Below are 57,671 nucleotides of genomic sequence, written 5' to 3'. Positions count from 1 at the left end.
CTTTATTGTTATTATTGTGGGCTTTAAGGAAATACAAGGTTAATAAATTGTTCGATATATTGGTATTTCATGTGGCGTATCCTTTGGGTACTTATACCTCTTTGATAAAGAAAGTGATTAAGGTTCCGTTTGTATTTTTAGAGCATTGGACGGCTTACCATTTTAATTTCAATATGCCTAAGGATACAAAAAAGCTAGATCGTATTAAACGTATATTTCATCATAAAGTCCCCTTATTGACAGTTTCAAAAGCATTGGGTGAAGATATTAAATCATTTAGCGGAGCAGTAGACTTTCCTCATTATGTACTTCCTAATGTCGTAGATGCGAATGTGTTTACCTGTCACGCTGAACATAAAGAGAATATGCCTCAATATTTTATGGTGAATTTTTGGAGAACCATAAAATCACCTTTTCCTGCTTTTGAAGGTTTTCGAAAATTATTGAAAGAGTACCCTAATGCCGTATTGAGAGTTGGTGGGTATGGACCACTTTGGAAGGAGATGGAGCAATATGTTCAGAAGTATAGTTTGGAGCATAATATCATTTTACTAGGTAAACTACAGAAGTCCCAGATTGCAAAAGAAATGCAAGGAATCACGGCCTTTGTACACTCTACTTCTTATGAAACGTTTTCGGTCGTTACGGCAGAGGCTTTGTTATGTGGGACACCTGTAGTCGTGAGTAAGATTCCTGCGGTGGCCGAATTTGTTCATCAGGATAATGGTCTTTTAATAGAAGGGAGTACCACGGAGGATTGGTATCTTGGGTTGAAGAATCTGTTTGTGAATCGTCATAAGTATGATCGAGTGAGGATTAGTCAAGAGGTTACTGAAAAGTTTTCAAAAGAGGCAGTTGGAAAAGTCTTTGCTGCAATACTATCGGATGTTAAAGCGAGATAATAAAAAGACCAATGACTCTAAAGAATAAGGTAATTTTATTGATTTCTCCTGAAGCTTGGGGTAAAAGCTTCGTTTCTAAGCATCATTATGCTAAGACTTTAGCAGAAAGAGGGAATAAGGTTTATTTTCTGAACCCACCCACTTCCAAAGAGGAGGTAATCAGTGTCTCGGATAACCTATACATTATCAATAAACCCTTGAAATTTAGAGGAATTGGTCGATTACCAAATTGGTTGGGAGCTATCTTGACCAAGTGGGAATTACAGGTTGTTGAACAATTGATAGGAGAGGAGGTAAACATTATCTGGAATTTTGATAGCTCTCGCTTTTTTAATCTTAGTCGAATAAAAAAGCCTTTTAAGATCTGTCATATTGTAGATATGGCAGAGAATATTCATAGAGATCTATTAGCAACGACTTCTGATATTTGTTTTTGTACCTCTGATTTTATTAAACAAGAGTTACAGCCAGATAATGACCATGTCTATAAGATTCATCACGGTTATCAAGAAAGCAGAAATAATTATCAGTTGGAAGAATCTTTTGATCAACATAAAATACAGGTGGGATATGTAGGAAACTTATCACGCTTTTGTATTGATTGGAAGATCATCTTACAACTGATTAAGGAGTATCCTGATATTGATTTTAATTTTATCGGTAGCTATACTATCTCCAATTTATCACGGGAGACATTGTTAAAGGAATATATGGAAGAGTTGCAAAGGGCATCTAATGTTCGATTGCTAGGTCCTAAAGAAAGTTATCTTATTCCGTCTTACCTATCCAAAATGGATGTTTTATTGAGTGTTTATAAGATGGACACAGAGGGAGATATCAAACAACACTCTAACTTACACAAGACGATGGAGTATTTGGGGAGTGGTAAAGTGATTGTGTCCAGTTATTCGGATGAATATAAAGATTATCCAGAGTTACTGATAATGAGTAAGAAGAATGAGGAACTGTTGGAGAAGTTTAGGGAAGTGGTTAGTGATATAAGAACGTATAATAGTTCTGAGAAGGAGCATCTAAGAAGGCTATTTGTGGAAAATCATACCTATAGTAAACAATTAGACAAGATAGAACGGATTATTGACAACCATCTAAGTTAACTATGAATTGTTTGGTTTCTATTATAATGCCCGCCTACAATGCCGCAGCTTATATCCAACAGGCGATCACCTCAGTACTGAAGCAGACGCACTCCAACTGGGAGTTACTGATTATAAACGATGGTAGTACAGATAATACTTCAGAAATCATCCAGTCTTATTCAGACGCTCGTATACGTTATTTCGAGCAAGAAAATAAAGGAGTAAGCAGTGCCCGAAACAAAGGACTGCAAGAGATGAAAGGAGATTATTTTTGCTTTTTGGATGCGGATGATATGTTTTCGGAAAATAGTTTGAAGGCTCGGTTGGATGCTTTTGTGGATGGAGTGGCTTTTGTAGATGGAGTGGTGGAGAAATATGATGCAAGCATGTCCAGGGTGTTGGAAACTTGGGAGCCTACGTATCAAGGTAAACCACTAAATGCATTAGTGAATTTAGATAGTAGATGTTTTCTTGGACAAACCTGGATGGTAAAGCGAAATACTCAAAGGATATATGCCTTTAAGGAAGGAATGACGCATAGCGAGGATTTGTTGTTTTATCTAACAATAGCAGAAGATGGTCTATATACTTGTGTGGAAGAAGTAACTTTGAAATACCGTACGGGACATGGATCGGCGATGAGTAATTTAAAGGGCTTGGAAGAGGGTTATTTTACAGTTTGTCAACAGTTGTCTAGTATAGTAGGAATCACAAGGAAACAACAGGCTAATTTTAAAAGAAAGATAAAGTTGATCATGTTTAAATCTTATCTTAAAGAGAAAGATTTGCCATCAGCTATTGGTGTACTTTTTCGATAGTCAATCATTATGAAGAATATTCTCTTTATCACTTGGGATGGTCCCCAGGTGAACTACCTTCAAGGATTATTTTTACCTATTTTTTCAGCCTTAAAACAAAAAGGGTATCAGTTTCATATCATTCAATTTACATGGGGTAATGATATTGGCACCAAGGAAGCCTGTGAGCAGGAAGGAGTATTTTATCATAGAATATCAGTGATAAGAAAGTTACAGCCTTTAGGAGAATTGTATACACTTTGGAAAAGCAGAAGGGAGATTATTCGTTATGCGAAACAACACAAGATCGGGATTGTTATGCCACGTAGTATTTATCCAATGTTATTGGTACGATGGATAACTCAAAAGTTGGATTGTAAAGTATTATTTGATGCAGATGGTCTCGCATTGGATGAACGGGTAGATTTTGGAGGGTGGTCTCCTAGTTCCTTAGTATATCGTTTTTTGAGAGATGTAGAATATACAGGAGGAGTACTTGCTGATGCTATAATAGTACGTTCTCAAAAGGCGAAAGAGATTATAGCTCATCGTACTGGACAGCATGCGGAAGAGAAAATAGTGGTAGTGAGAAATGGTAAGGCTGTTCCTGATATTAATGTCTTGTATGCTGGTCGGGAAGCCTTACGAAAAGAACTAGGTGTTGCTGTAGATGAAAAGCTGTTGATATATGTCGGAAGTATTGGGACTCAGTATTGTGTTGAGGAGATGTTTCGATTCTTTAGTCTTATAAATCAAAAAGTGGCTTCTCGTTTTTTAGTTCTTACAAAAGATAAAAAATCCTTACAACCATTTTTAGATAGTCTACCTACTGATTTGATGAAAAAAGTTATAGTAAGGAGTGTACCTTCTGAAAAGGTGTTGGAGTACGTATCAGCCGCTGATTTAGGGTTGGCATTTCGAAAACCTTCATTTTCTATGCAAGCGGTTGCTCCAATTAAGGTAGGAGAATATCTTTTAGGTGGAGTGCCTGTGGTATCTACCAAAGGAATCGGAGATACGGAAAATATACTGACAGGGGATACTTATGGCTTTTTGTTGGATGATTTATCAGAAGAGACGCTTGAGCGTGTTATCTCTAGATGGCAGTCAAGAGTATATGATTATGACTGTATTCACCAAAGGGGTGTGGAGTATTTTTCTTTGGATAAGGCTGTAGAGGATTATGAAAAAGCTTTGGAGTTATGTGTGCTATGATTAGGGGCTTTTAGAAAAAAGATTGTTTTATTGGGAAAGCAGAAATAGGACAATTTTTTTTTGTGATAAACATCTCTTAGATAAGTAGACTATTCCAATTTTTTAAAATGTTATAAAACGAATGAATTCTTTAATCGACTTAATGATTGTAGGTACCCAAAAATCAGGAACAACTTCACTTAAAAATTACCTTTCAGAACATCCTGATATTATTACGCATCCCCAAGAAGAGTTTGCTTACTTCACAGACGATCGCTCGTATGAAAAAGGAATAGATTTAGCTTATCGTGATTATGGAATAAAGGGAACAAAAGAGCAGAAAATTGTTACTAAAAATGTGACGATGATGCTCAAGGAGGAAGCGGTTAAACGTTTGTGTGAACATAATCCTGCTTGTCATTTAGTCGTATTATTAAGAGAACCAGTACAGAGGGCTTATTCGTCCTATACTATGGCGGTTTCGGATGGGTGGATGGAGAAACCTTTTGAAGCTATCTTTATAGCTTTGGAAAAACATCATCGAGGGGAATATGATATTATGTTTAATCAGTTTATTCGTTTAGGGTATTATCATGAACAAATAGAAATGCTGTATCGTTACTTCCCAAAAGAACAGGTACACGTTTATCTGTTTGAAGACTTAAAAAATTCTCCCCAAAATGTTATCAACCCGATTTTGGAATTATTGTATTTAGAAGAAGTAGAATCTGTAAATGTGAATAAAGTACACAATAAGACTACTCAAAATAGGTCACGAGCGCTATCCAAGGTGATTCATTGGCTTAAAAGAGAGAATAATCCCTTAAAGCAAACTATAAAAAAGATTCTTCCGGGAACACTCTTTACAACTTTGGGACAAAAAGTGGAAGCGGTGAATAAATCAGAGGTGCGTTTCCCAAAAATGGAACAATCTATAGCTGTTGAGTTAAAAAAGCATTATCAATCTCATAATGAGAGATTAGTAGAGTTGACAGGTCTAGATCTTACTTCTTGGGAATAAAGTATTTGATCCGGATATTTTAATAATAAAGTCCATAGACCACAAGTAAAAAAAGCCAAATAGCCCCGGGCACCGCCCGGGGCAGCAGTAAATTATCGATCTACCACAAAACTATAGTATTAATAGTATTGGGGTGCAGCAGTGTTATAACGATTGATTCGAGTAATCATTAACCACTATTCTATCGTTTTCCCCGGGCGTTGCCCGGGGCTATTGTGTTATTTATTTTGTACTTTTAGAAAGCAATAGTGATAGCCTATAAACGATTTACTCCATGCTCCTAGAATTCCGCATCTCCAACTACCGCTCCATCGCCGAGGAGCAAGTACTCTCTCTCCTACCTGACCCCAGACAAAAAGAGTACTCCGAGAATATTCGAGGAAATAAGCATCAGGCTCTTAATGGATTGGCATTGTACGGAGCAAACAGCAGCGGTAAGTCTAATTGTCTAAAAGGCTTGACCTTGTTTGATCAACTAGTCTCTACGTCAGCACAAGGAAGTTCAGTGGCTAAGTTGCCTTATGATCCTTATTTATTGAAGGAGGGATTTAACTGCAGACCTACTGTGATGGAGGCGACTATTATTTTGGGAGAAGTACGTTACCGTTATGGTTTTACGTATAATCAACAAAGGGTATTGTCGGAGTGGTTATACCGCAAGAAGATTGGCCGGGAGGTAGAGGTGTTTTTTCGGGAAGGCGATAAAATAGAAGTATCATCAGCCTTGAAGGGCGCTAAGAGTGCCATTAATACGGCGATTACGATTACACGGCCCAATGCTTTGTTTTTGTCTATCTGCGATATGGTCAATATCCCTGAGGCTAAGGAGTTGCTGCAGTGGTTTGATCGCATGATCTATGTGGATGGTCTAGATACCAAGAAAGAAGAGGTCAATACCATTCAGTTATTGGATAATGAGGCGTATGCCCAAAAGATCAAAGGCTTTTTGGATTCTCTGAATCTCGGATTTTGTGATCTATTATTACAAAAGAAACAGTTCAATCCCCATGAATATATTGAAGGGATGCCGGAGGAGACAAAGGCAGTAGTGTTGGACGAGCTGAAAAGTAGGTTAAACATACAAGTGGAGACCCTTCATTACACCTATGATGCCCAAGGAAAGCAAAGGGAAGAAACCATGGTATGGTCTATGCACGAGCGGGAGTCTGAGGGGTCTCGAAAGGCGTTCCAGTTTTCAGGTCCTGTATTACATACGTTGCTAAATGGAGGAATTCTGATTGTGGATGAGATTGAAGCCAAAAGCCATCCTATAATCACCTTGAATATTCTGGAGTTGTTTTTTTCTAAGAAAAGCAATCCATATCATGCCCAAATTATCTTTGCCACACACGATACGAACTTACTGCATTATGCCAATCTCCGTCGTGATCAGATCAATTTTGTAGAGAAAAATGCCTGGGAAGCTTCAGAGGTCTTTGCGCTTTCCGACTATCAATATTTCTATCCCCAACAAAAAGGAAAAGATGATGCCAATAAGGCCAAGCGTTATTTAGAAGGGAGGTATGGAGCCATTCCGGTTCTTGGCAATTTTGACCTGCTGGGACAGTGAACAGAGAACAGTGAGCAATGGGCAGTGAACAGTGAGGAATAAATAATTGAAAATTAATCATTGAAAATTAAAAATTTGCGCACAACCCGAGACCATATCACCCGTCCCCACCGTATCCGCACCTATAAGCAGTATTTTCTGATTGTTTGTGAGGACAAGAATACGGAGCCTGCTTACTTTAATGGTTTTGCTCAGGCCTTTCCACCGGATACCCTATATTTAAGGGCAGTAGGAACGGGCAGGGATCCATTAGGAGTAGTTCAGAAGGCAATCACGTATAAGCAAGAGCTACAGTATGAAGCCAAGCGAGAGATTGATTTTGTATGGGTCGTATTTGATAAGGATGATGCGGATATTAATACCAGTAAACGGGTACGCTTTGAGAAGGCTTTGAAGATTGCCAAGGAGGAAAAGATGCATATAGCTTATAGTAATGAAGTGTTTGAGTTATGGTTATTATTGCATTTTATGGATCTTCCGGCAGAAGAGCCTATTCCACGGAAATGGATTTATGGGCAACTGCAGGAAGAGGTACGGAAGTTTGGAGGCCGATTTGCTCGCTATAATTATGTACATGGGAATGTTCGTATTCTGGATATGGTAGATAAATTGGGAATAGAAGAAAAAGCCGTTGATCGAGCTAAACAGTTATTGATTTATCATAAAGGAAAACCTGTGATTGAGGCAAACCCATCGACCCGTGTACATGTATTGGTGGAGGAACTGAGGGAATGGATACGGTTTTATCATTGGTCACCCCCGTAAAAATATTATTTTTACGAAAAAAATAATTCAACATATAATGAATATTCTAATCCTCGCACCATATCCCCCTACGATTGCTCCCTCTCAGCGATTTCGTTTCGAACAATATTTAGACTTTTTGGAAGAAGCAGGTCACACCTATACCTATGCTCCTTTTATTGATCTTTCTACATGGAATATCCTGCATAAACCAGGGCATTTTATTCAAAAAGCATTTGGGATTATAAAGGCCTTTGGTCGTAGGAAGTTATTGATGTTAAAGGCTTATCAGTATGATTGTGTTTTTCTTCATCGAGAAGCATCCCATATTGGTCCTCCTGTATTTGAATGGTTTTTAGCGAAGGTGTTGGGGAAAAAAATTATCTATGATTTTGATGATGCCATATGGTTGCCCAATTATTCTGAGCATAATGCTCGTTTTCATTGGCTGAAATGGTATCACAAGGTACCCTTTATCATCAAATGGAGCCATAAGGTGTCGGCAGGGAATGAGTACCTGGCAGCTTATGCCAAGTCATTTAACTCCAACGTGATCATCAACCCTACGACAATTGATACAGAAGGGTACCATAACCCAATCTTATATCCTCAAAAAAAGAATACGAAGCCCATCATAGGGTGGACAGGTACTTTAACCACTTCTATCTATTTAAAGTTGCTAGAACCGATTTTACAAGACTTGGAGGAAAGGTATGACTTTGAGTTTAGGGTGATTTCCAATGAAGCACCGGATCTAAAACTAAAGTCAATGGTATTTCAGCCCTGGAAAAAGGAAACAGAGATTCAGGACTTGATGCAGTTTGATATGGGTATTATGCCTCTGACAGAGGATAAGTGGGCAAAAGGAAAGTGCGGCTTCAAAGCCTTGCAATATATGGCATTGGGAATTCCGGCACTGGTATCTCCCGTTGGAGTCAATAAGGAAATTGTGGACCATCAGGAGAATGGGTTTATCTGTTGCTCTCCAAAAGATTGGGAACATCGATTAGTTTATTTATTAGAAAACCCGGAAGTTCTCCATCAAATGGGAGAGAAGGCCCGTAAGAAGATAGAAGAGCATTATTCAGTACAGTCCAATAAAGACAACTTTTTAGAATTAATGAACAGTGGGCAGTGAGTAGTAAATAATTGAAAATTGAAAATTAATCATTGAAAATTAACCACCTTCTGCACTAGCAATTTTACAGAAAAGCCTCAATTTCGCCTGCTCTCTGCTCGTTGGTAGATCAGCACAAGCATGGCTACATAAAAAGGCATCATAGGTGCTTTAAAGCGGGTGAGTACTCCAAAGTTGAAAGAAAATAGACCTACTATAAAACCAAAGATAATAGTGTAGCTCAATGCCATCAGTATCTCTGGATTGGTTGTCAGGGACTTGATACTATTAACGTTACTTTTGAATAAAGCTAGTAAGGTGAAGAACATTAAGGCGACTCCTTCCAGAGACATCAATCTGGTAAAGGCTTTGTTGACCTCCCAAGGGTAGGGGCGAAATAAGGTGACATTAATAGCGGAAGGAATACAATAGACCATTCCCAAAAAACTAAGGTCATTGGCGCAATCTAACTGGTAGGAGGATGCTTCTCCCCCTCCATGTCCTTTCGTTCGCCCTCCGTGGTCATAATGAGTAGCCTTGAGTTGGTACTGAAGAGCGGCGAACTCTTCCTGAGATTCTAGTTGATTGCTAATATCCCTTCCTGCTAATACCATTCCTCCTACAAAAATCAATAGGGATGAAATAACAAGTAATCCTTTAAGACTATTGCTTGGGAAGAGACGATCTTGGTATTTAAATAATAGCCAGATTAATAATCCAGGAAGTAAGGCTAGTAGGGTGACGCTTTTAATGTCTCTGAGTATCCATGTAGATAATAGGAGCACAAAAACAGAGAATAGGATTCTTCGCTTATGACAAAATAATTCACAGAAATAATAGACAAAGAAGCCTACGGCCGCTGAGGTGAGTGTTTCCTTGATAATGCCTGAACTCCAGAAGACACAAGAGGGGATAAAGAGCATACTATACCCTAACCATTTCGGGTATTGGGGATAAAATTGCAGAAAGAACTGATAGAGTTTCCAAATACCTAGGAAAGAGAAAAAGCCAAAAAGAAGACTAGCCGGAAGAAAAGTACCCAAGGTAAAGATCTCTACAAAGCCTGTAATCTTGGCTGTAGTCCAGTTGGAGGTTCGGTTGTCCATCCACATATTTCTGAGGTAAGCGTAGGTGTCTGCATCCCAACGATCACCGACATTGTACAAGAGAATTTTTATTCCTGTAATGGGGTTACTCCAAAAAGCTTCTTGGATAATCTTGGCATCGTGGTGGTATACCGTGGTATCTCCTCCTCCGTAATAAAAGAGATACACGAGAGCAAAAAATAGCGCCCCCACTTGTTTAATGAGTAAGCCCTGCCAGTAAATGCGTCGATTCTGTGCATGGGTAAGCCTTGTTTCCAGTAACTTTCCTGCCAATAGAATCAGTGCAAAAAAGATTGGTAGCAGAAGTAGTTCGGTGAAGTCTAGTCTAACCATAAACACAAAAGTGAATAATTTTATAAAAAAATAGAATAAAAAGGATTGTATTCCTATAAATACTATCTTCAGATAGCAAAAATGACCATATCAATGGATTAACGTAACAAATCAACAAAAAAAACACGAACTATTTGAAGTTTATAAAAAAGCATATACATTTGCACTCCGAAAAGGTAAGAACATGATTATTCACAGTTTATCATTGTTCAATTGGATTGTAAGGTGTACCTTGCAGCATTGAACAGGAATAGACAGTGTTATGATGCGTTTTTTCTTGTAATGGAGGGATACCAAAGTGGCCAACTGGGGCGGACTGTAACTCCGCTGACTTATGTCTTCGTAGGTTCGAATCCTACTCCCTCCACGATTCTTATTTATAAGCGGGCGTAGCTCAGTTGGTAGAGCGGCAGCCTTCCAAGCTGCAGGTCGCGGGTTCGAGCCTCGTCGCCCGCTCCAAAATAAGAACGGTGGATGTATGAGGTGTTTAGCTGTGTCTTTTAAAGGAGCAAACAAACACAACTTACTACACCACTCTTTAATTGAGTTCGAAATCAGTTTAATTTAAATTAATTCTTATTTAAAGATGGCTAAGGAAACCTTTGACCGTTCGAAACCGCACTTGAACATCGGTACAATTGGTCACGTTGACCACGGTAAAACAACTTTGACAGCAGCGATTTCTTCTGTACTTGCAGGTAAAGGTCTTGCAGAAAACAGAGACTTCTCTTCTATCGATAACGCTCCTGAGGAAAAAGAAAGAGGTATCACTATCAATACTTCTCACATCGAGTACCAAACGGAGAACAGACACTACGCACACGTTGACTGTCCAGGTCACGCTGACTACGTTAAGAACATGGTAACTGGTGCTGCACAGATGGACGGCGCTATCCTTGTAGTAGCAGCAACTGACGGTGCTATGCCACAAACTAAAGAGCACATCCTTCTTGCAAGACAAGTTGGTGTACCTAAAATGGTAGTGTTCTTGAACAAGTGTGACATGGTAGACGATGAGGAGATGCTAGAGCTTGTTGAGATGGAAGTAGCTGAAGAGCTAGAAAGCAAAGGTTACGGTGACTCTCCAATCATCAGAGGTTCTGCACTAGGTGCATTGAACGGTGACGATACTTGGGTAGCTACTGTTGATGAGTTGATGGAAAATGTTGACAACCACATTCCACTTCCGGAGCGTGATGTTGACAAAGACTTCTTGATGCCAGTAGAGGACGTATTCTCTATCACAGGTCGTGGTACTGTAGCGACTGGTCGTATCGAGAAAGGTGTGGTTAACACTGGTGATGCAGTTGAGATCCTAGGTCTTGGTGACAAATTGACTTCTACATGTACTGGTGTAGAGATGTTCCGTAAGATCCTAGATAGAGGTGAGGCTGGCGATAACGTTGGTATCCTTCTTAGAGGTATCGACAAAGAGCAAATCAAGAGAGGTATGGTAATCTGTAAGCCAGGTTCTGTAACTCCTCACAAGAAGTTTAAGGCAGAGGTTTACGTTCTTTCGAAAGAAGAAGGTGGACGTCACACTCCTTTCTTCGCTGGTTACAACCCTCAGTTCTACTTCCGTACAACTGACGTAACTGGTACTATCGCTCTTCCTGACGGAATCGAAATGGTAATGCCAGGTGATAACATCACTATTACTGTTGATCTTCAGAAGGAAATCGCTATGGAGCAGTCGCTTCGTTTCGCGATCCGTGAAGGTGGTAGAACAGTAGGTGCAGGTCAGGTAACTGAAATCCTTGACTAATTTCACCTGTCTATCATAGACAATATAAAAAAGGCTTCGGTGCTCGCACTGAAGCCTTTTTTTGTTCATACTGTTTAGTTGAGCTTCGCTCGTTCATATTGTTTAGTTTATTGTTTTCTTGAAAGCTTCGCTTTCGTGAGATGTAACTTCAGTTATATATACGAAATATAGTCATTGAGCGAAGCTCAATTAAACAAGTAAACAATAAACACAACTAAACAACATGAACGAGCGAAGCTCAATTAAACACCATGAACAAAAAAAAGCCATCCTACTTACACAGGATGGCTTTTTTACTATCAGTTTCCATTAGCCGGAAACGATATCATGCACATTGAAAATTAATCATTAAAAATTAATTTACTCTCCAAAGTACTTATAGAACAACGGAATCGTCTCAATACCTTTCATATAGTTGAATACCCCAAAGTGCTCGTTTGGTGAGTGGATCGCATCAGAGTCCAAACCGAAGCCCATCATGATAGAGTCAAGGCCTAACTGATCTTTGAACATTGCGACGATTGGAATACTACCACCTCCTCTCATAGGGATAGGCTCTTTACCAAAAGTATCTGTATAAGCTTTGCTGGCAGCGATATATGCTTTAGAGTCTGTAGGGATTACTACCGGCTCACCACCGTGATGTGGCGTTACTTTTACTGTAACTCCTTCAGGTGCAATAGACATAAAGTGCTCTGCAAACTTCTTAGAGATCTCGTCAGAAGATTGTCCTGGAACCAGACGCATAGAAATCTTAGCGTAAGCTTTAGAGGCAATAACTGTTTTTGCTCCTTCTCCTATATAACCACCCCAGATGCCATTTACATCTAGTGTTGGGCGAATGGTTTGTCTTTCTACTGTGCTGTAGCCTTCTTCACCAACAGCTGCAGGGATACCAATAGAATTGTTATATCTCTCTTGGCTGAATGGAGCTTTAGCCATTGCTTCACGATCTTCAGCAGAAACTTCTTGTACGTTGTCATAGAAACCTTTAACTGTGATATGTCCCTTGTCATCAATAAGGGTAGCAATCATTTCAGTCAAAGCATTGATAGGGTTCTTTACAGCACCTCCGTAAAGTCCTGAGTGTAGGTCTCTGTTAGGGCCAGTTACTTCTACTTCCATGTAAGCTAAGCCTCTTAGGCCAACAGTGATAGAAGGAGTGTCGTTGGCAATCATTCCTGTGTCAGAGATTAGAATAACATCTGCGGCTAACTTCTCTTTGTTATTGATGACAAAATCAGTTAGGTGAACAGAACCAATCTCTTCTTCTCCTTCTAGCATGAACTTGACGTTGCAGTCTAGGTTGCCTGTTTCCATCATGGTTTCAAAGGCCTTTACGTGCATATACATTTGCCCTTTGTCATCACAAGCACCTCTGGCATAGATCTTGTCGTTGCGAATCTCAGGTTCAAATGGAGGAGTGTCCCATAGTTCCAATGGATCAGCAGGTTGTACATCATAGTGTCCGTAAACCAATACAGTAGGCTTAGATGGATCGACCATTTTCTCTCCGTAAACAATAGGATTTCCAGGTGTTTCGCAAAGTTCTACATTGTCAGCACCTGCTGCAGTTAGTTTGTCCGCAAGAAACTGTGCGGCATTGCGAAGATCACCACGGTATTTAGAATCCGTGCTGACTGATGGTATTCTAAGTAGTTCAAATAGCTCTTCAAGGAAGCGCTCTTTGTTTTGTTCGATGTATGTGTTCATCTCTTTGTATTTTGTTACGTTTGTGTTGTAACAAAACTACAAAATAAGTCAGAAGTTACGAATTATTGGAAGAAAGGAATCCATTGTTTGTGTTGTTGAATCATTGATCCGCTAAACTGTTAACTGAATTTAACCAATCATTTAACGATTTAACAGTTCTAGGATTTCTGTAACTTTGCGGTATCAGCTTACATAATTGTTTTTTATATATACTTACAAAATACATATTTCATGTCAAATCAACGAGCCTCCTTTCTGTTGGCTATTCTCTTTATATGGGTGTCCTTTTCTTCCTATGCACAACGTAGTAGGGTAGGAGTATACGATGATTGGGAAACTAACAGACGAAAGCAAATTGTAGATCTTTATTCCTTTGATGCTTATATGCCTAAGGAGGGATTGAAGAGTGTAGACTTTCCATCTTTTCTGAATAAGGAAAGGGCGGTGAGTGCTTATCGTCCGGAGGAGGTGATGTTAGTAGTAAGTGTTGGGAGAGAGCACAAAGCTTATCCGTTAAGTACCCTAATGTATCGGCCGGTAATCAATGATCGTATAGGAGGGACTCCCGTGGCTGTAACATATTGCCCTTTGACAGATCAGGCAGTAGTATGGAAGAGAAGTTTTAATTATAAAGGACAAACAAGGGAGGTTGTCTTTAGAACGTCGGGATTGCTGAGAAATAGTAATACAGTATTGTATGACCAATTTACAGAGAGTTGGTGGCAGCAGTACACTGGACAGGCTTTGGTCGGGGAGTTTGCAGGAGTTGAGTTGGAAATGCTATCAGCTATGAGGATGAAAGTGAAAGATTTTTATGCTTATTACCCTTATGGTTTAACGTTAACGGATAAAGTGAGGGAGGATATTTTTCCTTATGGAGAAACTCCTTACTATCAATATGATCAGCAGTTTAGAAAGAAACCATTGTTGTTGAGGTATATGCCGGAGAGTTTACTGGCAGCTATGGAAAGGGTGGCAGTAGTACATGTAATGAACGAGCAAATGATTTATCCATTTGAAGAAATCCGAAAAAATGGCGTAATCAATGACAAGCCTATGGGTATGTATCTTACATTGTTTTATACAGAGGACATCCCTTCCATGCATGACGAAAGGGTGATCAAGGATAGTAAGAAAGTCGGACATGTGGTGGCTTACTCTTCTTTTTTGGATGGGCAATTACTCACCTTTGCTAAAGAAGAGAACAATACTTTCCGAGATGAAGAAACACAATCGGTATGGCGATTGGATGGTACTTGTATTGAAGGATCATTAAAAGGAAAGCAGTTAAAAGCAGTAGTGCATACGACTTCTTTTGCTTTTGCTCCTACCGTATTTTATCCGAAAGCTACCATCTATAATTTTAGTTGGTAAGATGAATTAATTACTCGTCATCAATCACTAAAAACACCAATGCCTAAGCATTTTTTAACAACAGATCAATGATATATAGTTACTTAGATAAAGCTTTTAGAGTATCGAGTTATACGAGCCTGTTTCTTCTACTCCAAATATTGATATTTCAGCCTTTACAGGCACAAGAAAATCTTATTCCCAATGCTAGTTTCGAAGAAATTACAACACAGAGTAGGGGGCATTCATTCTTGTCTAATGTTGCTAATTGGTATAATGCTAATCAACGTAAACCACAAGGACTATATGGTACGCCTGATCACATGTATATCAATACTGCACAACCATTGAAAGGGGTGCAAGCAAATATCCATCCTCGTACAGGTTCATCCGCTTTGGGGTTGATCACGTATATGCAACGTGTAGGCAATTACAGGGAGTATGCTTCTGTAATGTTGAAACGTTCCTTGGAGAAAGGGCATAAGTATCAGGTAACGATGTATGTAAGCAATGGCCATCACACTGCTTATGGAAGCATTGCGACCAATGGCTTGGGGGTTGCTTTGAGTAAGGTAAATCCTCAGCAATACTATTACGAGCCCTTAACATTGGAACCTCAGTTTTATATTAAGGATATCTTGTATACGACAGAATGGAATAAGGTGACCTTTGAGTTTGTTGCAGAGGACAGTTATATGTACTTGACTGTGGGGAACTTCTTCACGGATGACCAAATAGAAAAAAGACACATCAATTTTGATATAGATCCTCAAGCGTATGTTTATCTGGATGATTTTTCATTAATAGACATAACCGAGACTCCTGTGGAGGAAGTTATTGAGAAAGAAAAAGAAGTAGCTCCACCTGTAGTGGTTAAAGAACAAGCGGTAAGCAAGCCGAAGCCTCCAAAACCTGTGAAGGAACCAAAAGCAGTAGTGACTATGGAGGAAAAGACCAAGAAGATGCTTAAAGACCGCTCAGTGCAGGTACAACATAATTTTAAATTATCTGAAGGTGAAACTTCCGTAACGGTATTTATTTGGGACTTGCATGAGGTGGATGGGGATCAGATTTCTATTCTTTATAATGGGAAATGGATCAAGAAGAGACATAAGTTGAAGCGTAAAAAACTGAAATTAGAATTACCTGTAGAGAAGGGAAAGCCTAATCGACTCATCATGTTTGCCGATGACTTAGGGACTATTCCTCCAAATACAGCAGCGGTGATTGTAAGAGACCAGCGAAGTAATACGAAGACCTATAAGTTGATCTCTGATTTAGGAAGGTGTGGCGCAATACAGTTTCAACAGTAATACAGTTGTTGAATCGTTGAATTGAGCTTCGCTCGTTGATTCGAGTTGAACTGTTGTCTGAGCATCATAACAAGCTCTTTCAACATATCAACTCGAATCAACGAGCGAAGCTCAATTCAACAAGCAGCGTAAGCTGCCTCAACGATTCAACAAAAAGGATGTCTTTTCTCAGGATTACTTTTTGCGATCAAACTTTAAACGACTAGGAGTAACAGAACCATCCACCATTGGCGCTATGCCGGCAGCAATTCCCTCAATAATCGAGTTCATATTTTTCAGGTCCAGGGTAGAGATCTCATCATTGACCGTATGATAGTAGCTGTCAAAGTCAATAGGATCAGAGGAGATAGTATGGGCCGGAATATTATACTGCGCAAAGGAAGCATTATCTGCTCTCATGAATAGGTTGTATTCCTTGTATGGATCAGCAAAGAAACGGAACCCCTTGGAGGCAGCAGCTTTTCGCATAAGTTTACCCATATTAGATTTGTCATAGCCTGTAACATAGGCCTTGCGTATTCCTCGGTCAGAAGGTTTTCCGATCATTTCAATATTCACATTGGCAACATATTCTTCCGGAGTGATCTGCTCAGCGAAATGTTTGGACCCGATAAGGCCAATTTCTTCTGCATCAAAAGCGGCAAAGACCAATGTGCGCTTATTGCCCTTTTCTTTAAAATGCTTGGCTAGTTGTATAATAGCAGTAACACCGGTCGCATCGTCATCTGCACCATTGGCAATAGAATCTCCCTGAATAGGGGCAATGATACCAATATGATCATAATGTGCAGACAGTAAGATTTTTTCATCAGAAGCACCTGGCAATACACCTATGATATTGTGCATCTTATTTTCTTCTATACTATACTTTAGCTGAATCTTCACTTTATTCAGCGTGCTATCTTCACTCAGTGTCCAAGCAGAGAAATGCTTTTCATTTAATTCCACTTGAGGTTGAAATATTCCAAAATATAGATTGTAATTACTAAATTCTTCTTGGTGTGAAGGGTGTACTAGTACGACAAAGTCCCCTTCTTTTTGGCGGTATTCTGCAAACTTTTCACGGAAAGAGTCTTCTTTTTTTATGAGTAAAGTTTCGACTTGGCTACTCTTTTTAAGTTTGATGTTTTCTCTTCCATTCAAAACAAGGACATCTTTTGAGGAAAGGGTTTGTCCATTGATTTTAACCTTATGCTTTTGAGGTTTTAGGTTGTATAATGAGAAATATTGGTAGTAACCATCATTTCCTTCCATTGGTACTAGTCCAAGTTTCTGGAACTCTTCTGCAATAAAGGCTGCTGCCTTACGGTTTCCTTCTGTTCCAGTCTTTCGTCCTTGCATGTCATCACTGGCTAGAGTAGTCATAATCCTTTTGGTTTCGGAATATGAGATGGTTTGTGTGTTTCCAGTAAAGGCACTCGATAGTAGGAGACAAGAGAAGATGGAGATCGCAATATTTTTAGAAATGATATTCATAGTCACTCATTTAAAAAATTAAAGTTTAGTTGTTCGCTTGTTATATAGAGGATGCTAGAAACACACTCTTGAAGCTTGTATGGGATATGGACTTTAAGAACTATTTTACTTAAAATATATAGTTCCAAACAAACTCTTAGTAAATGTAACGAGCAAAATAATAAATGTCACCCTTAATCCCTTAAGGAATAGTTATATTTCAGTACTATTTACTCTTACATAAGAGACAACTTATTTAGTTGTTAAGTCAGAAACGATTTTAGAGTAAAGTAGGTTAATAAAAAATTAAAGCTTGTTTAGGATAGTAAATATAGAGGTTGGTAGCGTGAATTACATTTGAATGTATCACCAACATGAGACTTATTGAATCGTAGCATCCATTATATGGGAATTGTTGATGGAATTCAGTAGATATATAGATGCTATGTATTGGGCGATTCAATAAATAAAGCTCAGTTCAATAATTTAACAACTAACATACGCCGTGTAGCGGAATGAACACAATGGCGTAGTCATTGTAATGAAACATCATGAACACTACACCTTCTGACAAGCAGTAATGTATAAATCTTCTAGTAACACACTCATTTTTGGAGGAAATGTTAGGACTGTGTTATATAGGGGAAGACCCAACGACTGTAGCTATGAATAACGAAAAAAAACTCAAAATTAATGAATTGTTTGGGCAGCTCAAGCAAGTGACTGACCAGGAACAAATCAAAGAGATTGAATCTACGATATTGTCTTTGTGGCTTCATTCTGATAATACCTCTATAGAGGGATTGATGGCGGAAGGTATGGAACAAATGAAGGAGAGTCAATACACAGAGGCCTTGGATACATTTGGAAGGGTCATTAAAATGGATCCCTTATATGTGGAAGGGTGGAACAAGAGGGCAATTGTTTACTACCTTCGAGGAGAGTTTAAGCGTGCTATGAATGATATACAAAGAGCCTTAATCATAGAACCTAGACACTTTGCTGCTATGTCGGGGATGGCGAATATATATCGGGAGGTATTGGCTTACAAAAGAGCTTTGGGAGTATTGGAGCGAATGACACAGATATCTCCTCATAGACAGACGTTGGATGAACAGATCAGAGCACTGAAAGAAAAGATATAAACAATGTGTAAATAATCGTGTATGTAAAAGATTTTACTTCAAAAAGAAACGGAGGTAGTTTAAACTACCTCCGTTTCTTTTTGTGGTTTGCGTCGGGAAGAGGGGTCTGGATCATTGGGAGATAAAAAGAAAACTCCAGGAGGAAGATCTATGGTAGGAGTATCGTTGGGGTTGTCCCATCCACCTCCATTGTCGTCGTCTTCGTCACTTCCCGCGTTGTTGTTAAGGCTTTTTTTGAAATAAGTGAACATCAACACAACTAATACGGCATAGATGATCACTAAGCATATGATGTTGAATGTAGTAACGGTAGATCCCATATGAATGCGTGGTATTTTAGAGGGTTATTTATAGTGAATAGAGGATGTCAAGCAGTCATAATCTTTTGAGTATCCTTGGTGGTTAACCATGTCTTATGGAGATATTTAAATTACATAATTCTTTTCAAAAAGGCTATTCCATAAGAACCTCCTTTCTTTCATCTAGAAGAAAAATAAAAATAGTTAAGGTTATTGCCACTATATTCCATTTGAAACTTCCCTTGTGCTTAAGGGGATAAGAAGGTCGTACTACAATCGAATTGAAATAGGTTCTATAGTAATTAAGACTGACGCCTTGTATGCTGTATGTGTATTGGTTATTGTTTATAAACGATAACCAATAAACGATAAACGGCATATGATTGTCTTTGATAATGACTGATATATCACTCAAGAACTAAACATCATGAATGAGCGAAGCTCAATTAAACAACGTGAACAAACGATGATGATCAGAATCGGGAAAGGGAAATGCCGAAAAATATGGGATGATCATTATTGTTACCTTCAAAGGCTTTTTCCGTAAAGAGTGGAACAAGACCATAGTAGCCAAATACATGAAATCGCCCATATCCTATTCTCGCCATTGCTCCCAGTCGAAAACGACGAACATTGAAATCATCATATACTTTTTGAAGGACAAGATCGTCATTGTCGGTCTCTAGTTTGATTTTGGTGTGTGTATTAAATCGAACACCTCCTTTTATCCCAATACCCAGTAGAAAGGAATTGATGCCGGGATTACTGCGGTAATGTAATTCCAAGGGGATATCGATATAGTTGACGGCTAGCTTACTTTTTTTGAAGTCCGAAATATCAAACTGATCATTGATATTTAGAATGACATTTTGATCTCCAGTGTCCTGTATCGTTTCCTGATTCTTGAAGAAGTAACTTTCATGCCCATAACCCAGTCCCGGATTGAAAGAAAATTTACTTTCACCCAATTCAGCTTTGTAGAGATAAGTGATGTTGACTCCTCTGGATTGAGTTTCGAGTCGAATGTCATCTGGATTTTCACTAAAAAAAGCAGGGCCAAAATCAATATATAAGTTTCCAGGAATGGAAGCTGGCATTTGTCCATAAGCATGGATGCCTGTTAAAGTAAGTGCGATAAGGTTGATCAATAGTATTCTGGATAGCATAGTGAGAGGACTTAGTGAAGTTTTTAAGTGATGTAATTCTCTTATTAAAATAGTAAAGAAGTTGCTTTGAAGAAGAATGTTTGAGATAATCAAAATATTTAAACAATACCTTAAAGACAAAGGAAATCGAGGAATAGTCAAACTTATCAGGAAAAAATTGACCTTTTTAGAGGGGTTGATGGTTTTGATAATCAAAAGGTTATCCTTTTTTCTTTCTTTTCATAAGGAAAAATCTTAAATAATAAAAGATAACTAATAGAAATAATGTATATTTATTAATATATTTGCGAGCTTAAGAAAACCGCAAACTGCAACATGGCATTCAGAAAAAACAAAAAAATCAACAACGACTTTACAACTGTTACGATTAGTCTTGCCTCACCGGAGTCTATCTTGGATAGTTCTCATGGAGAAGTGACGCAACCGGAAACGATCAACTACAGAACGTATAAACCTGAAATGGGTGGTCTGTTTTGTGAACGTATTTTCGGACCAGTAAAAGACTGGGAATGTCACTGTGGTAAGTACAAGCGTATCCGTTACAAAGGTATTATTTGTGACCGATGCGGCGTAGAAGTAACGGAGAAGAAAGTGCGTCGTGAACGCATGGGACACATTCAGTTGGTAGTCCCGGTAGCGCATATTTGGTATTTCAGATCTCTGCCAAACAAGATTGGTTATTTGTTGGGTCTTCCAACAAAGAAATTGGACCAAATCATCTATTATGAGCGCTACGTGGTTATTCAACCAGGATTGAAAGCGGAAGATGGTATTCAAAGAATGGACTTCCTAACAGAAGACGAGTATTTGGATATCCTAGATAAACTTCCAAGAGAAAATCAACAGCTGGACGATGATCATCCAGACAAGTTCATTGCAAAGATGGGAGCAGAAGCTCTTGAAATGCTATTGAGCAGACTGGAGTTGAACTCGCTTTCAGCAGATTTGAGAGATGCTGCCAACAACGATACATCTCAGCAGCGTAAGGCTGAAGCTTTGAAGCGTCTGAGAGTAGTGGAAGCATTTAGAGAAGCAAACCATAATATTGAAAACCGTCCAGAGTGGATGGTAATCCGTATGGTTCCTGTAATTCCACCGGAATTGCGTCCATTGGTGCCATTGGATGGTGGTCGTTTTGCAACGTCAGATTTGAATGACTTGTATAGACGTGTAATCATTAGAAATAATCGTCTAAAACGACTTATTGATATCAAAGCCCCTGAGGTGATCTTACGTAACGAAAAACGTATGCTTCAGGAAGCAGTGGATTCACTATTCGACAACTCTAGAAAAGTGAACGCTGTACGTTCAGATGGTAACAGACCATTGAAGTCACTTTCAGATATGCTGAAAGGTAAGCAAGGTCGTTTCCGTCAAAACCTATTGGGTAAGCGTGTGGATTATTCAGGCCGTTCTGTAATTGTAGTAGGACCAGAATTGAAGCTGCACGAGTGTGGTTTGCCAAAGAATATGGCAGCCGAGCTGTTCAAACCATTCATTATCCGTAAGTTGATTGAGCGTGGTATTGTAAAGACAGTGAAGTCTGCGAAGAAAATCGTAGATAGAAAAGATCCGGTAGTATGGGATATCCTGGAAAATGTATTGAAAGGGCACCCAGTACTTCTAAACCGTGCTCCTACACTTCACCGTTTGGGTATTCAGGCATTCCAGCCGAAACTAATCGAAGGTAAAGCGATTCAGTTGCACCCATTGGTATGTACGGCCTTCAACGCCGATTTCGATGGTGACCAGATGGCGGTTCACGTTCCATTGGGACATGAAGCAATCTTGGAAGCCTCAACGTTGATGCTATCTTCTCACAATATCTTGAACCCTGCAAACGGTAAGCCGGTAACGGTACCTTCTCAGGACATGGTATTGGGTCTATACTACATTACAAAAGGTAGAAGATCTACACCAGAAGAGAAAGTGAAAGGGGAAGGTATGCGTTTCTACTCTGCGGAAGAGGTAATTATCGCATTGAACGAAAAAGCCATCTCTCGTCACGCTTATATCTTCTTAAAGGTGAAGCTGAGAAACGATGAGACTGGTGAAATGTACGATGAGGTAATTGAAACGGTAGCAGGACGTGTGGTATTTAACCAGTACGTACCGGAGACTGTAGGTTATGTCAACGAACTATTGTCTAAGAAAGCACTTCAGAAAGTTATTGCCCGTGTCGTGAAGATTGCAGGTATGGCTCGATCAGCACACTTCTTGGATGATATCAAGAGTCTTGGTTTCCACATGGCTTATAGTGGTGGTCTTTCATTCGGTTTGGATGACGTTATTATCCCTGAAGAGAAAGTTAGCCTTGTAGAGAAAGCCAAGGAAGAGGTAGACGGTATCCGTGATAGCTTTATGATGGGTCTGATCACCGATAACGAACGTTATAACCAGGTGATTGACGTTTGGACTAAGGCGAACAACGCCTTGACTAACGAATTGATGCATCAGATGGAGACCGATAACCAAGGTTTCAACTCTATTTATATGATGATGCACTCAGGTGCACGTGGTTCTCGAGAGCAGATTCGTCAGCTAGGAGGTATGCGTGGTCTGATGGCGAAACCTCAGAAAAACACAGTAGTTTCTGGTGGTAACATTATCGAAAACCCTATCCTTTCCAACTTTAAGGAAGGTTTGGATGTATTGGAGTACTTTATCTCTACACACGGTGCTCGTAAGGGTCTTGCCGATACAGCCTTGAAAACAGCCGATGCGGGTTACTTGACTCGTCGTTTGGTGGATGTTGCCCAAGATGTTGTAGTAACAGAGCAAGACTGTGGTACGTTGAGAGGTCTGACAATGACAGCCTTGAGACAAAACGACGAAATCGTAGAATCTCTGGCAGACCGTATCGAAGGACGTTGTAGTTTGGACGATGTCTTCCATCCGGAAACAGGTGAGTTGATGGCTGCAGCAGGTGAGTTGATCTCGGAAGATCTGGCTGAGAAAATTGACAATGCTGGAGTTGAGGAAGTAGAGATTCGTTCAGTATTGACTTGTGAGACACAGCAAGGAATCTGTGCCAAGTGTTATGGTAAGAACATGGCAACTGGTAAAGATGTTGGTAAAGGTGAAGCCGTTGGGGTAATCGCAGCCCAGTCTATTGGTGAGCCTGGTACACAGTTGACACTTCGTACATTCCACGTTGGTGGTGTGGCTGGTGGAGCTGGTGTAGAATCTACTATCAATGCGAAAAAAGGTGGTAAGGTTCAGTTTACGGAGATGCGTAAAGCGCCAACAACAACAACCAATGCTGAGGGTGAAACAATCAATGTTGATATTGTAATGGCTCGTACTGCCGAGGTAAACATTTTGGATGCCGAAGGTAAGGTAGAGTATAACGTGAATATTCCTTATGGTGCTTACCTGAAGGTGAAAGATGGTGATATGGTGGAGAAAGGTGCAGAGATCTGTAGCTGGGACCCTTATAACGCCTTTATCCTTTCGCAGTATGACGGTACGGTAACCTTTGAGTCTATTGAGGAAGGGGTTACTTTCCGTACGGATACTGATGATATGACAGGTATGTCAGAGAAAGTAATCATCGATACCAGAGATAAGACGAAAAACCCTACCATTCTCGTGACTAACGCTGATGGTGACTCTGTAGCATCCAATATCCCTTCAGGCGCTCGTCTGACAGTAGAGGATGGACAAACAGTGAAGTCGGGTGATATTCTAGTGAAGATCCCTCGTGCTGTAGGTCGTGCAAGAGATATCACGGGTGGTTTGCCAAGGGTAACCGAGTTGTTTGAGGCTCGTAACCCATCAAGCCCAGCAGTAGTATCTGAGATTGACGGTTTCGTAACTTACGGAGATGTGAAGCGTGGTAGCCGTGAGCTATACGTGGAGTCTAAAGATGGTGTGAAAGTAAGATACATGGTGAACTTGTCGAAGCACATCCTTGTTCAGGAGAACGACTTTGTGAAGGCAGGAATGCAACTTTCAGATGGAGCCATTACTCCTGCAGATATCTTGAAGATTAAAGGCCCTACAGCTGTTCAGGAATATCTGACGAACGAGATTCAGGACGTTTACCGTCTACAGGGTGTGAAGATTAACGATAAGCACATTGAGGTGATTGTTCGCCAGATGATGCAGAAGGTAGTAATTATCGATAACGGTGATACGTTATTCCTGCCAAACCAAGTAGTGGACAAGTGGTCATTCCGTGAGGAAAATGATAAGATCTTGAACATGAAAGTGGTAACGGATGCAGGAGAGTCTACTCGTTTCAAGGCAGGTCAGTTGTTGACTGCTAAGGAATTGAGAGATGAGAACTCTACGCTTCGTCGTCGTGATCATAAACTAGTGAAGGTAAGGGATGCTCAACCGGCAATTTCTAGACCAACCCTACAAGGTATCACTCAGGCATCCTTGGATACGAAGTCCTTTATCTCAGCAGCTTCCTTCCAGGAAACTACTAAGGTATTGAGTGAGGCTTCTATCAGAGGTAAGAGGGACCAATTGATGGGATTGAAGGAGAATGTAATTGTAGGACACTTGATCCCTGCAGGTACAGGTCTTCGTGAATATCAATCTATCAAGGTTGGATCGAAGGAAGAGTACGAAGGTTTAGTAGCATCTAGAGAAGCTAAAGTAAAAAGCTACGATAGATAGTAATTGTAGCCTTGCGGTTTAAAATAATAAAGGTCTTCTGGTAGTAATATCAGAAGGCCTTTTTATTTTTAGACTAATATTGTGACGATTTTATTGAAGAATAGATAAACCAATTAAAACATACTTTTTACCATGAGAACTATTGAGAAACTACAAGGCGTAGTACAGCACTACGCCTGGGGAGGGACGCATTATATCCCTGACTTACTAGGTATAGAGATGGAGGTTGGGACTCCTTATGCAGAGTATTGGATGGGAGCACACCCCAAAGCACCTTCCCTAATAGGAGAGGAGAATAAGAGATTGGATCAATTGATACAAAGTGAACCTAATAACGCATTAGGAAAAGAGATTACGAGTAAGTTTGGTCGATTACCTTACTTATTCAAGGTGTTGGATGTGAAAGATATGTTGTCTATCCAAGTACATCCAACAAAAGAGGAAGCTGAGAAAGGGTTTAAGAGGGAAAATGAAATGGGAATTGAGCTGACAGCTCCCAACCGAAATTATAAAGATGATAATCATAAACCTGAAGTTATGGTTGCTTTGGGGGAGTTTTGGTTATTACATGGCTTTTTACCTGAGCCACAATTGAGAGAGAGATTGGAAGAAGAAGCGGTTCTAAACCCTTTATTACCACTATTTGAAGAAGAGGGGTATAAAGGCGTTTACCAAAAAGTAATGGAGCTCTCTCAAAAGGAGGTGAATGAATGGCTTAAGCCACTAGTGGAGCGAATAGTGCCACCATATAGAAAAGGAGAACTTTCAAAGTATAGTCCAGACTATTGGGCGGCAAAGGCAGTAGAAACAATGTGTGATGGAGAGAATTATGATAGGGGTATTTTTTCTATTTACTTGTTTAATATAATGAAAGTAGAAGAGGGAGAGGCAGTATTTCAGGATGCTGGTATTCCTCATGCTTACTTAGAAGGCCAAAATATGGAATTAATGGCCAACTCTGATAATGTCCTTAGAGGAGGATTAACACCCAAGCACGTCGATGTTTCGGAGTTGCTGAAGCATGTGACTTTTAAAGGAATTACTCCCAATGTGATGAAAGGGAATGTTTTGGAAGGGAATAGTGAAAAAGTGTATCCTTGCCCTGTTCCTGATTTTCAGTTAAGCAGGGTAGATAGTCAAGAGGAGAGAAGTTACAGTACAACTTCTGGAACTATGGAGATTCTTTTTGTACATCAAGGAAACATTACCGCAAAGGCAGAGGATAATGAGCTTGAGCTAAAGGCTGGAGAAGCTTTTGTTGTGAAAGCAGGAGTAAGTTATACTGTGACGGGAGAAGGTGTGCTGTATAAAGCAACAGCCCCTGTGCAGGCATAAAAAGGCTAGTTTCAGTTCAAGAAATTATTTTTTTATTCAAGTCATAGAATGTAGACCCTCGTCTCAGGCGAGGGTTCACTCAAGAATAGCCTTTCATATGGTCATGGGGTTTATTTTATTTTTTATGAATGTCAGGTTTTGTTTATAAATCACATAATGGATGAGCAGACACTTACTGAACTTTTGGTTTTTTGAGGATATAAAGTACACCGCCAATAGTCAATAATGCTAAGGCTGCCATTACCCAGACCATTGCATTATTATTACCTCCTTCTAAAGCATCCTTAAGGTTATAGGCTGTATAGCCAGCCCATATACTTAGCAAGGTACGGGGGAGCATGCCAAGAAAGCTTCCTACTATAAAAGGCTTCTTCCTTACACCAGCTAAGGATAATAATATATTACTTACTGCAAAGGGGAGTACGGGAGATAGCTTCGTTAGTAAGGTCATTTTAAACTCATTCCCTTGAATATTTTCTAGAATAACCTCTCCTTTTTTGAACTCTCGTATACTTTTACCGAATCTCCCTTGATCAATTTTTTTAGCAAAGGAATAGCACAAGAGGGAAGCCCCTAAGTAACCTAGAATAACGCCAGGGATAGCGTGCCAGCCCAATAGGTAACCACTACTTACTGCAATAAAAGTTGTAGGTGTCAGGGCAAAGCCCATAGTAAAGGCAGAAGCAATAAATATTCCTATCCAGTAGATAGGGGTAAGTTCCATCAATACTTCTTCATAATGGTAGATGTGAAAAGCAATTGTGGTACTCATTACCAAAGGAATAATGGTAAAGAAAATACTGAGTGAAAAAGAAGAACTATTTTTCTTGATGAGAGAGGAAAAAGCCATAGAGTGAATTAAAATATTACTATCCAGATATTTAGCATGCAAATATAGTTATTTTATTTCTTGCACATTGTTTTGTGGGTAAAATAAGCTGTCAATTAATAGACTTATTTTAAGGAGATATGTGAAAAAAAATAGAGTATAGGATTGACATATTCAAAAAAAGTGATACATTTGCATCGCTTTTGAGGTAAATACCTCACGGGTAAAAAGTAAGCCCCCATAGCTCAGCTGGTAGAGCAACTGATTTGTAATCAGTAGGTCGCTGGTTCGACTCCGGCTGGGGGCTCACATTAATGACATAGCAAGCTTGTAAAAGCCCCCATAGCTCAGCTGGTAGAGCAACTGATTTGTAATCAGTAGGTCGCTGGTTCGACTCCGGCTGGGGGCTCACATTAATGATATAACAAGCTTGTTAAAAGCCCCCATAGCTCAGCTGGTAGAGCAACTGATTTGTAATCAGTAGGTCGCTGGTTCGACTCCGGCTGGGGGCTCACATTAATGACATAGCAAGCTTGTAAAAGCCCCCATAGCTCAGCTGGTAGAGCAACTGATTTGTAATCAGTAGGTCGCTGGTTCGACTCCGGCTGGGGGCTCACATTAATGACATAACAAGCTTGTTAAAAGCCCCCATAGCTCAGCTGGTAGAGCAACTGATTTGTAATCAGTAGGTCGCTGGTTCGACTCCGGCTGGGGGCTCCATTAATGAAATAACAAGCTTGTAAAAGGCCCCCATAGCTCAGCTGGTAGAGCAACTGATTTGTAATCAGTAGGTCGCTGGTTCGACTCCGGCTGGGGGCTCCATTAATGACATAGCAAGCTTGTAAAAGGCCCCCATAGCTCAGCTGGTAGAGCAACTGATTTGTAATCAGTAGGTCGCTGGTTCGACTCCGGCTGGGGGCTCTATTAATAAAATAGGCAAGCTAATAAAAAGCCTCCATAGCTCAGCTGGTAGAGCAACTGATTTGTAATCAGTAGGTCGCTGGTTCGACTCCGGCTGGGGGCTCAAAAAAGCCTTTTAAGACAAACTTTTGTTTTAAGAGGTTTTTCTTTATTAGATTGTCGTTGGTCAGAGGCTGTAGATACCAACATGAGGCTTCCACTCAGGGAAGAGCATGAAGAAGTATGAGATGCGATACTTTTTCTTTGATCTTTCCCTTAATTTTCAGATATTTGCAGACCTCAAACTAAAAAATGTAACAAGATGTCTAAAGTTTGCGATATAACAGGGAAAAGAGTTAGAGTAGGTAATAACGTATCTCACGCTAACAATAAAACAAAGAGAAAATTCTCTCCTAACTTGCACAAGAAAAGATTCTATATTCCTGAAGAGGATAAGTGGATCACTTTGAAAGTTTCTACTACTGCGTTGAGAACTATCAACAAAAAAGGTATTTCTGCAGTATTGAAAGAAGCTAGAGAAGCAGGTAATGTTCTTGTTTAATTAGCTGAGCATTCAAGAAATAGTTTTTAATACAAAAAACTTAATTAAGCGTTATGGCAAAGAAAGGAAACAGAGTACAAGTGATTCTTGAATGTACTGAGCATAAGGCTTCTGGCATGCCAGGAACTTCAAGATACATCACTACGAAAAACAGAAAGAATACACCAGACAGAATGGAGTTGAAGAAATTTAACCCTATTCTAAAGAAATATACTGTTCACAGAGAAATTAAGTAATCATGGCTAAGAAAGTAGTAGCAACTCTAAAAAAAGCAGGTGGTGTTAAGTTCGCGAAAGTGATCAAACCTGTGAAATCAGCAAAGTCAGGAAGTTATACTTTCAAGGAAGAGATTATGCCTGAGGATCAGGTGAAAGATTTCTTGGCGAAGTAATTTCGGCTAAGCTTTGAGAGTCTTTATAGACTTTAAAAATATATCAGAGGTGATCCTCTAAGAAAAAACCCTGCATACGTAGGGTTTTTCTTTTATTAAAACTTTGATTTTTACTATTTTTATCCAAGGCGCTTTCACCGTCATCTTGGCTGAGTCATTTTTCCGCCTGGATTACTGTCGTGATGGCTCTATAATTATTGAGATTAAACCGTTGAACACATGGGTTTATTAGATAGACTTAAAAACAAGTTTTCAGGTGAGCCTTTATCTACAGAAGATAAAGATAACCTGGACAAGGGACTTGAGAAATCAAGAGGGAGCTTCTTTACGCAGTTGACCAAGGCTGTTGCCGGTAAGTCGAAGGTGGATGACGAGGTGTTGGATAATTTGGAGGAAATATTAGTCACAGCAGATGTTGGAGTAGATACAACACTCAAGATTATTGAGCGTATTGAGGAAAGGGTAGAGCGTGACAAATACCTGGATGCAGAGGAGTTGAATACAATTCTGCATGAAGAGATTGCAGGATTACTTTCTGAAAACCAGACAGAGGACGTTCATGGCTTTTCGGTTCCTGAAGATAAAAAGCCCTATGTGATTTTGGTGGTAGGAGTCAATGGAGTAGGTAAAACTACAACTATTGGAAAACTGGCAGCAAAGTATATCGCACAAGGTAAAAAAGTGGTATTGGGAGCAGGAGATACGTTCCGTGCGGCTGCTGTTGACCAATTGAAGATGTGGGGTGAGCGAGTGGGAGCAGACGTGATTTCCAGAGGAATGAATACAGATCCTTCAGCAGTGGCGTTTGATGCTGTCCAAAGAGGAGTAGAAACCAATGCTGATGTCGTTATTGTGGATACGGCTGGTCGTCTGCACAATAAAATCAACTTGATGAACGAGTTGACAAAGATTCGCAGAGTAATGACTAAGGTGACAGATGGAGTTCCTCATGAGGTATTGTTGGTGTTGGATGGTAGCACAGGACAAAATGCCGTGATACAGGCTCGTGAATTTACCAAAGCCACAGAGGTAACGGCTATTGCAGTCACTAAGTTGGATGGAACTGCAAAGGGAGGAGTAGTAATCGGCATCTCTGATGAGTTTAAGATTCCTGTAAAATATATCGGTGTAGGAGAAGGAGTAGATCATTTACAAGCCTTCAACAAAATGGAGTTTGTTGCTTCATTCTTCAATGCACCTAAAGCGTAATTGAACATTTTTGTTCATATTGTTTAGTAGAAACTCTGTTTAATTGAACTTCACTCGTTGATTCGAGTTGATAAATTGTATGAGTGGAGTACATATACGATAAATCAACAGTTCAACTCAATACGAAGTATTGAAATTCGAGACGCCATGTAATGGATTCAACTAAACATTATGAACGAACGAGCGAAGCTCAATTAAACTTCATCAACAAAAAAGCATGAGTCCTTAAATATGGGTTCATGCTTTTTTGTTTATAGGAAAATATGCGCAGGGTCAGCAGAGAGCTAGGGGAGTCTTTGTATATTGTAAGATCATAGAAAATTACAAGATATAATAACCAAGGAGTCACATGAGAAAAGTATTGATTATAGATCAAATGCACGATTCCATTATTCCTCGATTGGAGAGTATAGGAGTGCAACCCACATATATGCCTAATATTACTGCTGAAGAGGTACATCAACATATACCAGAATACGAGGGACTGATTCTTAGAAGTAAGATGAAGGTTAAGGTGGATTTATTGGATAAGGCACCTCACTTAAAGTTTGTCGCTCGTGCCGGAGCAGGAGTAGATGAGATTGATGAGGAATATTTAGAGCAGCGTAAGATTACCTTGATTAATGCTCCCGAGGGAAATATGGATGCTGTTGGAGAACATACGATAGGAATGCTACTGTCCTTATTGAATAAGTTGCATCAAGCAGATAAGGAGGTGAGAAACTATCAATGGAGAAGAGAAGAAAATAGAGGGTATGAGTTAGGTAACCTCACAGTAGGAATTGTAGGGTATGGCAATATGGGACAGGCCTTTGCCCAAAGGTTAACAGGCTTCGGTTGCAAGGTGATTGCTTATGATAATGGAAAGACAGGGTATGGTGATCAATATGCTGAAGAGGTAAACTTTAAGACCTTACAGCGGGATGCAGATGTATTAAGTTTTCACATTCCGTTGAATGAAGCGAATCGCTTTTTGGTAAGTCAGTCTTATTTGGATGGTTTTCATAAGCCGTTGTTTTTATTGAATCTGGGGAGGGGAGAGATTATGTCCTTAAAGACTGTACAGTGGGGCTTGCAGTCAGGAAAATTAAGAGGAGCCGGTTTGGATGTACTGGAAAATGAAAAGTTACATACATTAACCGAAGAGCAAAAAGAAGTATTTGACTGGATGATACAACAGGAAAATATATTGTTTACACCACATGTAGGGGGATGGACTTATGAGTCTTATGAGAGGATAAATGAGGTGCTAGTTCGTAAAATTAAGGCGTTGTTAGAGGAGATATAAGGGGGGCTTTGGTTTATCGCTTATCGTTTAAGATTTATATAATAAACGATAAGCGATAAGCAATAAACGGTAAAACTAAAGCACGCACTTCGTCAAAAACTCATCAAAATAACGGTTAAACTCGTCATCCTTTAGTTTAGGATCTGTGATATCGTATACGGTAGAAATACCCCTTTTATATCTTACCAAATTAGAAATAGGCGAATAGAAGAATTCCATATCTCCAATACCAGCCATTTCCTTTAAGCGCATATGCTCTACGGTTTGGTCTTTTTTGTTGACAATACCGTAAACCTTAAAGCTATACCCTTGCTCCTCTTTAAGTTTTTTGATGCGAGGTAATGTCTTTAGGAAGTTAACGGTAGCTTTAATATCGAGCACACTGGCTACGATAGGCACGACTACAATGTCAGAGACGAGAATACTGAAGTAAATTTCTTTTCCTTCAATACGGCCTGGGACATCTAAAAAGATTACATCATATTTTTTTTCAGCAAGCGCTAGCGTTTTGTCAAAGTTGACTTCTGGCTTTGGCTGTTTCCAATTAAAGGCAATGACATCGTAGGACTCCTCATTTCCTTTTTCATGATTGTAAATATCTTTTACGGATTTTTGAGGATCACAGTCAATGACCAACACTTTCTTGTCGGTGCGATTGTGTAATGCCGAGGCAGTAAGCATTAATAGCGTACTTTTACCTACGCCTCCTTTCTGAGTTGCAAATGAAATAACCTTAGCCATGATTCCTTATAATGAGGTCAGCTTACCATGGACAAAGCTGTACCGGTTTTGTTTAGCGTTATTCCCAAGTATTTTGCACTTGATGTATAGTTTGTGTCAGCTTCTAAACAGACAAAAAGAACTTGGGGTTGTGAAAAAATGATTCCTGAATACAATATAGGAATTTTGATAAAACTTATTGTGAAATTCAAATATACATAAGCAAAGACATTTTTTGTAATTTTGCAGACGCAATCGTCAATATTGCTTATTGATCAAGGATAAAGATATTGGTTAATGCTTCAAAGAGGTGTTTATTTACAGGGTGTTACCTGAAATAAGCCTATAAGGAAGATGGATTGTATTAAGAGAGGTAATCGTCTGATTTAATTTATAACATTTAAATAGGGGCTCATGGAGCTTCATTAATAAAAAGAGGAAAAGTAATGTCCAGAAAAAAGTTGAAGAAGTTTGCCGAGAACGAGGAGCGGTATAACGTAGTACAACCAGGAAAAGCATTTTATGAAAACTGCAAAGGAAACTGGAAGAAAGAGCACTTCAAGAACGACAACCCTATCGTGTTAGAATTGGCTTGTGGTAGAGGTGAATATACTACAGGGCTAGCAGCACACCACCCAGACAAAAACTTTATTGGTGTGGACTTGAAAGGGGATAGACTATGGTATGGGAGTAATGTAGCCGAAAAAGAAGGACTTACTAATGTAGCTTTCTTGAGATGTCATATCCAAAATCTGGAACAATACTTTGCCTCCAACGAAATAAGTGAAATTTGGATTGTACACCCAGATCCTCGTCCGAAGGATCGTGACGCCAAGAGAAGGCTAACACATCCTCGTTTCTTGAATATTTATAAAAATCTACTAGAAGAGGGAGGTTTGATGCGTTTTAAGACGGATAGCAAACCTTTGTTTGAGTATTCAGTAGAGACAGCCGTAAGAGAGCGTCTGTTTATTGAAGATTTAACTTTTGATTTGTATGAGTCAGATTTGTTGGAAGAGCATTTTGGAATTACGACGCGTTATGAGCGAAAGTTTACGGCAGAAGGACATATGATCCATTATATGCGTTTCCGTTTTGACAAGCCTTTGACAGAAGAGGAAGAAAAGGAAAAAGTATATGGAGAGCAAGTAGATGGAGGCCACTTGTAAAAGATAATAAAAACCTTAGAACAAGAAGGATGAAGGAAGAAAGAGTGATTTCTTAAACCTTCATCCTTCTTCTGTAAAGAATTAATAACAAACAGGCTCAAAAGATATTACGTATGAAAGTTATTCTGGATTTACATTATATGCCCTCTATAGAATACTTTATTATTTTAGCTCATGCTGATGAGGTTTGGATAGAGGCACACGAACATTTTCAGAAACAAAGTTACCGCAATCGATGTTTTATTTTGGCTTCGAATCAAGTAGAACGACTAACAGTACCTGTAAAATATGCCAATAAGGGCTTGCCTATACAGGTAATGGAACTGGATCAGAAAGTTAATTGGGCTAAGAAACATTGGCGAGCGATAGAGTCTGCTTATCGAAGGGCGCCTTTTTTTGAGTTTTATGACCGTCAGATTCAACAGGTACTTCTAAAAGGGCATACCTCTCTTTTTGAATTAAATAAGGAAATTCTAGGACTTCTTTGTCAACTCTTGGGAGTGAAATGCCGTATACATTATACGGAGGGTTATGAAAACAATTATGCTGAGAACTTTGTTGATTTAAGAACTAAGGTAGATGCAAAAGGAGAACACCATATCACAAATTTACAACCTTATATTCAAGTGTTTGGAGAACAGTTTCTTCCTAACTTAAGTATCTTGGATCTCCTATTTTGTGAGGGGCCGGCTAGTAAGGGAATATTGGAAAAACAGTATACTTCTTTACTTCCTTAATAAGGCTATTATAGGAGAATATTTCGTCCTTTTGTTAATCTCAATGTGTGTTTTAATGTAGACTATGAAAAAATTATACAATAAATAACATTTAGGGTATATCATTTTGTTAAATCAAAATGTATTGCTTTATTTCATAACCTACGTTTAGTATAAGGAAATCAAATTAAATATACATATATAAACCCACGGCCATGGAAGCTAAATTTTCAAATAGGGTTAAGGAAGTAATTTCACTGAGTAGAGAGGAGGCCTTGCGCTTGGGACATGATTATATCGGAACGGAGCACTTGCTTTTGGGTATGATCAGAGAAGGAGAAGGTATTGCCATTTCTTTACTTAAAAAGTTAGGCGTGGATTTAGGAAATCTTCGTCAGGCCATTGAGCAGGCTACTAGAGGCACTGCCAGTCATAATGTGAAAAACTTAGCAAATATCCCATTAACAAGACAATCAGAGAAAACATTAAAGATCACTTACCTGGAGGCTAAGATATTTAAAGCTAGCCTTATCGGTACAGAACACCTATTACTTTCAATCCTTAGGGATGACGATAACTTAGCGACTCAAATTCTACACAAATTTGATGTAAATTATGATGTGGTAAAAGAATTGTTGGAGTATCACGCAGATAATCCAATGAGCTCTTCTAGTACGGATGACGATGAGCCAGGAAAAGGTGGATTTGGTTCAGGAAGTGGAGCATCTAGAGGAGAGGCTTCTTCTGCCCGAGGTAACGAAAAGTCCAAAACACCTGTGTTGGATAACTTTGGTAGAGACCTTACCAAATATGCAGAGGACGGAAAGTTAGACCCTATCGTGGGTAGAGAGAATGAAATTGAAAGAGTAGCACAAATCTTGAGCCGCCGTAAAAAGAATAACCCTATCTTGATTGGTGAACCAGGGGTAGGTAAAACGGCAATTGCTGAGGGTTTGGCACTTCGTATCGTACAAAAGAAAGTATCCAGAGTACTGTTCAATAAACGAGTAGTAACGTTGGATTTAGCTTCTTTGGTAGCAGGTACTAAATATAGAGGACAGTTTGAGGAGCGAATGAAAGCCGTTATGAACGAGCTGGAAAAAGCACCGGAGGTTATTCTGTTCATTGATGAGATCCATACGATTGTGGGAGCTGGAGGTGCTTCTGGATCTTTGGATGCTTCCAATATGTTTAAACCAGCGCTTGCCAGAGGCGATATACAATGTATTGGTGCAACAACATTAGATGAATATAGACAGTATATAGAGAAAGATGGAGCTCTGGCTCGACGCTTCCAAATGGTAATGGTAGATGCCACTACTCCTGAGGAAACGATGGAGATCTTGGAGAACATCAAGAGCAAGTACGAGGAGCATCATCACGTGAAGTTTGATGACGAAGCTTTAGATGCTTGTGTGAAATTGTCAGATAGATATATCAGTGATCGTTTCTTGCCAGATAAAGCCATTGATGTACTGGATGAGGCAGGAGCGAGGGTACATATTAATAATATTCATGTACCAGATGATATTGTGAAACTGGAAGAGCAGATAGAGAATATTAAACTGGAGAAAAACAAGGTTGTTAAGAGCCAGAAATATGAAGAGGCTGCTCGTCTAAGAGATACAGAAAAGAAACTTTTAGACCAGTTGGACGAAGCTAAGGTTCGTTGGGAAAAAGAAAGCAATGAAAAGGTTTATCCTGTTAATGAAGAGGATGTAGCTGCAGTAATTGCAATGATGACAGGGATTCCAGTGAATAGGGTTGCTCAGAATGAGGGTGAAAAACTATTGACAATGGGTACAGAGTTGATGGGTAAAGTTATTGGTCAAGATGAAGCGATCAAGAAATTGACCAAAGCGATTCAACGTACTCGTGTAGGTTTGAAAGACCCTAAGAAGCCAATTGGTTCGTTTATCTTCCTTGGACCAACAGGGGTAGGTAAGACAGAGTTGGCAAAAGTGTTGGCGACATATCTGTTTGATAAAGAAGATTCCTTGGTGCGAATAGATATGAGTGAGTATATGGAAAAATTCTCCGTATCTCGATTGGTAGGAGCGCCTCCGGGATATGTAGGGTATGAAGAAGGTGGACAGCTAACCGAAAAAATCAGACGTAAGCCATATAGTGTGGTCTTATTGGATGAGATTGAGAAAGCACACCCAGATGTGTTCAACCTACTATTACAAGTGTTGGATGATGGTATCCTAACGGACGGTCTGGGTCGAAGAGTAGATTTCAGAAACACCATCATTATTATGACTTCTAATATTGGGGTGAGAGATCTAAAAGATTTTGGTTCTGGAATAGGCTTTAGCACACAAGCAAAAGTAGCGGGACAAGATGAAGCAATGAAGAGTACGATTCAGGGAGCCCTGAAAAAAGCGTTCTCTCCAGAGTTTTTGAACCGTTTGGATGATGTGATTGTCTTCAATTCTCTAGAAAGAGAGCATTTACATAAGATCATCGAAATCTCCTTGATGAAGTTGTTTAGCAGATTGAAAGGACTTGGTTATGACATCGAGTTGACTACTGCAGCAAAAGACTTCTTAGCAGAAAAAGGGTACGATCCACAGTATGGTGCAAGACCACTGAATAGAGCTATTCAGAAATACTTGGAAGATCCAATTGCAGAAGAGTTGTTGAAAGGAGAAATCAGTGAAGGTGATGTGATCCTGGCAGACTATAAAGGAGAAGGAGAGGAAGTATCTATCTCTATCAAGTCTAAAAAGCCTGAGAAAGCAGAATAAATTAGAATATAGTAATGCTATAAATATAAGGGAAGCCATCCGGCTTCCCTTTTTTTATTGACTTTAATTATTGGTTCTTCTCTTCAATACGTATTTTTGGATAGCTAAACTTACAATCCACATTTTTTATGATATAGGTAGAAGTGATGATGCGTAACTTTTTTTATTGGACAGGCTGGAAGTCTGTAGACAAAGTACTTTTGGGAATAGGTGGGGCAGGTGTGCTCTTGGCACTGTCTTTCTTTCTTTATTCTTTTTGGAATACAGAGAGTACGACCATTCCTTTATTGGAGCAAAGTGATTTGAAAGCACTTCCTACAGTGTTATTTGAAGTGGATTATTTGCTCAGTAGCTTCAAGAGTATCGGGAATGTATATACATTGAATAGTCAGTATGATACGACACTCTTGGACTTGACGTCCACCTATTACCCTTATTATGGACTTTTTTTGCTATTAGGGGTGAGTATGGTGCTTACTGCACTTTCTCATATGAGGGGAATATGGTTTTATATTGGCTTAGGGGTAGTATTTTTTCTCTTTGCAAGTTTGAGACTGGAAGTACATCAGGTATTTACAGATATACACACTAAGCTACCTTTAGTGATGGTATTATTGATCACTTTAGGATTGACAGCAAGTTACCGCTTTGTATTTCCAGTACCTTCCTTATGGCGATTCTTATCGTTTATAGTAGCAATCAGTGCTTTTGTTTATTGGCTATTGGACCATTCGGTATTAGTGAATCCTTTGGTGACTTTATTGAGTGAAGGAGTTGCAGTTCCAGTGGTGTTAACTGCTTTTTTCGTATTGTTTAGTGCCCAAATTATTCCTGTTGGGATTCTTTATCTGGTGGCAGGGGATACGGTACTGGAAGGAGGAAGACAAACCATAAAGCACCTTTACGGTTTTATGGGGATCTACCTGTTGAATTTGGTTTATGGGTTTTTGCATCATTATTATCAGGTAGACTTAGGGATTATGTACTTGTCGCCCTTTGTCTTGTTTATTATATCCACAGGGCTAGGGTTTTGGTTAATTCGTCAGCAATATGTGATGTATCAAAAGGCAATAGGAGAAGAACGAGTAATTCTTTGGTTATATACTGGTATGGGGATTATCGCCAGTGGGAGTATGGCGTTTGCCTTGATTATGTTTAATCAGCCTTTGATCATTGCTTATGAAGGAGTAATGAGCATTATTTATTTGGGAATGGGCGCAGCCTTTTTGGTATACCTCGTAACGGTTTTCTATAAAGAACTATCTTCTAATATCCCTGTTTTTCAATTTTTGTATAAAGGAAGTACAGATGAGAACTGGATTGGTTGGGGACTAGGAGTATTTTTAGTTTTTATTTTTTCGATAATGACTGGATTTCCCAATTATAAACAGACTCTTTCGGCTTATTATATTGCTCAGGCAGATGCTAGCTATTTAAACAATGATCAAACGTTAGCGGAACAGCTATATGGGATAGCAGAAGTTTATCGACCAAGCGCTAGAATAGATTATAGCAGAGCATTCTTAGCAAGTGGTCCTAATAAGGCGAATGAGCGTGTATTGTTCTTAAAAGAGTCTATGGAGCGTGAGAACTTGCCTCAAGGGTATATTGGATTAGCAAATTATTATCAGCAACAAGAGAGAGGATTAGATGCCATTATGGTACTAGAGAAAGGATTAGAGCGTCATCCTGATAATGCATTATTGTATAATAATCTGGGAATGACTTATCAGAATATGGGGCAAAGAGATTCTGCGTTTCTTTATCTGGAAAAAGGGAAAGAGATAGGGAGTCCATTAGCTACTCAAAATTATATGGCACTTATTGCTGAAAAGCCTTCTGGAGAAGAAGTGCAATTAAAGAAAGGAGGCGCTGTAGCGGAAATAGCTAATAACCTATCTTATTTGACCAGAGCAGGGGTTAAATCAACTGACAGCTTTAAAAAGGAAGTACTTAAGGATAGTATATTGTCAACGGACAACCTTTGTTATACCTATAATTATTTATTGAATCAAGAAGCAGCTGTAGATACAACTCTTCTCACTCAGGTAGAAGCACTAGAACCTTATAATTTTAATTATCAGTCTTTCTTGCGTTTTGCAAGGGGAGTTGTACATCTGAAGAAAGGAGAAGTAGCCACTGCTGTCACACTTTGGGAAGAGGTGTTTGAGAAGAATGTTTCCCACAGAGGATATTATGCTTATCAATTGGGACTCCTGATGCTACAACATGGGAATGTATATAAGGCTTCTTCGTTCTTTGAGATATCTTTTTTGGCAGGAAACAGGAATGCTGTGTTGCCTTTAGCATTGAGTAAGGTTGCTTTAAGAGAATACTCTTCAGCTAAAATATGGCTAAACAATGTAGAAACTTTATATCCGGCTTATACAGAAGAAGTACAAGGATGGTTGCAAGTGATGGAGAGCGACCCGACACAAATAGAAGGGTATATGAGTAGTGACGTAGAGGACCCTTTGAAGTATAAGTTTGCCTATTGGAATATGAAGCAGCTTACATTACAGCAATTTCAGTCATTATGTGAGTCGATTACTGATTCTTCTATTCAGAATGAGCTACAGGAAGAATGGGTACTTAAGGCGTTGAAGGAAGAAGATTATATTAAGGCTGCCCAGGTATTGGAACAGTTTAATACGTTGCGAACTACTCCTGAAGGGAAGTTATTGAAATGGAGAGTTCAAGCTCATCAGGAACTACAAGAGGATATGTTGTCTGCTTTGGAGGCCTTGGAGCTACCTTATCATCAACAAGGGTGGAAGCAATATTTCTTAGCTCGCTATTTTGAAACGAGAAATCAGGAATTATCGGAAGAATACTATCAGGAAGCTTTAAAGGGTATTCCTTATGAAGTAGATCCGGTTATTGGTTATTTGGCATTTTGTGAAAAGAATAAACCGTATGATGTAGCTTACGAGGTGATCTACTCTGCTTTACAACGAATGCCAGCATCGTATAAAGTAAACAAGACTTATATACAGTTTTGTCTACGCAATGGTCTGGAGACATTTGCGGATCAAACCTTGTCCGATAGTTTTGAGTATCTTGATACTGAGGAACAATACAAGCTGCAGGAAGTTTATACTAAAGAGGTTAATAAACTGCAGGAACAAATGTCTTTCTAATGGAAGACCAAAAGATATCAAGAGAACCTATGAAAATCTATACAAAAACAGGAGACAAAGGAGATACTTCCTTATTTGGAGGAAAAAGAGTTTCTAAGGCCAATATCCGTATTGAGGCTTACGGTACAGTGGATGAGTTATTGTCTTATATTGGTTTGGTGAGAGATCAGGAAGTCAATATTTCCAAAAAAGAAGAGTTAAAAGAAATTCAGGATCGCTTATTTACATTGGGGGCTACCCTGGCGGCAGATCCAGATAAACCAAAATTGAAGAAGCCGGATCTACATGAAGAAGATATTCAGTTGCTGGAAACTTGGATTGACAAGATGGAGGTGCAATTGCAGCCACTGACACATTTCGTGTTACCGGGAGGACATCAGGCAGTTTCTTTTTGTCATTTATCTAGAGTAGTATGTAGAAGAGCGGAACGAAGAGTGATTGAAATGATGGATCACGGAGATCATGTAGAGTCTATCTTGTACCGCTATTTAAATCGTTTGTCTGATTACCTATTCGTCTTGTCTCGTTGGATGGCCAAGGAGTTAAACGCTGAGGAGCTTAAATGGATTCCGAGAGATCATTAATCAAGGATCAAAAAAAGTCTGGTAGAAGCTGCCAGACTTTTTTCATATTTGCATTCAGTACAAGAGAGTTCATCTCAAGGTCTTAGAGTTTGTTTGGAATACTGATTTAGATAGAGAAAATTTCTATAACCTATTCAAATCAAGTCAGATTTGAAGATAATAGTGGTTCTATTTGATGAAAATATGGATTGATTTGAATAGTGATTAAAGGAATTTTCTATCTGAATTAATACTTCAAACAAGCTCTTAATAATCCAACAAGTCAAGGTGATAACGCTGGATAATTTTTTTCAGTAGTTCTCCGTAGATTGGAGAGGTAGCATATCCTACGCCTCCATATTTTGTAGATCCAATTTTATCTGCCCAGGCTTTGTAGTTTCTTCCTTTTGTGAAGAGAGGAGAATAACGCTTATTCTGGCTGAGAAAAATAGAATGTCCTCTGAACGATTCCCAAGGAGTAGTGTAATGTTGAAAACTGTCCTTGACAATACATTTATATAGGGTTCTGCCTCCTTTTTGGACTTTTTCGTGAGAGATTACTTTATGCTGATTAAATTTGTACTCTGTATGGGTATAATACTCGGTGGTGATCGATGGACTATTTCTACCACTCTTATCTTTTATTCCAAAGTAGTTATTATTGATCACGCGTTGGCCATAGCCTGTTTCCAATGCCGCTTGGGCAAGCTTGATGGAAGCAGGAACATGATACTTGGCTTGCTCCATAAGAGCCGTTTCTAGCTTTCTCAGAGGCTTTTCAGCCGTAAAGAAGCGATGAACGTGATTCGGTAGGTTAAGGCTAGGAACAACTAACTCAAGAAACAAGTCACTGACTTCTTGATTTAAGGAGAGTAAAGATTCATCTGAAAGTTGGTCGGGACGATTCACTTTCGCTTGTATAAGATAGCGGGAAAGAATCAATTGTTTCTTGATGGTAAAGGATTCTCTAATATCTGCATTCTTATGCTTGAGAGAAGCTTCTTCCAAGGCGATAAAGTCTTCCATCATAGAACCGATTACGTCATTTCGGTTAATCGTGTAATCAGGAGGTGTAGCGGCATGTACGGAGGACTGTAAGGTGGTACTTGGTTCTGAAGTGTCTAATAATGCATGGAAACAAGCAGCTGTAAGAACGAATGCCCCAAGGATAAGAGCAGAGCGTTGAGTAAATTCCAGACGGTAGATCTTTTCTCTAAAGGATAGGTAAAAGCCACCTCTGGTATACCCACAACAAATCACATTGCTTTTATAGGAAACGGGAAGGATAAAGTGTACGGATCTCATTTTCTGTGGTGTTTATATTTTAAGCGATTCCTTTGTCTCGTTTTTGAGTGAATGATCAATTAATGTTTCTTTTTTGATCATTTCCTTGTCACAAATAAAAACAATGAAAATTTAATTGTCAAAAATTTTAGCAAAAATATGTTATGTTTTTCAACATTAATTTAAAATACCTTCGACAGCTTCATAATGTCACACAACAGGAATTAGGGGATGCAGTAGGGGTTTCCAGAAAGAATATAGGAGCTTATGAGGCCAATAGAGAGCCTCGTTTAGATATTTTACTAAACATTGCTAATTATTTTAACGTTTCTCTAGATGATTTGATGCAGAAAGATCTAAGGGAACAAGCATTGCAGGAAGCCAAAAGAAAAGAGGCCTTGACATCGTTTGCGGCAGGAGATCAGATGCGAGTATTGAGCATTACGGTAGATCACACCGATGAAGAGTACATTGAAATGGTTCCTGAAAAGGCTTCTGCAGGTTACTCCAGTGGATTTGCAGATCCGGAGTATTTAAGGGAATTACCAAAATACCAGTTGCCTTTCCTGGATCATTATAATACGTATAGGGCTTTTGAGTTGTCTGGAGATTCTATGCTTCCCTTACAGTCTGGTGATATTGTTATAGGTATGCTGGTGACGGATTGGACCTCTGTCAAAGATGGTGATACTTGTATTCTCGTGACTGCAGAAGGAATAGTTTTCAAGCAAGTATTTAATACAATTGAGACGACCGGGAAATTATTGTTGAAATCAACGAATCCTATTTATCCGCATTATGATATGTCGATTGAAGAGGTAAGAGAGGTTTGGAAATATACCGCACATATTGGTAGGGCTTTTCCTGATTTGCAGGGCGATGAAGCACTGAAGCAAGCTGTTGAGACGTTGAAGGATCAGCTTTACAAGGACGCATAAGTACCATTATATTGCTAAACAGCTTAGTTGAATCGTTGATTCGTTGAATTGAGCTTCGCTCGTTGATTCGAGTTGATATGTTGTAAGAGTATATATATCAATCAATAGTTCAACTCGAATCAACGAGCGAAGCTCAATTCAACGAATCAACGATTCAACAAAGCCATTTAACAGTATAGCAAATAAATGGATGATCAAAATATTATTGAGACAGCAACTAATAAGGTATGAGTATAGCGATTAATACAATGCGTGTAGGGCTTGCCTACCGCTTGACCAACCACGGAGAAGTCTTTGAGTTTGAGATCATGGAAGCAATAGGTAAAGAGAACTTTCTCCTGAAAGACCTAAATACTTTGGAGCAGTATACCTTAGAGGATCTTCTGAGATATGGAGAAGGGAAGGATTATGAAATAGAAGAGATCGCCTCATGAACGACCTCCTAACATCATATATTCAAGGAGAGAAAAGGTAATAGGTAAAAAGTAATAGAGGAAATCTAATTACTTTTTACCTTTTTCCCTTCCAAATAGTACTATTGGACTGTCCTAAGGTACTTTTTATAGCTAAGGGCACACTCTTGTAAAACCTTGTTTACATCCTGCTCAAAAATCCCTATCTTATTATAGGGTGTTCTGCTTGTTCGGAGCTTCCCTTCCTATCAATAACCCATTACATTTCCCTTTTCTGTAAGAGAATATGAGGATTACTTTCTACGATGTTTTGGAGGTATCCCCCAATGTTTCTGCCAAGGAGCTTAAGGTGGCCTACAAACGACTAGCTATGCAATACCATCCCGACCGTCATCAAGGGGATACCACATTTGAGGAGAAGTTTAAAGAAGTATCAGCGGCCTATGAGGTGTTGTCTGACCCTTCTCAACGCGCTTTATACGACCTTCAGTTGTTAAATCAGCAATATCAGCAATCAGTATCATACTCTGCAATGAATACTACTGCTCGTTATTATGCTCCAGATCCTTATAAGTATGCCGCTTATCAACAGGCAGACTGGAGTAATGCCGAGGCTGAAAAGGAACGCAAAGAAATGGTTAAAGAGGAGCGTTTTGCACAAAAATGGACCATCATTATAGCAACCTGTATACTCGTCTTGATCGCGGCTACTGCTCAGATCAGGGAATATTATATAGAAGTGGAGTTGGAAAGAAAGAATGCGGAACGGAATGAGATTTTTAAAGACATGGATCGGTACATTAAGACAGGGCAATATGCGGAAGCATTAGTGGAGGTTTATCAAATTCTATATCAATTTCAGGAGGATGAGCATATTGATTATTATCGGGAGGCAACGCGTAAAAAATTTATGCTCATTCAAAAAATCAAGCGGGAAAGTAAAGTAAGTTTTGAACAGGAAGATTATCAAGGGGTGATTGCCATGCTACGACCAATGAAAGAGCGCAATCTCAGGGAGCTTTCGGGTATGCTGTTTTATCGCTTGGCTTATAGTTATCGCTTTTTAGATCAACCTATGGGGGCTTTGGATGTACTACAATACTGGATTCATAAAGAGCCCAAAAATCTAAAGGCTTATGTAGAGGTAGCTATGTTGTACGCAGAAGTATTTCAGCAAAATGAGATTGCGATTAAATACTTGAATAAGGCTGCAGATATAGCTATTGATAGTTATAAAAATACCTATGGGAAAGCCTATGCCGTTGTAATTTCTCCAGAGAAGCTTTCGGATGATCATTTTGAGGTATTTTATGTTCGGGCAAAGCTATTGTTTCAACAAGGTAAATACGCCAAAGCTATAGAGAATTGTACTTGGGCGGAGTTTGTTCGTCCTGAAGCTTGGAGTGTTTACTACCTTCATGGGCAAATATTACACCATCAGGGTGAGCGGAGGGAAGCGTGTGAAATTTGGAAAAAAGTATTGAAACTTTCACCTGGAATAGAGGTCTCTCAGGAAATTTTTACACATTGTGGTTGAGCTGTATTTTGTTGATTTCTAAGATTATATTTTGTTTTTTTGTGTCCTTAGAGTATAGCATAGTTTGTGCTATTACTTTTTAACCTTATGAAGACCATTATTAATTGACATAGTCAACTTTCTTGATGTTGAGAGGATTTTTTTTGATACTGACCGTTTGTTTTGCGCATTGGGCAAATTCCCAGCAATTGCCGGGAAACTTGTTTCGTCGATGGGTGAAAGATGTGAGTCAGCCTATGCAACTCCAACATCCAGCCATATACTTACCTTCTCTTCAAACATCTGCTTCGGATGGAACGACACTTGCTTATACTTATGATACGCTTCGTCATATGGTGTCTTTTCATGTTCCCGAAAACACTTCAGTAGATTCCATACAAGTGACTTACCGTTATTTTACGGTTTTTTCGGAGAGGAAGAAACATAGGGTGCATAAGAAACAAAAGAAAGAAAAAGGTGTCAAGCAAGAGGGAGTGTCCTCAATGGAGCCTTCTTCAGCAGTTGATACATTATCCACTCAAAAAGGAAAAGTACAGACTGCAGGAGCGATCAGCAGGGGTATCTCAGCAGGTAACCGTCAAGATGTTTTTGTCAATTCTAGAATGGATCTACAGCTCCAAGGAGAGCTTACGCCTGACATCGCTATAAAAGCCAAATTGACAGACCAGCAAATTGCTTATCAACCTGAAGGGAACACCCAGCAGGTACAGGACCTGGATCAGATCAATTTGCAGTTAATTCATAACAATGTGACACTTGAGGCGGGAGATATTCTGTTGCAGCAAGGGAATACCTACTTTGGAAAATACAACAAGAATATTGAGGGAGCACAAGTCAGGGCTTCTTACGAAAAGGATTCAACCTATAAGGTAGAAGCACAAGGGACTGTATCTTTGGCTAAAGGACAGTACTATAGAGAGGCTATTACCCCTATTGACGGAGTACAAGGTCCTTATAGGTTAAGAGGGCCGGAAGCTCTTTCCTATATGATTGTGATTGCAGGTTCCGAGCAGGTATATATAGATGGAGTGAAAATACAAAGGGGAGAAGACTATGTGATTGACTACAATCAGGCAGAAGTAATTTTTTCTGTGAAAGTACCCATTACCGCTTATAGCCGTATACAGGTGGAGTATGAATATGCGCTACAGGTTTATGGCCGAAGTATACAACAGTTTAGACAGAAGCAATCGGGGATAGGATGGGAAGTATACACTGATTTTTATCAAGAGAAAGACAGGACGACCCAAACGCTATTCATAGAGAATAGTGAGACTGACTTGGAAAACTTAAGACGTATGGGAGATCAGGTAGCAGGACATTATGTATCTTCTATTGATACCGTAGAAGACTATTCAGATGTACAAGTGCTGTATACCTATGCTGATGATGGAAGCGGTACATATTACTTGAAAAGGGCAACGGCAGAAAGCAGTCCTTTTCTCAAAGCGTCTTTTACTAATATTGGAGAGGGAAAAGGAAGTTACATCTTGGATGAGATTACTGCTACAGGCAGGGTATATCGCTGGGTAGGAGAAGGAATGGGGGCTTATGAACCCGTAAAGCAGTTAGTAGCTCCTAATGAGAAACAATTATTAGTGGTGGGAGGAAAGGTAGCGCTTACAGCCCATGAAACATTAGACCTGGAGTGGGCGACATCCTTACAAGACCTGAATTTATTTTCAGATCTGGATGATAAGGATAATCGGGGAAATGCACTAAAGCTGACTTTGTCTAGTAGTGAACGACATTTGATGGATCGTTGGAGGTGGAAAGCACATGCTAAAGGAGAGCTTGTGGATAAACAGTTTCGTCCTGTAGACCGCTTTCTTCCCGTAGAGTTTACAAGGGAGTGGGACCTTCCTGCCAATTTTTCTGATCAGTATCAGATATATACCCTCGGGGGAGAGGTCTATAGTTTAGATCAAAAGCAGCAATATGCAGTTCAGTGGCAACAGTTACAACTGAAAGAAGGCGGAGCCCAACGGCAAGAACTTGAGAGTAAAACAGAATGGAAACAGTGGAGTTTTCAACAATTGCTAGAAGGAATGCAGAAGGATACTGAAGTACTTTCAGTAGATTGGTATCGTTGGAATGCTTCTTTACAGTGGAAGAACAAATGGTTGCAACCCATTTACCAGTTTATGATAGATCATAACGAGCGTAAAGATTTGGTAGCAGATACTTTATTGAGATCAACTCCTGTATATGCGCAACATAGATTAGCTCTACAAACATCTCCTAGCCTTCCGTGGTCTATTGTAGCTAGTTATACTCATAGGAATGATGAACAAGTCTTGGATGGAAGCTGGACACCTTGGACGAAAATGCAAACCTATGAACTGAAAGGAAAAGGAAAGTGGGGAACTCAGCTTCTGGAAGGAGAAATTAATTATAGAGAAACGGATTATTTGTCTGGAGACTCTAGAGAAGAACATAACTTGATGGGAAAGATCGCTTGGCAGGGGTATGCGTGGGAAAAAGCTGTTTTTAATACGTTAGAGTTATCTACTTCTTCGGGAATGGAATTAAGACGAGAATTCTTTTATGTAGAGGTAGATAATGGAAGGGGAACACATACCTGGAGAGATCTTAATAATAATGGGATAAAAGAACTGGGGGAATTTTTTCTGGCAGTCAACCCAGATGAACGAGATTATGTCAAGTATTTTGTTCCGACCAATGAATATGTCCCTGCTTATGCAACAAGCTTAAATTATAAAGGACGATGGAGACTCCCGACAGCATGGCAACAGGAAGAAGGAATTAAACATTGGCTGTCCAAATGGCAGAATGAACTGACCTTACGTATGGAGCAGAAGACGACTTCTAGCGATTGGTTGGATCGTTTGTCGTGGAATAATAACCAAGCACAAGTGTTGTATCAGCGACTACTCCTCAGAAACAGCTTGTATTGGAATAAGTCTAATGTAGTTTGGGAGGCAGGTTATCATCAAAAATATCAGAATAACATCCAAACCCTTACTTCCGGAACGGATGAGCGAATGCTAAAGGAGCAGCGTTTTGATATTCGTTGGAATGCATTTACTACCTGGACCTTAGAGCATGAGGGTCGTTGGACAGAAATACATAATCAGTCCGATTACTTACCAGAGCAAAATTTCATGTATACCATATGGGCTTCCACACCCGCTATATCATGGCAGTTTAATACCTCCTTTAGATTAAAACTGACAGGGGAGTATTTATGGAAAGAGGCACCCAAAGTAGATGAGCAACCTAAGATTACCACCCGAGTAAATAAGCTAGAGTCCTCTTTAAAATATGCATCTAATTTCAGGATGAATGTAGAAGGGAGTTTTGGGTTGACCTACATCGACTTTACAGGAGAGCAAAATACCGCCTTGGCCTATGAGATGATGGAGGCCTTGCAGCAAGGAACCAATTATCTATGGCAATTGAATGCGCTGAAGCAATTCGAGAATGGGCTACAGCTGAATGTGTCTTATCACGGAAGAAAATCAGGAGAGCAACGTATTGCCCATGTAGGGCAAGTGATGCTGACGGCGAACTTTTAATGAAGAATAGGGTTTGTTACCGTTAATTGTCTATGAGTAAAAAAGCTTACTGAACTGCTTCTAGAATGGGTTAATTTTCAATGATCAATTTTCAATTTTTAATTAAAATGAATTACCCAAAAAGGCTACTGACCTAGTTCTAGAGTGTGTTTTTTATTGAAAATTAATCATTGATCATTGAAAATTATAAAAGCTATAGCGTACCACTGACTTATTTTAAGAGCTCAGAGTTTTCTGCCCATACTAAATTAACCATGATAAACTCATCACTCATCATTGCTCACTCCAAACTATGATTACAAGTAGCGTTGGATATGCTCCTCAAAGCGAACCAAATCTTCTTCAATCGTTGGGTTTTTCATCACATCGTAACTGCTGAACGTAGGAAGTGCTTTCATTCCAAAGAACTTAAAGTTCAGGTGCATTGGAAGCATTAGGTCATCTACGCTTTTGCCTTCAAAGAACCATTCATCTTCGTTTTCGAATGATTCTGCAGGAGCGTTGAACGTCAGAGAAAGCATGTATTTACTGTCGGTTAAAAGACCTCCTGTACCATAGTTTTTCTTAGGCTCTTCCGAGGTTCTGCCATCTCCGTTACATAAGCGTCCCATCATACCGGTAGTGTATACTTCATCCATATATTTCTTGAAGCTCCATGGAATACCCATCCAGTTGATTGGCGATTGAAGTAGAATCACATCAGCCCACTCATGTTTGCTAACCTCTTCTTCTACATCATACTCATCCTTCATGGTAGTTAGCTTTACTTCATAGCCTTTTGCTGTTAAAAGCTTTGTAGCTTTATTAACCAGTGTTTCGTTCCATTTACCTTCAGAGAATGGGTAATATTGGTGCGCATTAATGATTAGTACTTTTTTCATATCTGTTTGAGTTAAATATTTGTATTTCAACAAAGTAAATCTCTTTCTTTTTGTGTGATGCAAAGTAAATACATAAATTTGTATCGTAAAAATAGAATAATTAGATAGTGTTAATCTAAAATATAGATCATGAATCTGCAGTTTGTAAAATACTTTGTAGCACTTTCAGAAACAGGCAACTTCACAAAAGCGGCAGAAAAGATGCATGTAGTACAATCGGCATTTTCCACTGGAATTAAAAAGCTGGAAGAACAGGTCAATTGTCAGTTATTTGTACGGGATAAAAAACAGGTTACGCTGACTTATGAGGGGAAGCAGTTACTACCCAAGGCAAAACAACTTCTGACTCTGTGGAGTGATATGGAGACCACCTTCACCAATCAGGAGGAGAAGATATTAAAGATAGGAGTGGTAAATGAATTGGATTTCAGTACGATTACCTCGGAGTTAAAACGTTTTCAGGAGATTCACACACAGTATCAGATAGAAATTACGGAAGGAAGTTTAGAGGAACTATTAGACGCACTAAAGCGACATGAAATCCATGGAATATTTACCAAAACCTGTATTTCAAAAGACCCTTTAGTGGAAGTTCGTTTGTTAAGAGAAGATCCTTTATTCTTAGGAGTCCCTGAACATCATCCATTAGCCAAAGAGAAAAAAATTTCCTTGAATGTACTGGATGGAGCAAATATGATTAAACGTCATAATTGCGCCTTCTTCAATGAAGTGGACGGTATTTTTCAGCAGTCTGGGGTTACCCCTAATTTTATCTTTCAGGCCAATAGCGATGATGTAGCCAAAGCATTGATAGCTTCAGGAGTTGGAATGTCTTTAATTCCTACCTCTCCTCAACCTTATCCGGGGATCAAGTATATTCCAGTAAATGGGATTTCTCTAAATAGGCCGATATACTTCTTATGGAATAAGGAACACGTGAGTAAAGGGTTGGAGAAGTTTCTTTATTGAGTGGTTAGGGGTAAGTTGTTGGTGATAGCGTAAGGTCAAAGAGCGATTTTATCTGTGATATAGTACTTCAGGTTAATCTTGTCGCTGTCTGAGGAATAATATACAGCTTATTGTTTATCGGTTATCGTTTATAAACAATAAGCGATAACCGATAAACAATAAACTGACATCATGCGACAGCTTCAATCTTAACTACTATAGTACAGGGTTTCCCTATAGTGTACAGGTCGATAAAATCTGAACTCTTTAACCAGAAAAAGGACTAACCCCTAATCCCTAATCCCTAACAACTCTCTCAGCATTGTCTGTCGTTTCCTGTTATCCACATTCCTCACGGCTATACCTAATGCTTTTCTAGTACCGACAAATACGGCCATTTTCTTGGCCCGAGTGAGTCCGGTATAGATCAGGTTGCGGTAAAGCATTGTAAAGTGTTGGGTTACGACAGGGATAATGACGGCATCAAACTCAGAACCTTGTGATTTATGTATGGTAATCGCATAGGCAAGGTCCAGTTCAATTAGGTTATCTTTTTTGTAAGTCACCAAGCGTTCATCCAGTCCTTTACCAAAGATTACGGTTAGTTCAAAATCCTGAGTATCGGCATGGAGGATTTTGCCAATATCTCCATTGAAGACTTCCAAATCATAGTTATTTCTTTTTTGGATGACACGGTCTCCTTCCCGATAGATACGGTCACCTATTTTTAGTTCTCTTTTTCCTTCTCCAAGGGGATTATAGGCTTCTTGAATCAGGGTATTGAGGTTACGGGTTCCCATACTTCCTCGGGTCATAGGGGAGAGAATCTGTATTTCCCAGTCTGGATTGACTTTCTGGGCGATTGTATGCTGATAGAGGCGCAGGACCATTTCCGAAGCGGTAAACCCATAATGCAAGGTAGACCAAGGGTGGATATTGCCTAGTATTGTTTTTAAGGCAGAGGCATCGTCTTTGGAGTGTAGCAATTGCTGTACGTTGGCGTTCATAAAACGCTGAGGGATCGTAAAGGTATAAGCTTTATGCCCCTGATAACGGAGTTGTTGTAATTCTTCTTCAGAAATATCCTCCATATAGTAATTGCGGTCAGCGTCTACAGTTTTATAGGTGCCAGGTTCCTCTTCCAGTACCGTGATATTTCCGGTATCCGCCGTATCCTTGAGCGTTTTACTAATCTTGTGGATAAATTTACTTTGCTCTGCCGTAGCTTCTTCACTGTCTACGAATAAGCAATCTGTTCCGTCGTTCCATGCCGTAGGGGTATGGATAGGAGACTCTACTTTAGGAGTACGCCCTTGGTTGATCATATGGGCATTGGAGATGATCAAGCTTTCCTGTGCCTGACGGAAAACTTTAGTCAGGGCAAAACATGGGACTGCTTTGCTGTCAATTAGGTCTTTAAGTACATTCCCTGCTCCTACGGATGGCAACTGATCCACATCGCCTATCATCAGTAACTGTGTGCGTTCCGGAATGGCTTTTAATAGAGAGGCCGTTAGGGAAATATCTAGCATGGAGCACTCATCAATAATGACAAAATCAGCCACCAAAGGATCTTCTTCTCCTTTGGTAAAAGCACCTTGTGCTGGGTTCCATTCCAATAGGCGGTGAATGGTTTTTGCTTCCATACCAATAACTTCTCCCATTCGTTGTGCCGCTCTTCCTGTAGGGGCTGCCAGCAATACTTTTTTGCCCATCGCAAGGATCAGCTTTACTAGGGTTTTGGTGGTAGTAGTCTTACCACAGCCGGGGCCTCCTGTCAGGATACTCATATTGTGTTGTACAATCTGAGCGACAGCTTCATACTGTTCATCACTAAGCGGGAAAGGTTGTTGATGGTTGTAGCGGTCCAGCCAGTTACGTATACGACTATCATCTGCATTGACTGTTTGCTTACATAGTACCTTGGTTTTATCGGCGGTATAGGCTTCATCGTAAAACAGAGACTTGGAATAATAGCAGGTAATATTTTCAGCGGCTTCCTTTACCACCCTTGTACGAAGCTCATTGGCCTCTTCCAAGGTTCTGAGTAGTTGAATGACCAAGTCTTCATAGTCTTCTTTAAGTAATTCCTGCACTCCTTTGATGACCTGTGGCAGGGTAAGATAACAGTGCCCTTCTTCTCGGCTACTACTCAGTACATGCTTGATAGCAGCCGCAATACGCTCTGGGCTGTCTTTTGCAAAGCCCATACTTAGGGCTACCTTGTCGGCAGAGAAAAAACCAATTCCATAAATATCACGGGAGAGCTGATAAGGGTTACTGCTAACAATTTCAATGGATTTGACTCCGTATTGTTGGAAGATCTTTACAGCAAATAAGGTGCTGATCCCATGCTCTTGGAGAAACATCATCACATCCCGAATATTTCGGTGTTCTTCCCAGGCTTCTTTGATCTGTACTAGCTTGGCTCTGGCAATACCACTGACTTCTGTCAGTCGGTGGATTTCTTCTTCAAAGATACGGAGGGTGTCTGCTCCGAAATGCTGTACAATTTTCTTGGCTGTCTTGGGACCTACGCCATAGATCAATCCAGAGCCAATATATTTCTCTAATGCAGAACTGCTGGCAGGTTTTTTCTCGGTTGTTTGAGTTGCTTTAAATTGCTCTCCGTATTTGGGGTGGTGCGTCCACTCTCCCTCAAAGCAAATTGTAGCTCCTGCGAATATCTTGGCCTGATGGACGGTCACGGTAATTTGCTCAGAAGGGCGATCCAGGGGGGATACTCTCAATACCGACCAACCCGTTTCTTCACTATGAAAGGTAACTCTTTGTACGATGCCTGTTAACTGTTCCACATTATAAAAAGTAAGAGGTAAAAGGTAATAAGTAAGGGTGTCCCTTGTGGGTACCCGAACAATAGTAAAAGATACTAAGTGGTCTAAACACTAAGTTTTCTGATAGAAATAAAGGGACTACTTCCAAATGGATAAAGGAGGAAGGAAGAAGGATAAAAGAATAGGAACCAATCGATAATAATCCTTTATCCTTCTTCCTTAAACCCCTTAAAGGTAACACTTAACTATAAGTTTACTTGACGTTCAGTCCACGAGGTAATAAATAAGGTTCCTCTTGTGGGTACCCTAAATATAGTCTTGTACAATACTCTATTGTACACAAGACCATTGTACGAAGGTCATATTAATCCTTATCGTCATCCTATGATACAAAATAATCGAATTATTTCTTTAGATTTTTATATGTTGTATGCTGATTCATAATTTGACAATTGAACTTATAAATAAAATTCAAACCATTTATTATAGTATGAAATTAAGACCACTTTTACTATTTCTTATTGGTCTGGCATTTACCGGGTGTCAACAAAAAGGAGCTCAGGAGCAAGAAAAAGAACCTTATCAGTTTTGGGTAGGGACGTATACGGATAAAGAAAGTAAAGGAATCTATCAGTACTCCATGGATACGGACGGTGGTATGGTAAGTAGTAAGTTAATGGTGACTACTCAAAGCCCTTCTTTTTTGGCGTTGTCGAAGGATAAAGAATTTCTATTAGCTGTAAATGAAATTGATGAGAAAGGGACAGGTACTATAGAGAGTTATGCCATATTGAAAGATACCTTGGCCTTAGTGAATCGTAGTAAAACCGGAGGTGCTCATCCTTGTTATGTATCAGTGGATTCTGTAGGAGGAGTATTTGTTGCTAATTATTCTGGAGGGAATATTGGGTACTTACAACTGGAAGCGGGTAAACTTTCAGCTTTGATCGATACGGCGCAACATACAGGGAAAGGAACTACGGACCGTCAGGAAGGACCACATGCGCATTCGGTTCAGTTTGCTGCTGAGTGGAAATCTGTGGTGTCAGCTGACTTAGGAACGAATGAAGTATGGTTTACTGAAATAGAAAATGGAACCTTTAAAGATGAGGGTACTTTTAGATTGCCAATGGCAGAAGGTGCCGGTCCCCGACATATGGCCTTTCACCCAAATCAAAAATGGTTATATGTGATCAATGAGTTGAATTCTACAATTACAACGGTAGTGAAAGGAGGTGTAAAACCTTATGAGGTAATGGCTTCTATCTCCACATTGCCAATGGATTTTGAGGGGGAGAATTATTGTGCTCACATTCGCATTTCAGATGATGGAAAATATTTATATGCTTCAAATAGGGGGCACAATAGTATTGCTGTATTTCAGATTGACCAACAGACAGGAGTGTTAAGTCTTGTGCAACATACAGAAGTGAAAGGAGATTGGCCAAGACACTTTGAGTTGTCTCCTGATGGTAAATTTTTATTAGTCGCTAATCAACGTTCTGATAATATTACTGTATTCAAGAGAGAGGAGAAAACGGGAATGTTAACGTACATCTCAGAGATGTATTGCTCTCAGCCAGTTTGCATCGTATTCCAGTAGATCTTAGTGTTGAAGGAGAAAGGAGAAAGGAGAAAGGAGAAAGGAGAAAGGAGAAAGGAGAAAGGAGAAAGGAGAAAGGATTGTACGTTTTATATGAAACGATTATTTTCCTTCATCCTTCATCCTTCATCCTTCATCCTTCATCCTTCATCCTTCATCCTTCATCCTTCATCCTTCATCCTAATTACTCTCCCAGTACCTCTGCCAGTTTTTCTTCCAGCGCAGGTCCTCTAAGGTTTTTCGCAATAATTTTACCTTCTGCATCAATCAAGAAAGTAGAAGGAATAGTCATTACGTTATAAGCACTTCCAGCTATATTTTCAAGGTCAATCACGTGGTTGTTCCAAAGAAGGTTATCTTCTTTGATTGCTTCTTTCCACTTATCCTCGTTTTGGTCCAAAGAAACACTAAATACCTCAAAACCTTTGTCGTTGTATTGCTTATAAGCTTCTACCACATTAGGGTTTTCTAGACGACAAGGTTGACACCATGATGCCCAGAAGTCAATCATAACTACTTTTCCTCTTAGATCAGAAAGCTTCAATTCTTTTCCGTCTGGGTTAGGTAGTGTGATATCAGGAACTGTGCTACCAATCGCTGTAGCTTTTAGTCCTTCAATATGCTTGCCTAGCTCTTGAATGCCGCTGTGGTTAGGGTAAGCATCGGCTAAGGCTGTTTGTATAGAATCAGCCAGTTCTACGTTTTCACCCATTCCAATTTGCTCTAGAATGATTAGGTTGGTCAATGAAGAAGGGTATTTTCTAGCAAAAGCCATTAAGTCTGTCTGAGCTTTATTCAGGTAAGCATCGATTTTTTGACGTACTGCCATTTCGTCCTGATTAGTCTGCATCTCTTCTTCCAGCTCATTTCTTTCCTGCTGCTTTTCATAGTAGATATCCAGGTATTCTGCCAATATTTTGTTTTGGTCAGAACCACCTACCGTATAGTAGTCTTGCTCAGGCTGGTAGCTTATTGTTGCATTTTCATGGTCAAGAATGATGATCGCTCCTTTTTGATTGAATACATTGACACGGTATAGATTAGGGGAAGGAACCGTGATTTTTTGGCTGAACTTACCATCTTTTCCAACCTCAAAGTTAGCAATTTCTTCTCCACTTTCTGGGATCATAATAGAAATCGTATTGTTCTCTTCAGGAGTGGTAGTAGTGCCTTTAAGAGTAATCTCTATAGGGAATTGAACGTCTTTCGCTTCTTTTTTAGCCTCTTTACAAGCTGAGAAAAGACCGATGCTCAATAGGATGATTAGTAATTTCTTCATAATAAGTGTTTGTCTAGTAATCTTGTAAAAAAAGACTGCCAGATGAAGGGCAGCCTTTTAGGATAATTTATTTTTCAAGTATTTCTCGAATCAGCTGGTTCGCTTTTTTCGGATCAACTTTCCCTTTGGTCATTTTCATTACTTCTCCCATGAACATACCTAGTAGGTTTTTCTTACCGGCTTTATAAGCCGCTACTTTGTCAGGGAATTTATTGATCACTTCCTCAATCATTGGAATGATCGCATCATCATTGCTCTCGTGAATAAGGTCAAGTTCTTTCGCTAGCTCTTCAGCATTTCTTTCTGGGTGCTCAATCAACTTAGGGAACAACTGCTTAGACGCGATTGCAAAGCTGACTTTGTTATCTTCTACCAAGTGGATAAGTTCCGCAATTTTATCCGTTGATAATGGGAATTGTGCCATATGTAAAGTCAACTCATTCAAGTAAGATTTTACAGGTCCCATTACCCAGTTGGAAGCGGCCTTATAGTTGCTGGTCTTCGTACAAAGCTCTTCAAAGAATAGAGCTACTCCCTTGCGATCAGTCAATACTTGCGCATCGTACTCAGGAAGCTTGAATTCTTCTGTGAACTTCTTGAATAGGTCTGCCGGAAGACTTGGCATAGAAGCACGAATAGTATCTACCCATTCCTTTTCAACGATCAAAGGAGGAAGGTCTGGCTCAGGGAAGTAACGATAATCGTTCAAGGACTCCTTGCTACGCATTCCAGCAGTAGAACCATCTACAGCGTTAAATGTTCTAGTTTCAGAGTCAATAGTACCTCCATTTTCCAGAATCTCTATCTGACGTTCCATCTCGTGCTCAATAGCACGCTGTACGTTACGCATGGAGTTCATGTTTTTTACCTCCACTTTCTTACCGTACTCTGTAGCTCCTTTAAGCATCACAGAAATGTTGGCATCACAACGAAGGGAACCTTCTTCCATGTTACCGTCACAGATGTCCAAATATCTTACCAACTTACGAACTTCTGTTAGGAAAGAATACGCTTCTTCAGAGGTACGGATATCCGGCTCAGATACAATCTCGATAAGTGCTACCCCTGCACGGTTCAAGTCAACCAGGGTTTCTGTTTCTCCTTCAAGGTGCATTGATTTACCCGCATCTTCTTCCATATGGATACGGTTCAGACGAATCTTGCGACGCTCTCCATTTTTCGGTGCGACTTCAACGTACCCACCATCACAGATAGGTGTTTTATCCTGAGTTACCTGATACCCTTTAGGAAGGTCAGGGTAGAAGTAGTTCTTACGGTCATAGATGTTGTAACGGGTAATGTCTGAATGACAAGCGAGTCCCATCTTAATCGCATATTCTACTACAGTCTTATTGATTTTAGGTAATGCCCCTGGATGTGCAAGGGTGATCACACTGATGTTGGTATTTGGCAATTGCCCAAACTCTGTAGAGTCTGAGGCATAGGCCTTTGATTTGGTTTGTAATTGTGCGTGTACTTCGAGACCAACAACCAGTTGGTACTTATCTAAGATTGCTTTATCCATTTCCGCTATATGTTTTCAGGAGATTAACTTCCTTGATTGATTGCTTTATCTGAAGAATGACAAATATTTTAAATATTCAGCAAAAATAATTAAAAAAATCGTTGAAATTATGCAATTAATAATATTGTCCGAAACATTTCCCTATAACAAGGCCTTAAGTTCGTGCCGACAAAAAAAAATATAGTTTTTTTCTCATCATCTTTTGTATTTTAAGATGAACCTACTACATTTGCACTCGCAAAAACGAGAAACGTTGCTCCGTTCGTCTAGGGGTTAGGACGCCAGGTTTTCATCCTGGTAGCAGGGGTTCGAATCCCCTACGGAGTGCCAAAGTCTGTTCACGGGACTATAAACGGTGAAAGGTACTGCTCCGTTCGTCTAGGGGTTAGGACGCCAGGTTTTCATCCTGGTAGCAGGGGTTCGAATCCCCTACGGAGTGCCAAGTCTATTCACGGGACTATAAATGGTGAAAGGTACTGCTCCGTTCGTCTAGGGGTTAGGACGCCAGGTTTTCATCCTGGTAGCAGGGGTTCGAATCCCCTACGGAGTGCCAAGTCTGTTCACGGACTATAAATGGTGAAAGGTACTGCTCCGTTCGTCTAGGGGTTAGGACGCCAGGTTTTCATCCTGGTAGCAGG

At 39.6% G+C, this 57,671-nt stretch carries 41 protein-coding genes, 13 tRNA genes and 1 pseudogene (1 of these 55 running past the window's edge); 43 read left to right on the top strand and 12 right to left on the bottom strand.

Annotated elements, in window-relative coordinates:
• The 8 genes from ABD985_RS18325 to ABD985_RS18290 all read left to right on the top strand — a co-directional run.
• Positions 1-902, top strand: the 3' portion of a protein-coding gene (locus ABD985_RS18325) for a glycosyltransferase family 4 protein (RefSeq protein WP_345374290.1). The gene continues 262 nt to the left of window position 1, outside the view; only the last 902 of its 1,164 coding nucleotides appear in the window; its start codon lies beyond the left edge, outside the window; its stop codon occupies positions 900-902.
• 11 nt (positions 903-913) lie between these two features.
• Positions 914-2,017: a glycosyltransferase family protein gene (locus tag ABD985_RS18320; protein WP_345374288.1), complete on the top strand. Its 1,104-nt coding sequence runs from the start codon at positions 914-916 to the stop codon at positions 2,015-2,017.
• A gap of 2 nt (positions 2,018-2,019) precedes the next feature.
• Positions 2,020-2,817: a glycosyltransferase family 2 protein gene (locus ABD985_RS18315; RefSeq protein WP_345374286.1), complete on the top strand. Its 798-nt coding sequence runs from the start codon at positions 2,020-2,022 to the stop codon at positions 2,815-2,817.
• Between the two features lie 9 nt (positions 2,818-2,826).
• Entirely contained in the window at positions 2,827-4,011 is a 1,185-nt protein-coding gene (locus ABD985_RS18310) for a glycosyltransferase family 4 protein (protein WP_345374284.1), read from the top strand.
• 121 nt (positions 4,012-4,132) lie between these two features.
• Entirely contained in the window at positions 4,133-5,011 is an 879-nt protein-coding gene (locus tag ABD985_RS18305; protein ID WP_345374282.1) for a sulfotransferase domain-containing protein, read from the top strand.
• A gap of 274 nt (positions 5,012-5,285) precedes the next feature.
• Positions 5,286-6,581, top strand: a complete 1,296-nt coding sequence (locus ABD985_RS18300; protein ID WP_345374280.1) for an AAA family ATPase — start codon at positions 5,286-5,288, stop codon at positions 6,579-6,581.
• Between the two features lie 75 nt (positions 6,582-6,656).
• Positions 6,657-7,346, top strand: a complete 690-nt coding sequence (locus tag ABD985_RS18295) for an RloB family protein (RefSeq protein ID WP_345374278.1) — start codon at positions 6,657-6,659, stop codon at positions 7,344-7,346.
• A 37-nt stretch (positions 7,347-7,383) separates the two neighbouring features.
• Positions 7,384-8,463 carry a glycosyltransferase family 4 protein gene (locus ABD985_RS18290; protein WP_345374276.1) on the top strand — a complete coding sequence of 360 codons (1,080 nt, stop codon included), beginning with the start codon at positions 7,384-7,386 and terminating at the stop codon, positions 8,461-8,463.
• Between the two features lie 77 nt (positions 8,464-8,540).
• Here ABD985_RS18290 and ABD985_RS18285 read toward each other — a convergent pair whose 3' ends face one another.
• Entirely contained in the window at positions 8,541-9,881 is a 1,341-nt protein-coding gene (locus ABD985_RS18285; RefSeq protein ID WP_345374274.1) for a hypothetical protein, read from the bottom strand.
• A gap of 284 nt (positions 9,882-10,165) precedes the next feature.
• Here ABD985_RS18285 and ABD985_RS18280 point away from each other — a divergent pair.
• The 3 genes from ABD985_RS18280 (at position 10,166) to tuf (ending at position 11,646) form a co-directional block, all read left to right on the top strand.
• Positions 10,166-10,248, top strand: a tRNA-Tyr gene (locus ABD985_RS18280).
• Between the two features lie 16 nt (positions 10,249-10,264).
• Positions 10,265-10,340, top strand: a tRNA-Gly gene (locus tag ABD985_RS18275).
• A gap of 127 nt (positions 10,341-10,467) precedes the next feature.
• Positions 10,468-11,646, top strand: a complete 1,179-nt coding sequence (tuf, locus tag ABD985_RS18270; protein ID WP_345374272.1) for an elongation factor Tu — start codon at positions 10,468-10,470, stop codon at positions 11,644-11,646.
• A 360-nt stretch (positions 11,647-12,006) separates the two neighbouring features.
• Here the strand turns inward: tuf and ABD985_RS18265 are convergent.
• Positions 12,007-13,362: pseudogene (locus tag ABD985_RS18265) on the bottom strand (dipeptidase); the annotation flags it as partial.
• Positions 13,363-13,590: 228 nt separating this feature from the next.
• Here ABD985_RS18265 and ABD985_RS18260 point away from each other — a divergent pair.
• Together ABD985_RS18260 and ABD985_RS18255 are read left to right on the top strand one after the other, a co-directional pair.
• Entirely contained in the window at positions 13,591-14,733 is a 1,143-nt protein-coding gene (locus ABD985_RS18260; protein WP_345374270.1) for a DUF3179 domain-containing (seleno)protein, read from the top strand.
• 68 nt (positions 14,734-14,801) lie between these two features.
• Positions 14,802-16,025: a hypothetical protein gene (locus ABD985_RS18255; protein ID WP_345374268.1), complete on the top strand. Its 1,224-nt coding sequence runs from the start codon at positions 14,802-14,804 to the stop codon at positions 16,023-16,025.
• A 174-nt stretch (positions 16,026-16,199) separates the two neighbouring features.
• Here ABD985_RS18255 and ABD985_RS18250 read toward each other — a convergent pair whose 3' ends face one another.
• Positions 16,200-17,501 (bottom strand): M28 family metallopeptidase, encoded by a 1,302-nt coding sequence (locus ABD985_RS18250; protein ID WP_345374266.1) that lies wholly within the window; start codon positions 17,499-17,501, stop codon positions 16,200-16,202.
• A gap of 644 nt (positions 17,502-18,145) precedes the next feature.
• On the opposite strand from ABD985_RS18250, the gene ABD985_RS18245 reads away from it, so the two are divergent.
• Positions 18,146-18,625 (top strand): tetratricopeptide repeat protein, encoded by a 480-nt coding sequence (locus ABD985_RS18245; RefSeq protein WP_345374264.1) that lies wholly within the window; start codon positions 18,146-18,148, stop codon positions 18,623-18,625.
• A gap of 59 nt (positions 18,626-18,684) precedes the next feature.
• On the opposite strand, the gene ABD985_RS18240 is transcribed toward ABD985_RS18245, so the two are convergent.
• Positions 18,685-18,945, bottom strand: coding sequence for a hypothetical protein (locus tag ABD985_RS18240; RefSeq protein ID WP_345374262.1), 261 nt, complete (start codon positions 18,943-18,945; stop codon positions 18,685-18,687).
• 452 nt (positions 18,946-19,397) lie between these two features.
• Positions 19,398-20,090 carry an outer membrane beta-barrel protein gene (locus ABD985_RS18235; RefSeq protein ID WP_345374260.1) on the bottom strand — a complete coding sequence of 231 codons (693 nt, stop codon included), beginning with the start codon at positions 20,088-20,090 and terminating at the stop codon, positions 19,398-19,400.
• A 315-nt stretch (positions 20,091-20,405) separates the two neighbouring features.
• Between ABD985_RS18235 and rpoC the strand changes: the two genes are divergently transcribed.
• Positions 20,406-24,719: a DNA-directed RNA polymerase subunit beta' gene (gene rpoC, locus ABD985_RS18230; protein ID WP_345374258.1), complete on the top strand. Its 4,314-nt coding sequence runs from the start codon at positions 20,406-20,408 to the stop codon at positions 24,717-24,719.
• 132 nt (positions 24,720-24,851) lie between these two features.
• Complete coding sequence (manA, locus tag ABD985_RS18225; protein WP_345374256.1) at positions 24,852-26,054, top strand: mannose-6-phosphate isomerase, class I; 1,203 nt, start codon at positions 24,852-24,854, stop codon at positions 26,052-26,054.
• A 172-nt stretch (positions 26,055-26,226) separates the two neighbouring features.
• On the opposite strand, the gene ABD985_RS18220 is transcribed toward manA, so the two are convergent.
• Positions 26,227-26,904, bottom strand: coding sequence for a TVP38/TMEM64 family protein (locus tag ABD985_RS18220; protein ID WP_345374254.1), 678 nt, complete (start codon positions 26,902-26,904; stop codon positions 26,227-26,229).
• Between the two features lie 213 nt (positions 26,905-27,117).
• On the opposite strand from ABD985_RS18220, the gene ABD985_RS18215 reads away from it, so the two are divergent.
• The 13 genes from ABD985_RS18215 to ABD985_RS18155 all read left to right on the top strand — a co-directional run bounded on the left by ABD985_RS18215 (position 27,118) and on the right by ABD985_RS18155 (position 31,233).
• Positions 27,118-27,190, top strand: a tRNA-Thr gene (locus ABD985_RS18215).
• Positions 27,191-27,219: 29 nt separating this feature from the next.
• Positions 27,220-27,292: transfer RNA gene (locus ABD985_RS18210), tRNA-Thr, on the top strand.
• A 30-nt stretch (positions 27,293-27,322) separates the two neighbouring features.
• Positions 27,323-27,395 (top strand) — tRNA-Thr (locus ABD985_RS18205).
• 29 nt (positions 27,396-27,424) lie between these two features.
• Positions 27,425-27,497 (top strand) — tRNA-Thr (locus tag ABD985_RS18200).
• Positions 27,498-27,527: 30 nt separating this feature from the next.
• Positions 27,528-27,603: transfer RNA gene (locus ABD985_RS18195), tRNA-Thr, on the top strand.
• A gap of 26 nt (positions 27,604-27,629) precedes the next feature.
• Positions 27,630-27,705 (top strand) — tRNA-Thr (locus tag ABD985_RS18190).
• 26 nt (positions 27,706-27,731) lie between these two features.
• A tRNA-Thr gene (locus ABD985_RS18185) sits at positions 27,732-27,804 on the top strand.
• A 30-nt stretch (positions 27,805-27,834) separates the two neighbouring features.
• Positions 27,835-27,907 (top strand) — tRNA-Thr (locus tag ABD985_RS18180).
• Between the two features lie 198 nt (positions 27,908-28,105).
• Positions 28,106-28,345: a 50S ribosomal protein L28 gene (gene rpmB, locus ABD985_RS18175; protein ID WP_345374252.1), complete on the top strand. Its 240-nt coding sequence runs from the start codon at positions 28,106-28,108 to the stop codon at positions 28,343-28,345.
• A gap of 53 nt (positions 28,346-28,398) precedes the next feature.
• On the top strand, positions 28,399-28,581 hold the full coding sequence (rpmG, locus tag ABD985_RS18170) for a 50S ribosomal protein L33 (RefSeq protein ID WP_334246441.1): 183 nt from the start codon (positions 28,399-28,401) through the stop codon (positions 28,579-28,581).
• Positions 28,582-28,583: 2 nt separating this feature from the next.
• Positions 28,584-28,736 (top strand): DUF4295 domain-containing protein, encoded by a 153-nt coding sequence (locus tag ABD985_RS18165; RefSeq protein ID WP_345374248.1) that lies wholly within the window; start codon positions 28,584-28,586, stop codon positions 28,734-28,736.
• 219 nt (positions 28,737-28,955) lie between these two features.
• Positions 28,956-29,945, top strand: a complete 990-nt coding sequence (gene ftsY, locus ABD985_RS18160; protein ID WP_345374246.1) for a signal recognition particle-docking protein FtsY — start codon at positions 28,956-28,958, stop codon at positions 29,943-29,945.
• Between the two features lie 349 nt (positions 29,946-30,294).
• A complete protein-coding gene (locus ABD985_RS18155) occupies positions 30,295-31,233 on the top strand; it encodes an NAD(P)-dependent oxidoreductase (protein WP_345374244.1) in 939 nt (312 codons plus the stop codon).
• Positions 31,234-31,308: 75 nt separating this feature from the next.
• Here ABD985_RS18155 and ABD985_RS18150 read toward each other — a convergent pair whose 3' ends face one another.
• Entirely contained in the window at positions 31,309-31,974 is a 666-nt protein-coding gene (locus ABD985_RS18150; RefSeq protein WP_345374242.1) for a ParA family protein, read from the bottom strand.
• A 425-nt stretch (positions 31,975-32,399) separates the two neighbouring features.
• Between ABD985_RS18150 and trmB the strand changes: the two genes are divergently transcribed.
• From trmB to ABD985_RS18125, 5 genes are all read left to right on the top strand, one after another.
• A complete protein-coding gene (gene trmB / locus ABD985_RS18145) occupies positions 32,400-33,122 on the top strand; it encodes a tRNA (guanosine(46)-N7)-methyltransferase TrmB (RefSeq protein ID WP_345374240.1) in 723 nt (240 codons plus the stop codon).
• Positions 33,123-33,235: 113 nt separating this feature from the next.
• Positions 33,236-33,859 (top strand): WbqC family protein, encoded by a 624-nt coding sequence (locus ABD985_RS18140; protein WP_345374238.1) that lies wholly within the window; start codon positions 33,236-33,238, stop codon positions 33,857-33,859.
• Positions 33,860-34,053: 194 nt separating this feature from the next.
• Positions 34,054-36,588 carry an ATP-dependent Clp protease ATP-binding subunit gene (locus ABD985_RS18135; RefSeq protein WP_345374236.1) on the top strand — a complete coding sequence of 845 codons (2,535 nt, stop codon included), beginning with the start codon at positions 34,054-34,056 and terminating at the stop codon, positions 36,586-36,588.
• Positions 36,589-36,734: 146 nt separating this feature from the next.
• On the top strand, positions 36,735-39,728 hold the full coding sequence (locus tag ABD985_RS18130; RefSeq protein WP_345374234.1) for a tetratricopeptide repeat protein: 2,994 nt from the start codon (positions 36,735-36,737) through the stop codon (positions 39,726-39,728).
• Between the two features lie 29 nt (positions 39,729-39,757).
• Positions 39,758-40,312 (top strand): cob(I)yrinic acid a,c-diamide adenosyltransferase, encoded by a 555-nt coding sequence (locus tag ABD985_RS18125; RefSeq protein WP_345374232.1) that lies wholly within the window; start codon positions 39,758-39,760, stop codon positions 40,310-40,312.
• Between the two features lie 246 nt (positions 40,313-40,558).
• Here ABD985_RS18125 and ABD985_RS18120 read toward each other — a convergent pair whose 3' ends face one another.
• Positions 40,559-41,596 carry a glycoside hydrolase family 73 protein gene (locus ABD985_RS18120; protein WP_345374230.1) on the bottom strand — a complete coding sequence of 346 codons (1,038 nt, stop codon included), beginning with the start codon at positions 41,594-41,596 and terminating at the stop codon, positions 40,559-40,561.
• Positions 41,597-41,739: 143 nt separating this feature from the next.
• On the opposite strand from ABD985_RS18120, the gene ABD985_RS18115 reads away from it, so the two are divergent.
• The 4 genes from ABD985_RS18115 to ABD985_RS18100 all read left to right on the top strand — a co-directional run bounded on the left by ABD985_RS18115 (position 41,740) and on the right by ABD985_RS18100 (position 48,002).
• Complete coding sequence (locus ABD985_RS18115) at positions 41,740-42,513, top strand: helix-turn-helix domain-containing protein (protein WP_345374228.1); 774 nt, start codon at positions 41,740-41,742, stop codon at positions 42,511-42,513.
• A gap of 227 nt (positions 42,514-42,740) precedes the next feature.
• Positions 42,741-42,947 (top strand): hypothetical protein, encoded by a 207-nt coding sequence (locus ABD985_RS18110; RefSeq protein ID WP_345374226.1) that lies wholly within the window; start codon positions 42,741-42,743, stop codon positions 42,945-42,947.
• A 265-nt stretch (positions 42,948-43,212) separates the two neighbouring features.
• Positions 43,213-44,463, top strand: coding sequence for a J domain-containing protein (locus ABD985_RS18105; RefSeq protein ID WP_345374224.1), 1,251 nt, complete (start codon positions 43,213-43,215; stop codon positions 44,461-44,463).
• A 125-nt stretch (positions 44,464-44,588) separates the two neighbouring features.
• The gene (locus tag ABD985_RS18100; RefSeq protein ID WP_345374223.1) at positions 44,589-48,002 is read left to right on the top strand and encodes a hypothetical protein; all 3,414 of its coding nucleotides are present in this window, start codon (positions 44,589-44,591) and stop codon (positions 48,000-48,002) included.
• A gap of 296 nt (positions 48,003-48,298) precedes the next feature.
• Here ABD985_RS18100 and ABD985_RS18095 read toward each other — a convergent pair whose 3' ends face one another.
• Complete coding sequence (locus ABD985_RS18095; protein WP_345374221.1) at positions 48,299-48,883, bottom strand: NAD(P)H-dependent oxidoreductase; 585 nt, start codon at positions 48,881-48,883, stop codon at positions 48,299-48,301.
• A 129-nt stretch (positions 48,884-49,012) separates the two neighbouring features.
• Here ABD985_RS18095 and ABD985_RS18090 point away from each other — a divergent pair, with 129 nt between their 5' ends.
• Positions 49,013-49,852, top strand: coding sequence for a LysR family transcriptional regulator (locus tag ABD985_RS18090; protein WP_345374220.1), 840 nt, complete (start codon positions 49,013-49,015; stop codon positions 49,850-49,852).
• A 269-nt stretch (positions 49,853-50,121) separates the two neighbouring features.
• Here the strand turns inward: ABD985_RS18090 and recD2 are convergent, their stop codons facing one another.
• Entirely contained in the window at positions 50,122-52,647 is a 2,526-nt protein-coding gene (gene recD2 / locus ABD985_RS18085; protein WP_345374218.1) for an SF1B family DNA helicase RecD2, read from the bottom strand.
• Positions 52,648-53,116: 469 nt separating this feature from the next.
• Here recD2 and ABD985_RS18080 point away from each other — a divergent pair, with 469 nt between their 5' ends.
• Positions 53,117-54,229 (top strand): lactonase family protein, encoded by a 1,113-nt coding sequence (locus tag ABD985_RS18080; RefSeq protein ID WP_345374216.1) that lies wholly within the window; start codon positions 53,117-53,119, stop codon positions 54,227-54,229.
• 184 nt (positions 54,230-54,413) lie between these two features.
• Here the strand turns inward: ABD985_RS18080 and ABD985_RS18075 are convergent, their stop codons facing one another.
• Together ABD985_RS18075 and gatB are read right to left on the bottom strand one after the other, a co-directional pair.
• The gene (locus ABD985_RS18075) at positions 54,414-55,508 is read right to left on the bottom strand and encodes a redoxin domain-containing protein (protein WP_345374215.1); all 1,095 of its coding nucleotides are present in this window, start codon (positions 55,506-55,508) and stop codon (positions 54,414-54,416) included.
• Positions 55,509-55,575: 67 nt separating this feature from the next.
• Positions 55,576-57,033 carry an Asp-tRNA(Asn)/Glu-tRNA(Gln) amidotransferase subunit GatB gene (gatB, locus tag ABD985_RS18070; RefSeq protein WP_345374213.1) on the bottom strand — a complete coding sequence of 486 codons (1,458 nt, stop codon included), beginning with the start codon at positions 57,031-57,033 and terminating at the stop codon, positions 55,576-55,578.
• A gap of 255 nt (positions 57,034-57,288) precedes the next feature.
• On the opposite strand from gatB, the gene ABD985_RS18065 reads away from it, so the two are divergent.
• From ABD985_RS18065 to ABD985_RS18055, 3 genes are all read left to right on the top strand, one after another.
• Positions 57,289-57,363 (top strand) — tRNA-Glu (locus ABD985_RS18065).
• Between the two features lie 37 nt (positions 57,364-57,400).
• Positions 57,401-57,475 (top strand) — tRNA-Glu (locus ABD985_RS18060).
• 36 nt (positions 57,476-57,511) lie between these two features.
• Positions 57,512-57,586, top strand: a tRNA-Glu gene (locus tag ABD985_RS18055).
• Positions 57,587-57,671: the final 85 nt, after the last annotated feature.

Origin of the sequence: Algivirga pacifica (assembly GCF_039543525.1) — a bacterium.
In the GTDB taxonomy this organism is placed as follows: Bacteria; Bacteroidota; Bacteroidia; order Cytophagales; family Flammeovirgaceae; genus Algivirga; species Algivirga pacifica.
Note: the sequence above shows the minus strand (reverse complement) of the source record. Positions and strands in the feature narration are given on the sequence as shown.

Excerpts from the sequence above, each read along its gene's own strand:
- ABD985_RS18320 (WP_345374288.1), top strand. The coding sequence starts at position 914 with ATGACTCTAAAGAATAAGGTAATTTTATTGATTTCTCCTGAAGCTTGG.
- ABD985_RS18315 (WP_345374286.1), top strand. The coding sequence starts at position 2,020 with ATGAATTGTTTGGTTTCTATTATAATGCCCGCCTACAATGCCGCAGCT.
- ABD985_RS18310 (WP_345374284.1), top strand. The coding sequence starts at position 2,827 with ATGAAGAATATTCTCTTTATCACTTGGGATGGTCCCCAGGTGAACTAC.
- ABD985_RS18305 (WP_345374282.1), top strand. The coding sequence starts at position 4,133 with ATGAATTCTTTAATCGACTTAATGATTGTAGGTACCCAAAAATCAGGA.
- ABD985_RS18300 (WP_345374280.1), top strand. The coding sequence starts at position 5,286 with ATGCTCCTAGAATTCCGCATCTCCAACTACCGCTCCATCGCCGAGGAG.
- ABD985_RS18290 (WP_345374276.1), top strand. The coding sequence starts at position 7,384 with ATGAATATTCTAATCCTCGCACCATATCCCCCTACGATTGCTCCCTCT.
- ABD985_RS18285 (WP_345374274.1), bottom strand. The coding sequence starts at position 9,881 with ATGGTTAGACTAGACTTCACCGAACTACTTCTGCTACCAATCTTTTTT.
- tuf (WP_345374272.1), top strand. The coding sequence starts at position 10,468 with ATGGCTAAGGAAACCTTTGACCGTTCGAAACCGCACTTGAACATCGGT.
- ABD985_RS18260 (WP_345374270.1), top strand. The coding sequence starts at position 13,591 with ATGTCAAATCAACGAGCCTCCTTTCTGTTGGCTATTCTCTTTATATGG.
- ABD985_RS18255 (WP_345374268.1), top strand. The coding sequence starts at position 14,802 with ATGATATATAGTTACTTAGATAAAGCTTTTAGAGTATCGAGTTATACG.
- ABD985_RS18250 (WP_345374266.1), bottom strand. The coding sequence starts at position 17,501 with ATGAATATCATTTCTAAAAATATTGCGATCTCCATCTTCTCTTGTCTC.
- ABD985_RS18245 (WP_345374264.1), top strand. The coding sequence starts at position 18,146 with ATGAATAACGAAAAAAAACTCAAAATTAATGAATTGTTTGGGCAGCTC.
- ABD985_RS18240 (WP_345374262.1), bottom strand. The coding sequence starts at position 18,945 with ATGGGATCTACCGTTACTACATTCAACATCATATGCTTAGTGATCATC.
- ABD985_RS18235 (WP_345374260.1), bottom strand. The coding sequence starts at position 20,090 with ATGCTATCCAGAATACTATTGATCAACCTTATCGCACTTACTTTAACA.
- rpoC (WP_345374258.1), top strand. The coding sequence starts at position 20,406 with ATGGCATTCAGAAAAAACAAAAAAATCAACAACGACTTTACAACTGTT.
- manA (WP_345374256.1), top strand. The coding sequence starts at position 24,852 with ATGAGAACTATTGAGAAACTACAAGGCGTAGTACAGCACTACGCCTGG.
- ABD985_RS18220 (WP_345374254.1), bottom strand. The coding sequence starts at position 26,904 with ATGGCTTTTTCCTCTCTCATCAAGAAAAATAGTTCTTCTTTTTCACTC.
- rpmB (WP_345374252.1), top strand. The coding sequence starts at position 28,106 with ATGTCTAAAGTTTGCGATATAACAGGGAAAAGAGTTAGAGTAGGTAAT.
- rpmG (WP_334246441.1), top strand. The coding sequence starts at position 28,399 with ATGGCAAAGAAAGGAAACAGAGTACAAGTGATTCTTGAATGTACTGAG.
- ABD985_RS18165 (WP_345374248.1), top strand. The coding sequence starts at position 28,584 with ATGGCTAAGAAAGTAGTAGCAACTCTAAAAAAAGCAGGTGGTGTTAAG.
- ftsY (WP_345374246.1), top strand. The coding sequence starts at position 28,956 with ATGGGTTTATTAGATAGACTTAAAAACAAGTTTTCAGGTGAGCCTTTA.
- ABD985_RS18155 (WP_345374244.1), top strand. The coding sequence starts at position 30,295 with ATGAGAAAAGTATTGATTATAGATCAAATGCACGATTCCATTATTCCT.
- ABD985_RS18150 (WP_345374242.1), bottom strand. The coding sequence starts at position 31,974 with ATGGCTAAGGTTATTTCATTTGCAACTCAGAAAGGAGGCGTAGGTAAA.
- trmB (WP_345374240.1), top strand. The coding sequence starts at position 32,400 with ATGTCCAGAAAAAAGTTGAAGAAGTTTGCCGAGAACGAGGAGCGGTAT.
- ABD985_RS18140 (WP_345374238.1), top strand. The coding sequence starts at position 33,236 with ATGAAAGTTATTCTGGATTTACATTATATGCCCTCTATAGAATACTTT.
- ABD985_RS18135 (WP_345374236.1), top strand. The coding sequence starts at position 34,054 with ATGGAAGCTAAATTTTCAAATAGGGTTAAGGAAGTAATTTCACTGAGT.
- ABD985_RS18130 (WP_345374234.1), top strand. The coding sequence starts at position 36,735 with ATGATGCGTAACTTTTTTTATTGGACAGGCTGGAAGTCTGTAGACAAA.
- ABD985_RS18125 (WP_345374232.1), top strand. The coding sequence starts at position 39,758 with ATGAAAATCTATACAAAAACAGGAGACAAAGGAGATACTTCCTTATTT.
- ABD985_RS18120 (WP_345374230.1), bottom strand. The coding sequence starts at position 41,596 with ATGAGATCCGTACACTTTATCCTTCCCGTTTCCTATAAAAGCAATGTG.
- ABD985_RS18115 (WP_345374228.1), top strand. The coding sequence starts at position 41,740 with ATGTTTTTCAACATTAATTTAAAATACCTTCGACAGCTTCATAATGTC.
- ABD985_RS18110 (WP_345374226.1), top strand. The coding sequence starts at position 42,741 with ATGAGTATAGCGATTAATACAATGCGTGTAGGGCTTGCCTACCGCTTG.
- ABD985_RS18105 (WP_345374224.1), top strand. The coding sequence starts at position 43,213 with ATGAGGATTACTTTCTACGATGTTTTGGAGGTATCCCCCAATGTTTCT.
- ABD985_RS18100 (WP_345374223.1), top strand. The coding sequence starts at position 44,589 with ATGTTGAGAGGATTTTTTTTGATACTGACCGTTTGTTTTGCGCATTGG.
- ABD985_RS18095 (WP_345374221.1), bottom strand. The coding sequence starts at position 48,883 with ATGAAAAAAGTACTAATCATTAATGCGCACCAATATTACCCATTCTCT.
- ABD985_RS18090 (WP_345374220.1), top strand. The coding sequence starts at position 49,013 with ATGAATCTGCAGTTTGTAAAATACTTTGTAGCACTTTCAGAAACAGGC.
- ABD985_RS18080 (WP_345374216.1), top strand. The coding sequence starts at position 53,117 with ATGAAATTAAGACCACTTTTACTATTTCTTATTGGTCTGGCATTTACC.
- ABD985_RS18075 (WP_345374215.1), bottom strand. The coding sequence starts at position 55,508 with ATGAAGAAATTACTAATCATCCTATTGAGCATCGGTCTTTTCTCAGCT.
- gatB (WP_345374213.1), bottom strand. The coding sequence starts at position 57,033 with ATGGATAAAGCAATCTTAGATAAGTACCAACTGGTTGTTGGTCTCGAA.